A 57,671-nucleotide genomic window follows, 5' to 3' on the forward strand; every position below is an offset into this window, starting at 1 on the left:
GCCAACGTGGTGAGCGCGGTGATCACGCTGACCAACGCGGTGGCCGGAGACGTGCTGTCGGTGCTGGGCTTGCTGCCCGCGGGCATCGTCGCGAACCTGGTGGGCAACGTGCTGACCCTGAGCGGCTCGGCCACGCTGGCGAGCTACGAGACGGCGATCGAGCAGGTGCGGTTTGCCAACAGCGGAGACAACCCGGGCAACACGGCGCGGGTGATCAACGTGGTGGTCAACGACGGCACGGGCAACAGCAACACGGCGGTGGCCACGATCAGCGTCACGCCCTTGAACGATGCGCCGACGCTGGACCTGGACGCGAACAACTCCAGTGGCGCCGCCGGCAACAACTTCACGACGAGCTACACGGAAAACGGCCCCGGTGTCGCCGTCGCGGACACCGACATCTCGATCGTGGATCCCGACAACACCAACATCGCCAGCGCGACCATCACGCTGACGAACGCGGTGGCGCTGGACGTCATGTCCGTGTTCGGCGTGCTGCCGGCCGGCATCTCCTCCAGCATCGTCGCGGGGGTGGGCACCATCACCGTCACGCTGACCGGCTCGGCAACCCTGGCGAGCTACCAGACGGCCATCCAGCAGGTGCGTTACTCCAGCACCAGCGAGAACCCGAGCACGACGCCGCGCACGATCACCGTCGTGGTCAACGACGGCACGGCCAACAGCAACACGGCCACGACCACCGTCAACGTCGCCGCCGTCAACGATGCACCGGTTGGCGTCGCCGACGCGCGCACCGCGGTGGAAGGCACCACGACCGTTCTCGCATCGGTGCGCACCAACGACACCGACGACGTGACGGCACCCGCGTCCCTGACGGTCGTCCAGTTCTCGACGGATGGAACCACCCCGGTCTTCGTGAACGGCTCCAGTTCCGTCACCACGACCCTGGGTGGAACGGTCGTGATGAACACCGACGGCACGTTCACCTACACGGCGCCGCCGCACCAGGACCACCTCCCGCCGCCGGCCTCCAACATCGACACCTTTGTCTACCGGGTCAGCGACGGTTCCCTGACCGCCACAGCATGGACGACGGTCAGCATCACCATCACCGACACCGGCCCGACGGCCGTCGCCGATGCGGACAGTGTGGTCCGGGGCACGACCATCACCGGCAACGTGATCACGGGTGCGGGCGGCGCGACCGCCGACATCGCGGCATCCGATCCGCTGTCCGTCCTCACCACTGTGTCCTTCGTTTCCGGTGCGACGTTGATTTCCACCACCGGGACTCTCGCCACGAGCCAGGTCTTCACGACCAGCACGGGCGTGCTGACCATCTCGCAGGATGGCGCGTATTCCTACCAATCCACGGCGGCCGCGCCCGTGGCCGTGCGCACGGTGGCGGCCAACCGGACGGCAGCCCAGTGGGAGACCGACCTCGGAGGAACCGCCCTTCAGGTGAAGGCACTGGATGGCACGACACCCTGGGTCGGAGCGTTGCCGACATCAGGACTGAACACGGCCGCCGGAACCGCCGGCGTGGTGACCACCGTGACCGCTCTCGGCATCGGGGTCGAAACCGGCGGCGGCACCGGGAACACAGATGCATTCCGCATCCAGCCCGACGACTACCTGATCCTCAACCTGGACACGCCCAGCAGGAACACCACGCTGACGTTCGACGCCCTGGGCGCAGGGGAGGACGCCGTCTGGTACGCGTTCAACGCAGCCGGCGGCCTGGTCAGCCAGGGCCTGTTCAGTGCCACCACCACCGGCCAGATCCAGACCAACACCGCGTTCCAGTACATCGTCCTTAGCGCGGGCGCGGGCGACGCGTATTCGCTGAACGGCATCCAGGCCTTCCCGCCGATCAACCCGGTGGTCTTCAACTACACCGTTTCGGACGATGACGGATCGCTCTCGGCCACCACGCTGACGGTCGATACGTCGCTGGGCGTCGCGGCCTTGCCGGACACGGGTACCGTCTACGAAGCGGGGGTCGCCACGGGTTCTTCCCCGGGCGGAGTGGCGACGCCGGCTGTCGCCACCGGCAACCTGCTGAGCAATGACGGCATCAACGGGACGACGACCATCACGGGCGTCACGGGCGCCACGTTCGCCGGCGGTGTGTATACCCTGACCGACGCGGTCGGCACCTTGCAGGTGTGGTCGGTGGCGGGGGGCGGCCACGTGGCCGGTGACTACGTCTACACGCTGACGGGCCGCACGACCGAGGGCAGCAACGACGTCCTCAGCTTCACCTACACGATCACCGACACGGCGCCGGCCCCGGACACCACGTCGTCCGCGACCCTGTCGATCAACGTCGTCGACGACGCTCCGCTGGCCACCAATTCCAGCACGCAGATCGCGCAGGCCGATGCCGCCGCCTACGAGATCGTCCTGATGCTCGACGTCTCCGGCAGCATGACTGCAAGCGGCCTGGGGGAAGTGCGTCTCGTCGATGACAACGGCAACGCCGTCGAATCGAATCGACTGGCGCTGGCAAAGGCCGCCATGATTGCCCTGGTGGAAGAGTACTTCGCCCAAGGCAGCCAGGTGGCCGTCAAGCTCGGCTCGTTCTCCACGACCGCCACGATCCTGAACGGCGGAGTCGCCTACACCAGCAAGGACACGCTGATCGCCGCCATCAACGCCTTCACGGCCGGCGGCGGAACCGAGTACGACAACGCACTCGATGCCATGCGCGGGGCGTTCACGAGCGCCTTCCCTGCGGCGCCGCCGAGCTCCACGATCTCGCGCGTGGCTTACTTCCTGTCGGACGGCGTTCCGAGCACGACCGATGTGACACTGGACACCGCGATCGCGGCGTACCTGGGTGAGGCCGACGACACGGATGGCACCGGCTTCAGATCCTTCGCGGTCGGCCTGGGGAATGGCATTCCCAATACCAGCTACCTCGATCGCGTCCACACCGTGGATTCCAACCAGGACGGTCTCGAGGACGCCGCGATCATCGTCCCCGACCTGAACCGGCTCGAAGAGACCCTGCTGGCCACGGTGCCCACCGCCTACAGCGGCAGCGTGGGCGGCACCGGCGGCGCCAGCAACGTGACGTTCGGCGGCGACGGGGGTTACATCGGCTACCTGGAACTCATGCTCGACAGCGCCGACGTCGGGACGGCAGTGGACACCCTGGTTCGCTTCCTGTTCAACGGCACGAACTCGATCTCGATCGACCCGTCGACGCCCGCGCCCTGGATCAGCGGCTTTCCGCTCGCGAGCAGCGTGCTGACCCTGGACAGCGCGCAAGGCTTCACGCGCGGCAACCTGATCTTCGATTTCAGCACGGGCGCCTATACCTACTACACCGGCGTGCTCGCCGTCGAAGGCGAAACGTTCGACCTCGGCTTCCAGGTGGTGGATGCGGACGGCGACACGGCCGTGGCCTCGCAGACCCTGCAGGTGATCGACGGTGCTCCCATCGCGCGGTCAGACTACGACACCTTGTCGGCGAAACAGAGCGTGTTTTCGGGCAACGTCATCAACGGCATCGGCACCGATGGCGGCGTGACCGAGATCGTCGGCGATTTCGCCGCTGCGTCGGTCTCCAAGGACTCCATCATCGACGGCGCCGACGTCGTCTCCATCACCTTCCGCGGCCAGGTCTTCGACTTGACGACGGTGCGGGCCATGGCGGCCAACCCGGGCGCGGCTGGCGGCTTCTACAGCGTGGATGCCGCCGGCCGGCTGACCTGGTTGCCCGTGGCGCCGGTGGCCAACAAGGTGGTCGCGCCCGCGCCGGGGGTGGATGACGGTGTGGAGCAGGCGGACTTCAATGCGCAGAACATCGTGGTGACGGCTTACGACGATGCTGATGCGGGTACCAACACAACCCCCCCGCACCCATTCGTGACGGCCGGATCCGCGGTGTCGGGCCTGAGCGCGACGGCAATTGGAGGCACACTCACGGGCGCGGTGCGCTACCGCGGAGCCAACGCAGGCAACAACAACGACGGCGTCGGCGTGGAACAGTCCGGCAGCAGCAACAATGCGGATCGTATCGAGGAGAGCGAGCACCTGCTGCTGAACCTCAACGCGAGCAGCCGGGCCACCCAGGTCACGCTGACCGACCTGGGCAACGGCGAGGTCATGCAATGGCACGCCTACGACGCCGCGGGCGCCTGGGTTGCGAGCGGCATCTACACCGGCGCTTTGTCCGGAGGCCTGGTGGTCGCCCAGACGATCACCATCGAAACGGAGACGGCTTTCCAGTATCTCGCCTTCACCGCCGGCACCGGCGACAACTTCCGCATCAACGGCGTCAACGTGACACGGGCGACGGAAGGACTGATCTTCGACCGGGACGGCTATTACCAGTTCACGCCACCCGCGGCGCAGTCGGCGGCACCTCCGGCGGCCGCCGCGACGACGCTCGCACTGACCGCCGCACCCGGGGCCGGCACGGGCGTGACGATTGAAGGGTACACCCGACTCGGCAACCTGACGGGTGCGCCCGACTCCACGGTGAACTACAACGCGAACGGCGCGGGCGTGGCCGGCGGCGGTGGCGGCAATGACCTGGATGACCTGGAAACGCTGGTCATCACATTCGCGCGTTTGCAGCATCCGAGCGGCGTCCAGAACGTCGTCATCGACGTGACAGACGCGGCCAGCAACCTCGGCGGCACGGATGCGCTCACCTATTCGGTGTACGACATCAGCGGCAACCTGCTCGGCCAGATCTCCACGCCGAACGAGACGCCGTTCCAGGTTCCGGCAGAGTTCAGCAACATCGGGCGCATCGAAATCGAGGCGAACAACGGGGCCGACGCACGCATTGGAAGCATCTCGTACCGCAGCATCACAGGTTCGGCCGGGGGCGGAACGGCCTATGCCCCCGAGGTCATCAGTTACACACTGCGTGACGATGACCTCACGCCAGACCTCTCGAGCGCCAACCTGACACTCCAGACCGTCAGCGACCAGCAGGCAGGCGGAACCGGCAACGACACGCTCACCGGGGGCGTCCTCAACGACTACATCGGCGGTGGCGCCGGCAACGACACGCTCAGCGGCGGCGCGGGTTACGACCTGGTGCGTGGCGACGACGGCAACGACACGCTCAATGGCGGTAACGAAGCCGACCGGCTGTTTGGCGGCGCAGGGACCGACGTGGTGAACGGCGACGATGGCAACGACCAGCTGCGCGGTGACGAAGGCAACGACACGCTGAACGGCGGCAACGGCACCGACGTGCTTTACGGCGATGCGGACAACGACACCCTCGATGGCGGTGCCGGCGCCGACACGCTGTACGGGGGTACCGGCAATGACACCCTCTTCGGTGGTGCCGCCGATGGCATCTCCGACGTCTTCATCTGGGAGCTGGGCGACCGGGGGAACAAGGGGTTCCCGGCGGTGGACACCATCACGAGCTTCAACAACGCCAATGGCGGTGCCGGCGGCGACATCCTCGACCTGCGCGACATCCTGGTCGGGGAGAGCAATGGCGGCGGCACGGGCGGCAACCTCGACGACTTCATCCATTTCTCGGTGTCGGGCGGCAACACTCGCGTCCACATCAGCTCGGTGGGTGAGTTCTCCGCCTCATACAGCAGCACGCGCGAGGTGCAGACCATCGTGCTGCAGGGCGTGGACCTCGTCGGTGCCAACACCGACCTTCAGATCATCCAGGACCTGCTGACGCGCGGAAAGCTGTTGACGGATTGAGGGCCCGCGGGTCAGAGAGTGCCGGGGCGCGGGCGGCCGCCCGACCCGGCGAGTGTGCGGATCAGAAAAAAGTGGAATACGACGACATGCACGAAGAAACAGTTCTCCACCCGTCCAGGACGGGCAGCCGCTCCCGCAGCAAACGGGCGCTGGCATTGCTGGTTTGCGGCTCGATGGTGCTGGGCGTCGCCCCGGCCCAGACACCCGCGGCGGCGCCTGCCCAACGCGCCGCGCCGGCGATCGCCAGCGCACTGAACGAGCAACCGCTGACCTTGCGCGAGGCCGCCCAGATGGCGGTGCTGAAGAACCCGGAGGTGCTGGCCCGCTGGCACACCGTGAAGTCCGCCGAAGGAGAGCGCGACGCCGCCAAGGGCGGCCTGTACCCCAGGGTGGACCTGTCGGCGTCCACGGGGCCGGAGCGGCGTTCGGAGGTCGACGGCCGCTACAGCCGCAGTTGGGCGACGCTGTCCCTGACGCAACTGCTGTACGACGGGCTGGCCACGATCCGCGAGGTGCGCCGCCTCGACCACGCGACCCGCGTGCGTGTCTTCGAGCTGATCGGCACGTCCGAAGGCATCGCCCTGGAAGCGGCACGGGCCTACTTCGACGTGCTGCGCTACCGCGAACTGGTGCAGCTCGCCGAGGAAAACTTCATCGAGCACCGCACGGTCTACACGCAGACGGATGACCGGGTCAAGGCGCGGGTGGCGCGTGCGGTCGACCTGGAGCAGATCACCGGCCGCCTGGCCCTGGCCGAGGCCAACCTGCTGATCGAAACCTCGAACCTCCATGACACGACGGCGCGCTTCCAGCGGATCGTCGGGCGTTTGCCCTCCCGTGAGATGCCCGTGCCGGCTTACCTCGCCCAGGGGCTGCCGACCGACCCCGCGACGGCGCTCGCGAAGACGCACGAGCTCAACCCCTTCGTGCTGGCCGCCATCGAGAACGTCCGTGCCGGCCAGGCGGCGCTCGAGACGCGCGACAGTGCCTACCAGCCCCGCTTCGATTTCCGGGTGAAGCGCGACCAGGGGCGCAACCTCGAGGGCGTCGCGGGCAACTCCAATGCGACGGTCGCAGAGATCGTGATGAACTGGAACCTGTTCAACGGCTTTGCCGATCGCGCGCGCGAGCGCCAGTTCGCCGAGCAGCTGAACATCGCCAAGGATGTCCGCGACAAGACCTGCCGCGACACCCGCCAGACCACGACGATCGCCTACAACGACATCGTGAAGCTGCACGAGCAGCTCGAATACCTCAAGGCGCACGAAGGCGCGCTGAGCAAGGCGCTCACCGCTTACCGCCTGCAGTTCCAGATCGGCCAGCGTTCGCTGCTGGACCTGCTGGACACCGAGAATGAGCGGTTCCAGTCGCGGCGCGCGGTCGTCAACGCCCAGCAGGACCTGAACATCGCCTACGTCCGCACCCAGGCAGGCATCGGCACGCTGCTGCCCGCGCTGCAACTGGCGAGGCTGGATACGGCGATGGACGAAGAGATCCGCGCCTGGACCGCCGGGGCCGACGCCGCGCAGCAGTGCCCGGCCGAACCGGTCACCGTGTACGCGGTGGACAAAAATGCCCTGGTCGCGCGCGCGTTGCAGCAGGCGGCTCGCATGCCGATGCCGCTGGGCCCCGCCACGGGGCCGGCCGGGCCGGGAGCCGCCACGGCAGCACCCAGCGCTCCCGCCGCCGTCACTGCGCAGGCAGCGCCAGTGCCGGCGCCGGTTGCGCCGGCCGCCACCGACCAGGCGGTGCGCAACGCACTGGAGGCCTGGCGCGCTGCCTGGGCCAGCCAGGACATCGCGACCTACCTGCAGTCCTACGCCCCCGACTTCGTGCCCCCGCGCGGCACGCGCGACGCCTGGGAAAAGCAGCGCCGCGACATCATCGGCCGCGCTTCGGGTGTGAGCATCGCCCTGGAAGGCGTGACGATCGCGCCGGACAAGGACCGCACTACGACGTCGTTCGTGCAGGTCTACCGTTCCGCCAGCTACCAGGACAAGGTGCGCAAGACGCTCGTCTGGCGGCTGATCGATGGCCGCTGGAAGATCGTCCGGGAAACATCGGAAGCGGCGGCCGAGCTGCCGCCGAAGTAATTCCAGCCCGCTAGCCCGGCTGCCGCAGCTTGAAGCGCTGCAGCTTGCCGGTCTCGGTGCGCGGGAGCGCGGCCACGAACTCGATTTCGCGCGGGTACTTGAAGGGCGCGATGGTCGCCTTCACGTGTTCCTGCAAAGCCTTGACCATGGCAGCATCACCGGCGTGGCCGGGCTTCAGCACGCAGAAGGCTTTCACGATCATGCCGCGCTCGTCGTCGGGCTGCCCGATCACGCCGCATTCGGCCACCGCCGGATGCTTCAGCAGCGCGTCCTCCACCTCCGGGCCGCCCACGTTGTAGCCGGCCGTGATGATCATGTCGTCGGCCCGCGCCTGGTAGAAGAAATAGCCGTCGGCGTCCTGCAGGAACGCGTCGCCGGGGTAGTTCCACCCGTCCTTGACGTAGTTCGCCTGGCGCGCGTCGTCCAGGTACTTGCACCCGGTCGGGCCGATGACGGCCAGCGAGCCGATGGTCCCGCGCGGAACTTCACGCCCTTCGTCGTCCACCACCCGCGCCGTGTAGCCGGGCACCACCGTGCCGATCGCGCCGCGCTTCACCGCATCGGGCGCGGACGAGATGAAGATGTGGAACATCTCGGTCGCACCGATCCCGTCGAGCATCTCGAGGCCGCTGGCCTCTTTCCACAACTGGCGCGTCGCATCCGGCAGGCCTTCGCCCGCGCTCACGCTCAGGCGCAGCCGCCCGATGCCGTGTTGGCGCGCGAAGGCCGCCGCCTGGCGGTAGAAAGTGGGCGCGGTGTAGCAGATGGTCGCGCCGACCTCGTTGATCGTGCGCACCAGCGATTCAGGGGTGTAAGGCGCTTCGGGGAAATACACGGAGGCGCCGGCCCACATGGGGAACAGCAGCATGCCGCCGAGGCCGAACGTGAAGGCGAGGGGGGGTGAGCCGACCACGATGTCGTCCGGCGTGGCCCGCAACACGTGGCGCGGCCAGGCCTCGCAGGCGGCGAGCACGTCGCGGTGGGTGTGCACCGCGGCCTTCGGCTTGCCGGTCGTGCCCGACGTGAAGGCCAGCAGGGCGATGTCGTCGGCGGAGGTCGGGCAGGCCTCGAAGCCGCCTTCCTTGGCGGCGGCCCGCACAGCCAGCGAACCAGGGGCGTCGGGAGAGTTGAAAACGATCACGTCGCGCAGGACCGGGCGATCCCGCCGGGCGAGTTCCAGTTCCTCCAGCAGCTTCGCATCGCAGAGCGCCAGCGCGGGCTGGGCCTTGTCGATGATGTCGCCGAGTTCGCGCGCGCGCAGCAGCGGCATGGTGGCCACCGCGATGCCGCCGGCCTTGACGACGGCCAGCCAGGCCAGGGCCATGCCAATGGAGTTGCCCCCGCGCAGCAGCACGCGATGCCCCGGCACCATGCCCAGGTCGTCGACCAGCACGCGGCAGATGCGGTCCACGCGCTCGCGGACGTCGGCATAGCTGAGCACGATGCGCGCCGATCGCAGCAAGGGACGCTCGCCCCAGCCCTTCGCGGGCGCCTTGTCCAGCAACTCGCCCACCAGGTTGCACGCGCCGACAATGCGAAGTTCGGGCCGCTCGTAAACCATCCGCGGCCAATCGCCCGGAGCCGGCAATCGCTCATGAACGAAGCGATCCACCTGCGCGGAAGGCACGTCCGTGGCCTGCGCCGTCATGCCACCGCCTCCTGGTGCCCGCCGGCGTGGTCTTTCACCTTGCCGAGCAGGCGATGCAGCGTGGCGATGTCCTTTTCGCTCAGGCTGGCGAAGGCCTCGACGATCCAGTCTTCGTGCTGCCGGGCCATCTCATGGAACTGCTTGCGCCCTTTCGGCGTGAGGCGAACCCGGTAGGCGCGCCGGTCACCCTCGACATCGACCCGCTCCACCAGGCTCTCGGCGACGAGCTGGTCGGTGATGCCGGTGACGTTGCCGCCGGTGACCATCATGCGGCGCGACAGTTCGTTCATCTTCAGGCCGGCCGGTGAACGTTCGAGCTGCGCCATCAGGTCGAAGCGGGGCAGCGTCGTGTCGAAACGCTCGCGCAACCGGCTGCGTACCTGCTTCTCCACGAGCTGGGTGCAGGTGAGCAGGCGCAGCCACAGGCGCAGGGCCTCGGGGTGCTCGCTGTGGGCGCGCGCTTCCATGTCCATCGGGGATCCTTGGTTCCTGGGATCTAAATAGTTTAGGCCTGAATCAAATGCTGTCAACCCGGCGTCCACCGGCCGGCGGCTGAGGTAGCGATGTCGTCCTACAGCCGCGGTACGCGGCCAGCCGCAAGAATTTTGGATGCAAGCCCTGGTGCGCAAGCTCGAATCGCAGCTGGCCGCCCTGCCGGTGGCGGTGGCCCTGCGCCTGCCCGGCGGCGAACTGGTGGGCGCCGCCAACGCAGCCGTGCGTGTCCTCTTCAGCGACTGGTCCGGACTCGCCACCCTGGCCGCCGGCCAGATCGGCCGCATCGCCGAGGACTATGTCGAGCGCCGCCTGCAGATCGAGGGCCGCATGCGCGACGTGATGGCGGCCGCCGCAGGCCTGCTGCCGGGCAGCCCGGTGGCGAGCGACACCAGCTGGTGGACGCAGGTGCTGCGCAGGACGCGCTCGCTGGCCTCGCACACGCCCGAGCGTGACGCGCAGCAGGTCCGCTTCCACTACGACGTGTCCGATGCCTTCTATGCGCTCTGGCTCGACCCCCGGCGCGTCTATTCCTGCGCCTATTTCGCTGAGGACACCATGACCCTGGCCGCAGCCCAGGAGGCCAAGCTGGACCTGATCTGCCGCAAGCTGATGCTGCAACCCGGCGATCGCTTCCTGGACATCGGCGCGGGCTGGGGTGGCCTGCTCCTGTGGGCGGCCGAGCACTACGGCGTCACGGCCACCGGCATCACCCTGTCACGCAACCAGCACGGGCATGTGCAGCGGCTGATCGAGGACGAGGGCCTGCAAGGCCGCGTGCAGGTGCGGCTGCAGGACTACCGCGACCTCGACGAGTCCGAGCCTTTCGACAAGATTGCCTCGGTCGGCATGTTCGAACACGTGGGGCAGGCCAACATGCCGGCCTACTTCCGCAAGGTCCACGCGCTGCTGAAGCCTGGGGGCCTGGTCATGAACCACGGCATCACGGCCGGCGGCACCGAGCCCGGCGAACTGGGCGCGGGCATGGGGGAATTCATTTCCAAGTACATCTTCCCCGGTGGGGAGTTGCTGCACGTGAGCCACGTGCTGCGCGAGACGGCCGCGGCCGGCCTCGAGATGGTGGACACGGAAAACCTGCGGCCGCACTATGCGCGCACGCTCTGGGCCTGGTCCGACGCCCTGGAGGCGCGGCTCGACGAGGCCCGCGCGGCGCTGGCGGCCACCCATGGGGAACAGGACGCCGAAACCGTGCTCCGCGCCTACCGGCTCTACCTTTCCGGGTGCGCCATGTGCTTCGAGCAGGGCTGGATCGCGCTGCACCAGATCCTTTCGACGCACACAGGCGCCCGATCCGCCTATCCTTTCCGGCGCCAATACATGTATCGTTGACCATGCTCTACAAATTCAAATCCAAGGCGGCCGGCGACCTCATCATGCTGGAGCCGAACGGGCGCCGCGTGCTCGAAGCCATCGGCAAGGATCCCGGGCCGAAGGGGATCATCCTGCCCGGCGAGATCGCGCAGGCTGTGGCCGCGCTGGAAGCGGCGATCGCCAGCGAGGAGGCCGAGCAGAAGAAGGCCGCCGAAGAGGCGAAGGCCAAGGGCGAGGTGCCGGCGCGCGCCGACAGCGTCTCGCTGCGTCAGCGCGCGCTGCCCTTCATCGACATGCTCCGCCGCGCGCAAAAGGCCAACGAAGACATCGTCTGGGGAGTGTGAGCCGATCGAAGGCCGCTTCGCGGCCAGTTAGTCGATCTTGGCGCCCGACGCCTTCACCACCGGCGCCCACTTCTTGATCTCCGCGTCGATCAGCTTCGCGAACTCCGCCGGGGTGTTGCCGCTGGGGATGGCGCCCTGGGCCAGCAGCCGCTCCTTCATTGCCGGGGTCGCCAGCGCCTTCGCGGTTTCCTGCTGCACGCGATTGACGATGTCCTGCGGCGTGCCGGTGGGGGCGAGCAACCCGAACCACGAGCTCGCTTCGAAGCCCTTGAGGCCGCCGGCCTGCTCCACCGTCGGGGTGTCCGGCAAGGCGCCGGAGCGCTGGCCGCTCGTGACGGCCAGTGCCTTCAGCTTGCCCGCCTTGATGTGCGGCATCGCGGAAGGCAGGTTGTCGAACATCACATCCATGTCGCCCGACAGCATGCCCAGCAACGCCGGGCCGGAGCCGGTATAGGGGAAGTGCGTCATGTAGACGCCAGCCATGCTCTTGAACAGTTCCCCGGCCAGGTGGATCGAGGTGCCGTTGCCACTCGAGGCCATGTTCAGCTTCGCCGGATTGGCCTTGGCGTATTTGATGAAGTCGGCCACCGTGTGGATGCCGCGCGCGGCTGCTTTCTCGCTGTTCAGGACCATCACGTTGGGCACGCCCGCCACCAGTGAAATCGGCACGAAATCCTTCTGCGGGTCGTACGGCATCTTGCTGTAGAGCGACTTGTTGATGCCGTGGGTGCCGACGGTGCCCATCAGGAGCGTGTAGCCATCGGGGGCGGACTTGGCGACGATGTCGGCACCGATGTTGCCACCCGCGCCCGCGCGGTTCTCCACCACGAAGGACTGGCCGAAGGCCTTGGAGAGTTCGGGCGCCAGGGAGCGCGCCAGGATGTCGGTGGTGCCGCCGGGCGCGAAGGGCACGACGATGCGCACCGGCTTGCTCGGCCAGGCGCCCTGGGCCAGCACGGGGCCGGCGGCCAAGGCGCCGCCCAGCAGCGCCAGGGCGGCGGCCGCGCGGCGGCGGGTGATCAGGGATGGGTGGGTCATTCGGTCTCCTGGGATGGGTTCTGCACCGTGGCGACAGCTGCTGCACAGCGTTGGCCGGCCTGCACGCCGAGCGATGCGGCCAGGGCATTGGCGTGGCCGATGATGCCATCGTTCAAGGTGCTGTGGGCGTCGCCGATGCGCGCGCTGCTGTGCAGAACGGCGCAGGCGGCGATGCCTTGCGCCTGCAGCAGCGCGAGCCCCGCGACACCGGCGGCTTCACGGCCTACGCCGGCGTCGTTGAACACGCACAACAGCGGCCGCGCGGCCTGCGCGAAGCGCGCTGAACTGACGCCGCCGTGGGAGCCGGTCACGGCGATGCAGCCCGCGTCGTGCGGGCCGAGTTCGGTCACTGAGTCGACGATGCGCAGGAGCGGCATATGCGGGCGGAAAAAAGGCCGCCCGAGGGCGGCCTTTCAGCAATACGTTCGATCCGCGATCAATCGACGTAGACGCCGGCGGCCTTGATGACCGGGCTCCACTTGGCGATCTCGGCGGCAACGAAGGCCTTGTGCCCGGCGGGCTGCATGCGGTTGTCGGTCACGACGACCGCGCCGAGGCCTTCCTGCTTCTTGATGAAGTCGGGGTCCTTGAGAGCAGCCTGCATCGCGTCGTTCAGCCGCTTGAGCACCGGCGCCGGTGTGCCCTTGGGTGCGTACAGGCCGTGGAAGATGCTGACACTGAAGTCCTTGACGCCCATCTCCTGCATCGTCGGCAGGTCCTTGAGGGCAGGCGTGGTCAGGCGCTTCGTGGACGTGACGGCGAAAGCCTTCACCTTCTTGGCCTCGATCTGGCCGGTGGTGTTGGTCGTCTGGTCGCACATGAGGTCGATCTGGCCGCCGATCAGGTCGGTCATGGCCGGGCCGGTGCCCTTGTACGGCACGGCCGTCATGTCCACGGACATGGCCTGCTGGAACAGCATGCCGCACAGGTGCGACGCGGAACCCACGCCGGCGTTGCCCAGGTTGATCTTGCCCTTGTTCTGGTTGATCCAGGCCACGAGTTCACGATAGTTGCCGGCGGGCAGCGTGGGCTTGGAGATGACCGTCATCGGCACGTCGTTGACGAGGCCGACGTATTCGAAATCGGTTTCGACCTTGAACGGGATGTTTCGGACCAGCGTGGGCATGGTGGCCATGCCGATGTGATGCAGCAGCAGCGTGTAGCCGTCGGCCTGGGCCTTCGCGACCTTGTTGGCGCCGATCGAGCCGCCGGCGCCGGCGGCGTTGTCCACCACGATGGTCGCGCCGCCCATCGGCTTGCGCATGGCCTCGGCGAGGTCACGCGCCACGCGGTCGGTCGGGCCGCCGGCGGCGAAAGGCACGACGATGGTGATGGTCTTGCCGCTGGCGGGGAAGTCCTGGGCATGCGCGCCCACGGCGGTGGCCAGCAGGGCGAGCGGGACGAGCGTCTTGCTCAGAATTTTCATGGAGGGCTCCTTGGATTGAACCGCTCGATGATAGGCAGCGCGCGACGCTCCGCTATCGCGGGAATTACTTAGCGGAAGGTCCGGGAAAGCCCTGAGCGGGCACCACCCGAGCCGTCATTTATAGCTGCGGGCGTCCTCGATGACCTTGCCGTCATTGGGCAGGCTGCCGGGCTGGAGCAGCTCGACGGTCCCGCGCAGCTTGGTCACGTCCCGGATCGCCTCGCCGATGCGCGCGTCGAGCCCCTGGGGATGCTCGGCGGCTTCGACCTTGAGCGTCATCATGTCGTTGGCCATCTCGCCGCTGACCACCAGCCGAGCCTTCAGCACCTCCGGGAAGCGGCGCGTGATGTCCGCCACCTGGCTGGGGTGGACGAACATGCCCCGGATCTTGGTGGTCTGGTCGGCGCGGCCGAGCCAGCCCTTGATGCGCGTGTTGGTGCGCCCCGTCGGGTCGACCCCTGCGAGCACCGCGGAGAGATCGCCGGTCCCGAAGCGCACCAGCGGATAAGCGGGGTTGAGCGTCGTGACCACGACTTCGCCGACCTCCCCCTCCGCCACGGGGTCGCCGGTGCCCGGTCGTACGATCTCGACCAGCACCCCTTCATCGACCACCATGCCTTGCCGGGCACTGGTCTCATAGGCGATCAAGCCCAGGTCCGCTGTCGCGTAGCTCTGGAACACGTCGAGACCCCGCTCCAGGAACCAGTCGCGCAGGCTGGGCGGAAAGGCTTCGCCACCGACCATGCCCTTGCGCAAGCTGCGGATGTCGGCATCGAGTTCCGCGGCCTTCTCCACCAGGATGCGCAGGAAACTCGGGGTGCCCACATAGGCCTGCGGCCGGAGTTCGGCGATCACCTGCAGCTGCTGTTCGGTCTGGCCGGTGCCCGCCGGGAACACGGTGCAGCCGCACGCGTGCGCGCCGGATTCCATGATGAAGGCCCCGGGCGTCATGTGGTAGCTGAAGCAGTTGTGCACCAGGTCACCCGCACGGAAACCGGCGGCGTACATCGCGCGGCCAGCGCGCCAGTAGTCGCGTGTCGTGCCTTCCGGTTCGTAGATCGGCCCGGGCGACGCGAACATGCGGGGCATGGACGGGCCGCGCACCAGGGTCGAGAAGCCGCCGAACGGATCGGCCGGGCGGCCGGCCTTCTGGCGCTCGAAGAGGTCGTGCTTGCGGGTGACCGGCAGCCGGGCGAGCGCGGCGCGCGACTTCACGCCGTCAGCATCGATGCCGCCCAGGATCTCGCGGTAAGCGGTCGAAGCCTGCTGCGCATGCGCCACCTGCGCCGGCAGCGCAGCCAGCAGCTGCGCCTCGCGCTGGGCCGGGTCGCGGGTTTCCAGCGCATCGAAAAAATCGCTCATCCCTACCTCCTCAGGCCAACCAGCGCTTGCGGCGCTTGTAGCTCTTCACTTCGCGGAAGCTCTTGCGCTGGCCGCCGCCGACACCCAGGTAGAACTCCTTCACGTCCTCGTTGGTGGCCAGCTCGGCGGCCGGCCCGTCCATGACGATGCGCCCGCTTTCCATGATGTAGCCGTAGTCGGAATACTTGAGCGCCATGTTGGTGTTCTGCTCGGCCAGCAGGAACGTCACCTTCTCCTTGGCGTTCAGGTCTTTCACGATCTCGAAGACCTCCTCCACGATCTGCGGCGCGAGGCCCATCGAGGGTTCGTCCAGCAGCACGATGCTGGGCTGCGCCATCAGCGCGCGGCCGATCGCGCACATCTGCTGCTCGCCGCCGGAGGTGTAGGCCGCCTGCGAGGTACGGCGCGTCTTCAGGCGCGGGAAATAGGCGTAGACCTTGTCCAGGTTGGCCGCGATTTCGCCCTTGCTCTTGCGGGTGTAGGAGCCGGTCAGCAAGTTTTCCTCGATGGTCAGGTGGGCGAAGCAGTGACGCCCTTCCATCACCTGGACCACGCCACGCTGCACCAGGTCGGCCGGCGTCAGGTTCTCGATGCGCTCGCCGCGCAGCTCGATCGAGCCCTTGGTGACCTGGCCGCGCTCGCCCTGCAGCAGGTTCGACACCGCGCGCAGGGTGGTGGTCTTGCCCGCGCCATTGCCACCGAGCAGCGCCACGATGCCCTGCTCGGGCACCTGCAGCGACACGCCTTTCAGGACCAGGATCACGTGGTTGTAGATGACCTCGATGCCACTGACGTTGAGTACGATTTTCTTGGGGTCCATAGATGTGGGTGTTGACCAATCGAAAGGCGCAGGCCTTTCGATTGGCGGCTCGCGAGAGCCGCGTCCCCTCCCGCTTGGCGGGAGGGGCAGGAGAGGGTGCCGTCAATTCGGTCTGGCAATTGCCAGACGATCGACGCAGTCGATCAGGTCTGGCAATCCGCGGCGGTGCGGCGCTCCAGCTTCTTCTCGGCGGCGTACTTGTCGGCGGCGGCCTTGATCATGGGCTTGATCACGGCTGCGTCGCTTTCGTACCAGTCGGAGGTGAAGTTCCACTTCTTGCCGTCCCAGGTGTGGACGCGGGCCCAGGTGGCGCCGCGATGGTCGGCGCACGAGGTGCTGATCGGGCGTGCGACGCCGGAGAAGCCCAGCGCATCCAGCTTCTTCTGGTCGAGCGCCAGGTTTTCATAACCCCAACGAGCCTGCTCCGCGCTCATCCACTTGCCCTTGCCGTAGCGCTCCTGCGCCCGCTTCACGCCTTCGACGGCAAGCATGGCCGCCATCAGGCCACGCATGTACAGCACCTGGCCCACTTCCTCCTTCGGACCCGTGCCCTGGCCCTTCGCATGCACCAGCTCCAGCACGTCCTTGACGATCTTGGAGTTGGGCTCCGCGCCATGTTGCAACGCCAGGGCGTTGTAGCCCCTGGCGCCATCGCCGACGTCCTTCACGTCCGGCTCCGCGCCCGCCCACCACACGCCGTACATCTTGTCGCGCGGATAGCCGGTGGCCACCGCGTCCTTCAGCGCCGTGGAGTTCATGACGCCCCAGCCCCACAGGAACACATAGTCGGGACGGCTGCCGCGGATCTGCTGCCAGGTGGCTTTCTGCTCGACGCCCGGATGGGCGACGGGCAGTTGCTGCAGTTCGAAGCCGTGCATCTTGGAACGTTCCACCAGCAGGGGGATCGGCTCCTTGCCGTACGGGCTGTCGTGGTAGACCAGCGCGACCTTCTTGCCCTTCAGCTTGTCCCAGCCGCCTTCCTTCTTGGCCACGTGCTGCAGCAGGATGTCGGCGGCGTCCCAGTAGGTCCCGGTCAGCGGGAAGTTCCACTTGAACACGTTGCCGTCGGTGCTTTCACTGCGGCCGTAACCGGCGGTGATCAGCGGAATCTTGTCGCCCGGCGCCTTTTCGGTCAGGGCGAAGGTGATGCCGGTGGACAGCGGCTGGAACACCGTGGCACCGCCGTTCTTGCCCTTCAGGCGCTCATAGCATTCGACGCCGCGGTCGGTGGCGTAGCCGGTCTCGCATTCCTCGAACGACACCTTGACGCCGTTGATGCCGCCCTTGGCGTTGACGTACTTGAGGTAGTCGACGTAGCCGTTCGCGAACGGGACGCCGTTGGGGGCGTAGGCGCCCGTGCGGTAGACCAGCACGGGGAAGAATTGCTCCTTCGCCTGCGCGTAGGCGCTCGTCGAGATGCCCGACGTCGCCGCCGCTGCCACGGTGGCCGCGACGAGAACCAGATTGCGGAATTTCATGCCTGTCTCCTTGTGAAAGTGGGAAGCGTTGTCAGTGGACGAAACATTCGGGCGCGCTGCATCGGGACTTGCGAGCAAGGGGTATCCCTCAGTGAGGGAACGGCCACAGGCGCAGCTTCTGCTTGCCGATGGACCAGAGCCGCGCCAGACCGTGCGGCTCGACGATCAGGAACCAGACGATCAGCGCGCCGAAGACCATGAACTCGGTGTGGGCGATGCCGGCGGTGGAGATGGTCACGCCGAAGGCGCTGCCCACGGCCGGCAGCGCCTGGTTCAGGAAGATCGGCAGCACCACGATGAAGGCCGCACCGAAGAAGCTGCCCATGATGGAGCCCATGCCGCCGATGATGACCATGAAGAGCAGCTGGAAGGAGCGGTCCACCGAGAAGGCGGCCGGCTCCCACGCGCCCAGGTGCACGAATCCCCACAGCGCGCCGGCCACGCCGACGATGAAGGAACTCACGGCGAACGCGCTCAGCTTGGCGTACATCGGGCGGATGCCGATCACGGCGGCGGCCACATCCATGTCGCGGATGGCCATCCACTCGCGGCCGATCGCGCTGCGCACCAGGTTCTTGGCGAGCAGGCCGAAGACCGCCAGGAAGCCCAGGCAGAACAGGTACTTCTCCACCGGCGTGTCGATCGCCCAGCCCATCACGTTCAGGTTGGACACCGAGACGGAGCCTGACGAGGTGTAGTTGGTGAACCACTTGATGCGCAGGAAGGCCCAGTCGCAGAAGAACTGCGCGGCCAGCGTCGCCACCGCCAGGTAAAGCCCGCGCACCCGCAGGCTCGGGATGCCGAACACGATGCCGACCAGCGTGGCGAACACACCGCCCAGCAGGATCGCCAGGATCAGCGGGATGCCATCCACCCGGATCAGGCAGTTGTAGGCCGCATAGGCCCCGACCGCCATGAACGCGCCCGAGCCCAGCGAGATCTGCCCGCAATAGCCGACCAGGATGTTCACGCCCATGGCCGCGAGGGCGAGGATCAGGAACGGGATCAGGATGGCGCGGAACATGTAGTCCGACGCCAGCATCGGCACCAGCAGGAAGGCCACCGCCAGGATCGCCAGCACGGCCACGCGGTCCTGCAGGATCGGGAAGATCTGCTGGTCGGACTGGTAGCTGGTCTTGAACTGACCGTTTTCGCGGTAAAGCATTTTTAGACCCGGTCAATAATCTTTTCACCGAACAGGCCCTGCGGCCGGAACAGGAGCACCACCAGCGCCAGCATGTAGGCGAACCAGATCTCGATGCCGCCGCCCACCATCGGCCCGATGTAGACCTCCGAGAGTTTCTCGCCCACGCCGATGATCAGCCCGCCGATGATGGCGCCGGGCACCGACGTGAGGCCGCCCAGGATCACGACGGGCAGGGCGCGCAGCGCAATCGACGACAGCGAGAACTGCACGCCGAGCTTGGAGCCCCAGATCATCCCCGCCACCAGCGCCACCACGCCGGCGACGCACCACACGATGACCCAGATGCGATTGAGCGGGATGCCGATGGACTGGGCCGCCTGGTGGTCGTCCGCCACGGCGCGCAGCGCGCGGCCGGTGCTGGTCTTCTGGAAGAACAGCGTCAGCAGCGCCACCAGGGCCGCGGCGATCACCGCCGCGATCAGGTCTTCCTTGTTGATCAGCACACCGCCCTGGAAGGTGGATTCCAGTGCGATCAGCGGCTCCTTCGGCATGCCGATGTCGATCTTGTAGATGTCGCTGCCGAAGATCGTCTGGCCCAGCCCGTCCAGGAAATAGGTGATGCCCAGGGTCGCCATTAGCAGCGTGGCACCCTCCTGGTTGACCAGGTGGCGCAGCACCAGCCGCTCGATCATCCAGGCCACCGCGAACATGATGATGCCGGCCGCGATGAAGGCCAGCACGTTGGCCAGGATGACGCTCTCGAAGCCCAGCCACTTGGGCAGCCAGCCGGCGAAGCGCGCCATCGCGAGCGCGGCGAACAGCACCATCGCGCCCTGCGCGAAGTTGAAGACGCCGGAGGCCTTGAAGATCAGCACGAAGCCGAGCGCCACCAGCGAATAGAGCATGCCCGTCATCAGGCCGCCCAGCAGTGTTTCGAGGAAATAGCCCATGGTCAGTGACTGGTCCCGAGGTAAGCCTTGATGACTTCGGGGTTGTTGCGCACTTCGTCCGGCGTTCCATCCCCGATCTTCTTGCCGTAATCCAGCACCACCACCCGGTCGGAGATGTCCATCACCACGCTCATGTCGTGCTCGATCAGCACGACGGTGGTGCCGAACTCGTCGTTCACGTCCAGGATGAAGCGGCACATGTCCTGCTTCTCTTCCAGGTTCATGCCGGCCATGGGTTCGTCGAGCAGCAGCACCTGCGGTTCCATCGCGAGCGCCCGCCCGAGATCCACGCGCTTCTGCAAGCCGTAAGGCAACTGCCCCACCGGGGTCTTGCGGAAGGCCTGGATCTCCAGGAAGTCGATGATCTTCTCGACGTATTCGCGGTGCTGGATCTCCTCGCGTTCGGCCGGGCCGATGCGCAGGGCCTGCAGGAAGATGTTGCTCTTGATGTGCAGGTTGCGGCCCGTCATGATGTTGTCGAGCACGCTCATGCCCTTGAACAGGGCCAGGTTCTGGAAGGTGCGGGCGATGCCCATCTCGGCCACCTGCCGGCTCTTCATGTGGTGGAAGCTCTTGCCGCGGAAGGTGATCGTGCCCTGCTGCGGCTGGTAGACGCCGTTGATGCAATTGAGCATCGAGCTCTTGCCCGCGCCGTTGGGGCCGATGATGGCGCGCACCTCGTGCTCGCGCACGTCGAACGAGATGTCGCTGAGCGCCTTCACCCCGCCGAACGCCAGCGAGATGTTCTGCACGTCGAGGATGACCTCGCCGAACTGGCGCTGGGTGCCGGCCGGGGCGGGTTCGGGTGCGCCCCCGTTGCTGCCGCCTGGTCCTGGGTGGTCTCTCATGATCTTCATGCCGCCGCCCTCACCGGCGCGAAGGTGCGGGAATCCATGATCTTCAGCGTCGCGCTCACGCTGCCGGTGCGTCCATCCTCGAACTTCACCTGCGTTTCAATGTACTGCTCCGACTTGCCGCCGTACAGGGCATCAACCAGCACCTGGTACTTGTCGGCGATGTAGCCGCGGCGGACCTTGTTGGTGCGCGTCAGCTCGCCGTCGTCGGCATCGAGCTCCTTGTGCAGGACGAGGAAGCGGTGGATCTGGCTGCCCGCCAGCTTGTCGTCGCCCGCCAGGTCCAGGTTGACCTTCTCCATGCATTCCTTGATCAGCTGGTAGACCTCGGGCTTCTGCGCCAGGTCGGTGTAGCCCGCGTAGGGCAGGTTGCGCTTCTCCGCCCAGTTGCCGACCGCCTCGAAGTCGATGTTCACCATCGCGCAGACCATGTCGCGCCGGTCGCCCACGGCCACCGCTTCCTTGATGTGCGGGAAGAACTTGAGCTTGTTCTCGATGTACTTGGGCGCGAACATGGAGCCGTCGGCGAGCTTGCCGACGTCCTTCGCGCGGTCGATGATCTTCAGGTGGCCTTGCGCGTCCAGGAAGCCGGCATCGCCGGTGTGGTACCAGCCCTGCGCGTCCTTCACTTCAGCGGTGGCCTGCGGATTCTTGTAGTACTCCTTCAGCAGGCCGGGCGACTTGATCAGGATCTCGCCGCTTTCGGTGACCTGGATCTCGACGCCCTGCACGGGGATGCCCACGGTGTCGGAGCGCACCTGGTTGTCCGGCTGCATGCAGACGAACACCGCGGTCTCGGTGGAGCCGTAGAGCTGCTTGAGGTTGACGCCGATGGCGCGGTAGAAGGTGAACAGGTCGGGGCCGATCGCCTCGCCCGCCGTGTAGGCCACGCGCACCCGCGACATGCCCAGGTTGTTGCGCAGCGGCCCGTAGACGGCGAAGTTGCCCACGGCATAGAGCAAGCGGTCGAGCGCGCCGACAGGTTGGCCGTCGCGCAACGCGGGGCCGACCCGGCGCGCCAGGTCCATGAACCAGCTGAACATGCTGCGCTTGATGGCGCTGGCGTCTTCCATGCGGATCATCACGCTGGTGAGCAGCGATTCGAAGATCCGCGGCGGCGCGAAATAGTAGGTCGGGCCGATCTCCTTCAGGTCGATCATCACCGTGGCGGCCGACTCCGGGCAGTTCACCACGAAGCCGCAAGCCAGCCACTGCGCGTAGCTGAAGATGTTCTGGCCGACCCAGGCCGGCGGCATGTAGGCCAGCACTTCCTCGGCGGTGGTGAGCTTGTCGAACTCGGCGCCCGCCTTCGCGCGATCGAGCAGCGTGCGGTGGGTGTGCACCACGCCCTTGGCGTTGCCGGTGGTGCCCGAGGTGAAGAACATCGCCGCCACGTCGTCCGGCTTCGCTTGCTCCACCGTCGTGCGGAAAAAGCCGGCATTGGCCTCGCCGAACACACGGCCGGACTCGATCAGTGCGTCCAGCGATTGCAGGCCGGGTTCGTCGTACTTGCGCAGCCCGCGCGGTTCGTCATAGAAGATCGCCGCCAGCTGCGGGCATTGCGCACGCGCCTCGAGCAGCTTGTCGACCTGCTCCTGGTCCTCCGCGAAGGCGAAGCGCACTTCGGCGTTGTTGATGGGGAACACGACTTCAGCGGCTGCGGCGTCCTGGTACAGGGGCACGGGGATGGCGCCGAGCGACTGCACGGCCAGCATGGTGGCGTAGAGCCGCGGACGGTTCGCGCCCACCACCACCATGTGCTCGCCTCGCGTCAGCCCGGCCTGGTGCAGCCCGCAGGCGATGCGCTCGACCAGCAGCGCCATCTCCGCCCAGCTGCGCGACTGCCAAATGCCGTACTCCTTCTCGCGCATCGCGGCGGCGCCCGGCCGCTCGGCGGCGTGCTGCAGCAGCAGGCGGGGGAAAGTCGTCTCCATGCGGTTCCTTCGTGGGATGTGGTCCGGCTCAGGGGCGGAATGTAGGCCGCTGTTTGACGCCGTCTTGTCTTTGCGACGACATTCCTCGGGAATGTCCTACTAGGGTCTGCCCTTGGGATTTCAAGCGGGCCACCGCGGAACCGGCTTTGCCGGGCCGCGGGTGGCGCCCCCTTGAGGGGGGGCGGCGCAGCCGCTTCGGGGGTGGGCCATCTATCGGATGAAGCGGCCGTCGCGGCCGACCATCGTCAATTCGACGAAGCGGGAGGCATTGCGTCCCGGCTCGCTGAAGTTCACCTCGAAGCCGCCCAGCTCGTACCGGCGCAGCTGCCAGCCGGCATCGATGAACGCAGCGCGGCTGGCGTTGCGGCCGGCGCGGCGCAAGACTTCGCAGAACACGCGGGCGTTGATGTAGCCCTCCAGCGCCAGGTGCGAGGGCTCGAGCTCCACGCCCGCTGCCTTCCACGCCTGCTGGAACTCGCGCACCACCGGCACGACGGCGTTGCCGGGCGAAGGCACGACCTGCGACACCGCGATGCCGGTGGCGTCGTCGCCCAAGGCGCGCAGAGTCGCTGCCGGGCCCATCACCGACAGCGCATACAGCGGCAGGCCACGGCGCTGTGCGCGGATGGCCTTGACGAAATCGAGCGTCGGCTTGCCGGCCAGGCCCACGAGCACCGCCTCTGGCGCGGCGGCGGCGAGCTTGGCCGCGGCCTGCGCGGCGTCCTTGCCGTCGTTCTCCACCGTCACGGTGGTGGCCCCGCCCAGCTTGTGCTTTTCCATCGCCACCTGCGCGCCCGCCAGCACCTCCTTGCCGAAGGCGTTGTTCTGGTAGGCGATCCCGATGCGTTTGATGCCGATCGTGGCCAGGTGCTGCACCAGTTGCTCCGCTTCGTCGGGATAACTGGCGCGGATGTTGAACACGTTGCGGGCGCCGGGCGGCCGCGCCAGCAACGCGCCGGTGAACGGCGCAAAGAACGGCACGCCGTTTTCCAGCACCTTGGGCAGCATCGCGCCGATCATCGGCGTGCCCATGCAGTTGAAGAGGGCGAAGCAGTCCTTGTCGGTGAGGAAGGCCTGGGCATTCGCCAACGCCCGCGGGACGTCGTAGCCATCGTCGCGCACCTGCAGCTCGATGGGCCGGCCGTGGATCCCACCCTTGGCATTCACGGCGGCGAAGCAGGCTTTCGCGCCCTGGTGCATCGCCTGGCCCAGGTCTCCGAGCGGACCGCTGAGCGCGATGCTCTGGCCGATGCGCCAGGGAACGGCGTCCTGCGCGCGCGTTGCGGCGACCCAGGGAGCGGCGACGAGGCCCGCGAGCAGGCGGCGGCGGATGGCGGATGGTTTCATGGACGCTCCTCGGTGGAAAGAGCGCGAGACTAGAAGCCCGCTTGTTGCCGCCGTGTCTTTGCAACGACAATTTAGGGGAGAGCCCTGCCCCGGACTAACCCCAGAAATGGTCGCCGAACTGACACTTCACCAGCGCCGCCGCGATCCCAAGCCGGACGAACTGGCCGGCATCCCGTGGCTGGCCATCCTGCTGCCGAGCGAACGCGAGCGGGCCGTGCCGGACATCAAGGTGGGCGACGCCCTGCCCGGCGACTTCGTCTGCCGCATCGGCCGGCCGGTCACATACTGGTTCGGCGTCGTCGAAGGCCTGCTGAAGATGAGCACCGACAACGCCGACGGCCAGACGATGACGTTCACCGGCGTGCCGCCCGGCGGCTGGTTCGGCGAGGGCACGGCACTCAAGCGCGAAAGCTACCGCTACAACATCCAGGCGCTGCGCAAGAGCGTGGTGGCGGGGCTGGAGGTGGACACCTTCCACTGGCTGCTGGACCACTCGATCGGCTTCAACCGCTTCGTCATGAACCAATTGAACGAGCGGCTCGGCCAGTTCATCGCCGCGCGCGAGATCGACCGGATGAACAACCCCGACCTGCGCGTCGCGCGCAGCCTGGCATCGCTCTTCAATCCGGTGCTGTACCCCGGCGTCGGCGAAGTCCTGCGGATCACGCAGCAGGAACTGGCCTACCTGGTCGGCCTGTCGCGCCAGCGCGTGAACGAAGCGCTGTCGTCGTTGCAGGAGCAGGGCATCATCCGGGTCGAGTACGGCGGCCTGCGCATCCTCGACCTGCCGTCCCTGCGCTCCACGCTTTTCATTTCCCGACCGCATGCCTGAGCCCACGCCGAACTCTTCCACCACCAGCCGATTGAACAAGCGCATGGCCGAACTCGGCTTGTGCTCGCGCCGCGAGGCCGACGACTGGATCGCCAGGGGCTGGGTGAAGGTCAATGGCGCAATTGCCCCGATGGGCCTGCAGGTCGCGCCTGACGCGCGCATCGAGGTCGATCCGAAAGCGCGGGGCCAGCAGCGCGAGCAGGTGACCGTGTTGCTGCACAAGCCCATGGGCTACGTGAGCGGGCAGGCCGAGGACGGCTACCAGCCGGCCGTGGTGCTGTTCCAGGCCCGCAACCGATGGCAGGACGACCGCTCGCCGCACCGCTTCGCGCCCGCGCAACTGAAAGGGCTGGCACCGGCGGGGCGGCTCGACATCGACTCGACGGGCCTGCTGGTTCTCACGCAGGACGGCCGGGTGGCGCGTCAGCTGATCGGCGAGGACTCCGGCATGGAGAAGGAATACCTGGTACGGGTGGAGTACGGCGCGGTCACGAATGGCGTTCAGGCTGCGTTTCCGCCCGCGCAGATCGCGCGCCTGCGCCATGGCCTGAGCCTGGACGGGCAGGCGCTCAAGCCCGCGAAGGTGGACTGGCAGAACCCCGAGCAACTGCGCTTCGTGCTGACCGAAGGCAAGAAGCGGCAGATCCGCCGCATGTGCGAATTGGTCGGCTTGCGGGTGGTCGGGTTGAAACGGGTGCGCATCGGACGCATCCACCTGGGGAATCTGCCGGTGGGCCAATGGCGCTATCTCGCGCCAGGCGAACGTTTTTGAAGGGATGGCAATGACGAAGAATCTGTCCGTGGTGGCGGTGCTGGCACTGTCGCTGTGGGGCGGCGGCGCGCAGGCCCAACAGGCCGTCAGCGCGATCTGCAGCACCGACCAGTCCTGGTGCGAACTCGCGGCGCAGGAGTTCACCAAGGCGACCGGCGTGCGCGTGCAGCAGACGCGCAAGCCGACGGGTGAAGCCCTGGCCCAGATCCGCGCGGAAGCCACCAACCCGAAGACGGACATCTGGTGGGGCGGCACCGGCGACCCCTACTACCAGGCGGCCGAGGTCGGCCTGCTCGACGCCTACCGGCCGGATTACCTGGCGGATCTGCACGGCTGGGCGGTGCGCCAATATGCAATGAGCCAGAACCACGTGGGCGGCTTCTACACCAGCGCCATCGGTTTCGGCTGGAACGAGGAGGTGCTCAAGAAGAAGAAGCTGCCCGCCCCCAAGTGCTGGAAGGACCTGCTCGATCCGCGCTACAAGGGCGAGATCGAGACGTCGCACCCGGGCGCCAGCGGAACGGGCTACACCATCCTGGCGGGCCTGGTGCAGATGATGGGCGAGGAGCAGGCCTTCGATTACCTGAAGAAGCTGAACCGCAACGTCACGCAGTACACGCGCAGCGGCACGGCGCAGGCCCGCAGCGTGGCGAAGGGCGAGGTGGCGATCGGTGTGAGCTTCATCTTCGGCTTCGAGAACGAGCGCATCACCAACAAGTTTCCGGTGGCCTCGGCCGGCCCCTGCGAGGGGACCAGCTACGAGATCGGCGGGATTGCGCTGGTGAAAGGCTCGCGCAACCGAGAGGGCGCGAAGCGCTACTACGACTGGCTGATGAGCCCGGCCGGGCAGCAGATCGGCGCCCGGGCCAACAGCCTGCAGGTGCCGGCGAACAAGACCTTCAAGCCAGACCCCCGGATCCCCACGATCGACGACGTGCGGTTGATCAAGTATGACTTCGAGAAATACGGGAGGGCCAGCGAGCGGCGGCGGCTGGTGGACCGGTGGGTGAGGGAGGTCGAAGCATTGCCGAGATGAATCCCGGCGCCGGCAAGCGACGTCAGGGCGAGGCGGCGGTGAAAGTCACCTGACCACTGTAGGCACCGGCCGGCGGCACGGCCACGGGGTTGTAGCCGAAGGTCCAGGTTCCGCTTTGCTGGGTGACGCGATTGCCGAACGAAGACCCGGCGATGTTGACCGTTGCGCCCGCGCCGGCGTCTGGGATCAACGGTGCCGGCAGGTCGGCACTGCTGGACGTGATGGTGATCTGGGAGAACGGGATGCTGTTCAGGCCGCTCACCAGCGCGGTGGTGACGGCCGCACGCACCGTGACCTGGCCCGCATTGCTGCGCACCTCCACCGGCAACACGTTCGTCGACGAAGTCCCGGTGAACGTCGGGGCGGCTGCGTTCCAGGGCACGACGACGTTGTTGGCTGTGGCCGGGGGAACCGTCGGCGCCGCGGGAATGGACGGGACCAGGGTGAAGGCCACCGTCTCCACCGTCGTGCTCGCTGTGGGATACGCGCCAGTGCCCACCCGGAAGAAGATGAACTTCCCGATGTTCAGGACGAAATCCAGTCGTGCCACGGCGGACAGGGCCGCGGAGGCGCTGCCGCCCCCATCCGTGTCGGTCTCTGCCCGCACCGCGCCGATGGCCGCAAGCGCGGCGCCCAGGGCGACTGCATGGCGCCAGGGACGCCTCACGGGAACTCCATCTTCACCTTGAAACTGCCCAACTCCCAGTCCAGCTGGCCTTCACTCCGGATCGGGAACTGCGGGACGGGCGGCCTCTGGTTGGGTTCCCCCCTCGGTTGCAACGGTAGTGTCCGGGTCTGCCCAGGCATGACCGGCGTGCCCTCGGGGATCAGATCGAACTTCTGCCCTTTCGCATCGACCGATTCCAGCCCGCCGTCCAGGCGTCCGTGCGCATCCCCCTTGTTCGTCACGGTGACGACCGGCACGCGCGATCCCTGGATTTCCTTGACGCCGATCTGCACGATCTCCAGCTTGGGCGCGGCACCGTTGAGCATGACGTAAACCGCGATGGCGATGCGGCCGCTGACCGGCAGGCTCAGGTTGGCGCCACCGCTTTGCATTTCCGCGCGGTGGGCGGGCTCGACGCCTTCGATGGCCAGCATGAAGCGGCACTCACCGCGGCTCGCGCCGGGCGGGACTTCGATCTGGAACCGGAAGGCGGTGCGCCCCTGTGGTGCCAACTGGACGAATCGGCGTTCGAGGGTCACCCACGGCCGGCAGCTGCCTTCGCGCAGTTCGTCGAAGTAGTTGAGATGGCCTTCCTCGGAAAAAGTCCAGTCCAGTGTCCGGATGGAAACTTCGGTCGGCGTCGTGCCCAGGTTGATCAGGTTCACCGACTGACCCAGGCGGGCGCCGCTCTTTCCAGTCACTTCGACCCGGGAGGGAGACACGGCGATCTCGAACGGGGCTGCCCGCGCCTGCGGGAACGCAACGGCCGTCAGCCACATGCCCACGAACAGGGCGGCGGAAATCCTCATGGCAGCACCTCGATCTCGAAATAGGCCTCGAACGCGAAATGACCATCCCTGGCCCAGCGTACCTGCTGCAAATCCACGTGCGCCGTCAGCTCGATGGACTCGACCATCCATGGCTCGCTGATCGTCCCGTTCCAGACCAGCTGCCGCTGGCCCGCGAATGCGCTGCCACCGGCAAACCGTCCCAGGCCTCGCCAGTCGGCTCGCAGGCCCTGGGCGGCACGCAGGCCCGGCACGTTGGCCGGCACCACATAGAAGATGCGAGCCTTCCGGCCGAGGTACGCCGCGGTCGCGAGCTTGTAATCGACCCGGCCGAACCGCACTTCCGCCGTCTTGGCCAATGGCATCTCGGCGAGCCGGCGGCCATTCTCGGCGAGCACGACCTGGGCGCCGACCCGATAGCGGGGCGAGGCGGAGTCGTCGAGCCGTACCGGCGCGCTGGTGGCCGGCGGCGTGCACAACGCGGCCGCCGAGACAACAGCGGCCAGGCAGCGCGCGCGGATGGAGGGGCGGCTCATGGGACGGTCAGGGTGTATGTGACACGGCCGGTGTAGGTGCCCGACGGATACAAGGTGGTATTGGCGTACTGGAACAGCAGCACGTTCGTGGCGATGAGGCTGTCGTTGCCGGCGGGGACGGTGTTCGTGAACAGGGTCTGCGCGGCGGCGCCCGTGAACGTGCCGCTGGGGATGCCTGAAGCGAAGCCGCCTCCGAGAATCTCGTACGACGTCCACGAAATCGTGGAAAAGGGGATGGTGATGCCGGCACCCAGGCAGACGCCGCTCGAACAGGTCAGACCGGCCGAGGAGTTGGCCGTCAAACGGACCACATCGGCGCCGCCACCCCGGCGATTCGTGGAGACCACGAAGAGCACCCCTCCGGCCGGATTCACCGCAGGGGCCCCATTGCCCGCGACACCCGTGACAGGGGTCGGTGTCGGGGCGACGTCCGCATTCAGGACGTCGAAAGTGACGTTGTTGACGATGGCGTCGTTGGAGCCCACACGCAGTGTGATGCTGCGCTGCCCGCTGCCGTCGAAGTACAGCACCAGTCCCGAGGCGGGAACCCCCGCCAGGCTCAACGCAAGAAAAGCCAAAAGGCGAGCCAGGCCCGCCTTTCGACGCATCCGACCCGCGCGCACTTCCGCGCACCTCGTCCCTGGATCAGGTGCCGGAGGCGGTGTAGGTGATTTGGGCGCTGTAGGCGCCAGCTCGCCAGTTGGCCGCATTGCTGCTGTCCAGAGAATACGTCCAAGTGGAGGTCCGCACGGAGTTGGATGTGAAAGCGGTCGTTGCGCCCGTGCAGGCGGCGCCAACGTTCGCGCCGGCCGGATGGGCCAGTGTGCCGCCGCCAATCGCCACCGTCAGGTCGGTCGCCGCCGGACCGCCGGCAGCGAACGCCGTGGTGACCTGGCAGCTGATCGTGCCGGCATTGGCGTTCGTCCACGCGCTCGCGGGCAACGCGACGGTGCCGGCGGTCGCCGTGAACGTGGGGGCGGTCGTACCGTCCCAGGCAATGACCGTGTTGTTGCCGTTCACGATGCCGGCCGGCGTGGCAGCGGCGAGCGACCAGTCCACGGTGTCCGTGCCGGCCGCGAAGGCGCCGGAGCCACCGACACGCAACAGGATCAGTTTCGGGACCGTCACGCTGACGCTGACCCGGGCCGTGGCGGTGACCGTGCCGGTGCCGGAGGAGGCGTAGCCGTAGCGGCTTTCCGCCATCGCCGTACCGGAGCACAAGACCAGCACAGCGCCGGTGATGGCCAAAGACTTGAAGATCGATTTCATTTCACATTTCCTCTCGAGAGATCAAACTGAGCATCCAGGGCAGCCGTCGCTGCGTTCGTTCCGGCCCACCGTGGATGCGATGCAAAACGGGCACGGTTGTCCGGACGGCGCGCGTCCGGACGGGTTGTCTGCTGCGCGGCGGCCCTCATTCGCCCACCCGGACGACGGGAATGCGGATCGTGGCGAGGCCACGCAGCGGAACTTCGGCGTTCCAGGTCTGGCCGGCCGCCGCGCCCCAAGGCAGCGGCACGCTTTCCAACCGGAGCGAGAGCTGGTGGCGACCTGTCGTCACCAGCGGAAAATCGAATCGGCCGTTGGCATCGGTCGTGGCGCGGAAACTTCCGTCCAGCAGCACCTCGACGCCGGGGACCCCTTTTTCGGCGGCCTGCTGCTCGCCGTCACGGTCGGCGTCGAAGAACACGATGCCCCCGAGGCCGCCGCCGCCCGGTTGACCGGTGCGGGTTCCGAGCCCGCGAGCGGTGGTGCCGGAGGCGCCCTCCCAGCGGACGTAGACCGAGGCGATCTTGTCGTTGCTGCGGGTCACGCGCGGTTCCCCGTCGACCAGCCTGTTCAGGTCCACCACGGCCTGGTTCAGGCTCAGCGACGCGCCGACCCGCCAGCCGTCGGCCAGTTGCTTCTCCGTGTCCACGACGCCGGAGAGCCCCCGGCTGGTCGTGAGGTTCGAGTCGCTCGACGTGTAGCGCAGATGGCCGCTCACCGACCAGTCGGCGTCAGGCCAGAAGCGAAAGCTGAGGCCGGCCGTGGGCGTGACGACCGAAACGCCATTGCTGCGCTCCCGCGCCAAACCCAGCGTGGTGACCAGTTCAGGCCGCATGGTCTCGTACCGGCCGCGGATCCAGTCGTGCTCGATCTCCACTTCCTCGCCGGAGGCGGGCAGCGCATCGGTGACGAGGATCTCGTTGCGGCGCACGGTCGCGCGGACCCGGGTCCGGCCACCGCCCCAGCTCTGCGTCTGGAAATAGCCGCTGGCGTAGAGCGACCGGGCACCGCGGTCGGCCTGCCCAGGGCCGCCAACCGAGAGATTGCGGCGCCTCTCGAGGTGGAGCGATCCCCCGACGGCCTGGTTGCGGTTGAACCGGTACTCGCCGTTCGCCTGGAATCCGAACAGCCGGTTCGCCTGGGTCTCCGAGGAACGATCGGGGTTCGTGTCTTCCACTTGCAGGCCGAGGCCCCACGAATGGCGCATCCCGCCCCCATCGACGCGCCAGTAGGCCCCGCGGTTGTCGGCGGGCAACTGGGTGTCGCCGAAGTACAGGTTGTCATCGGCCGCGTAAACACCGAACTCATGGCGCAAGCCGAAGCCGGCAACCCCGCCTTCCACGAACCAGCCCTGCGCTTCGCGCGGCTGCCCGAGGCCGGTGGTCCGGCTGCGAATGAGGGTGAGACGGCCGCGGCTGCTGCCATCCGCGTAGACGGCACCACCGAAGCCGGCGCTCGCCGCAACGCTGGCGATGTCCTGGGTGGTCCCCGTGCCATCCGCCTCCAGTACGCCGGACGCCTGATTTGCTTGCAGGCCGAGCAAGAGTCCATTGGGCAGGCGGGTACTGCCCCCCAGCCAGGACACCCGGCCAGGCAGCGGCTCGAAACCCGGAAACGGACCGCCCGCGAAAGCGCCGCGTTCCCCGGTCCCGGCGCGGACATCGAAACCGTCGCCGAAGAGGCGGGTGGCCAGGCCCCGGACCGGCCGATGGCCCAGGGACATCCGGTACGTGCGGGCCAGCCCGTCCGTCACCTCGCTGTAGATGTCGCCAGCCGCTGTGTCAGCGAAGGCGCGTGGCGTGAGGGGCAGCCCGAGGTTGCGCAGTGTGAACCGCGCGCTGCGCTCGCGCCCCGCAGCGCCGAGCCCGAATCCAAGCTGCGGATCCCCGCTCGTGGCGCGCAGATCGACTTGCGCGTCGAAAATGCCGTAATTCAAGGTCTGGTGCCGGTAGGCCAGGCGCTGTCCCAGCTCGCGGCTGCTGCGCAGCTGGAGGCCGTCGTCCGTCTGGGCCGCGTTCAGTCGCGTTTCGGTCATGTAGGCGCGATATCCGGAGGCGGACCCGGAGCCTTCCAGCTCTTCGCCTGCCAACGACGGCAGGTCGCCAGGCACCATGACCTTGTCGACGTAAGCCTTGGGAACGCCCTGCAGCATCTTCTTCAACCGTTCCTGCTCGGCCTGCACACGATCGAGCGACTGCACGCTAGGAGCGGCGGGTTGTGCCCCGCCCCTGCAGCAGACCGAGAGCAGGCCGAGGGCGAGGACGTGTCCGCCCCGCGAGCCGAGGGCGCGCAGGCGTCGGACCAAGAGTTCGATGGGGTGCTGAACCACTGGCTGTCAATGAGTGCGAACAAAGTAGTCATCCATACAGAGGGCGCGGCATGCTGCGGACTATAGGGATTGACGTAACGAGTTGCAACCGAATCAATTCCACCTAAATGGTGAGAATCCGGACAAAAACCTTGTCATTTCTAGGCATCTAGCTATTGTTTATATAGCAGCCATCCGACGAAGTTACAACTTAACCGGACAAAAGGCCAAAAAGTTCCACATGGCATGCCACTTGCTAGGACGCTGAAACGCGTCCGCCTGCTCCTGGAAGCGACATTCGGGTTCAAGGATACGCTGAGCCTAGAATGGCCCGAATGCCGACTTTGCGCCCCCCGCTCACCGTGCCCGAGCTCCGCGAACGAATCGAGGCATTGGCACGGATCAGCAACGAGGAATGGCTGGCCGGCCTGAGCGAACGCAAGAAGCGCGAACTCGAGTTCCACGACCGGGACCGTGACCGCAAGGCACAGGCGTCGATCTCCCAGGACGACTTCGAGAAGTACTACTCGAACAAGAAGTACTACAGCACCGTCCGGCAGTCGGTCAACTACACCGATGCGTGGATTGCCAGGCACGTGCCCGGCAAGGTGTTCCTCGACTTCGCCTGCGGCAACGGCATGCAGGCCATCAAGGCCGCCAGCCTGGGCGCGGCGCTCGCCGTCGGCTTCGACATCAGCCCGGTCTCCGTGGCGAATGCGGCGGCCGATGCCCAGGCGGCCGGCGTGTCCAACGCGATTTTTTTCCAGGCGGACGCGGAGAACACCAAGCTGCCCGATGGCAGCGTCGACGTCATCCTGTGCTCCGGCATGCTGCACCACCTCGACCTCAGCTACGCGATGCCGGAGTTGCGCCGCATCCTGGCGCCGGGCGGCCGCATCCTGGCCGTGGAGGCGCTCGACTACAACCCTTTCATCAAGCTGTACCGCATGCTCACGCCGGCCATGCGCACGGACTGGGAGAAGACGCACATCCTGGGCCTGGACGACGTCGCGTTCGCCCGCCGCTTCTTCGATCTCGGCGAGCTGCGCTTCTGGCACATCACCAGCTACGCGGCGGCGTTCGCGCCGCGCCTGCTGGGCCTGCTGGACGCGCTCGACAGCCTGCTGGCCCGGGTGCCCCTGGTGCAACGCATGGCCTGGATCTTCACGTTCGAACTGCTGGCGCGGGAAGATCGCTGAGGGCGCACGCCGCTCACGCGAAGGCGCGAACCAGCGCGGGCTGCAGGGTTCCCGCCCATGCCATGACGTTGTAGCCGCGCGCCGGATCGGTCTTCATCCCGCTGACTTCGTCCACCGTTCCGATTTCCCGCCAACGATCCGCCTGCGCGTCGAAGATGGCGAGGTGCCAGCCGAGCTCGAACACGCGGCGCGAGACGCGGCACTGCGGGTCATTCCCGTGGTCTTCGAGAACGAAGCAGGCACCTCGCGCCGCGGCGTTCGCGGCGCCGGCGAGGGCGCGGACCTCCGCCCCCTCGCAGTCGACCTTGACCAGCAGGTGCTCCGGCGCGAGCCCCAGCTCGGAGACGATGGAGTCGATCGTCCGCGAGCGCACCGCGCCTGCCGCTTCGGCCACCTGCGCGCTGTGGCCTTCGTGCTGGCCCGTGCCGGTGACGCTCATGGCGAGGCCGTCCTCGTCCCACACCGCCGCGTTGAGCACTTGGACCGGCCGGCCCGCCGAGTTCGCATTGATGGTCAGCAACGCGATCGTGGCCGGGTGGAGTTCGACCGCCACCACGCCGCCTTGCAGCACGCGCGCCGCCTGCACGGACCAGTAGCCGTAGTTGGCGCCGCAGTCCAGGAAGCTGGCCGAGCTGTTGGCCGCATGCGCGGCGAGCAGCCGCGCGATCTCGGGCTCGTAGTCCCGGCCAGCGTAGAAATAGTGGCCGTAGTAGCTGTCCCAGGCCGGGAACGCGAAGCGCGCCCCCAGCGGATTGGTGACCACCGCCATGTCTGCGCCGAGGATCCGGCAGGCGGTGCGCGCGAGCGTCGTCGCGCCAGCGATGCCAAGGGGGTAGAGCACATGGCCGAAGAGCCAGTGGATCATCCGGGACGCTCGCACCGCCGGTGTCCGCCGCTCCAGTTTCCAGCGCCCCATGCGCGCTTCCAGGTGCCGGATCCCGTCGTCTCGAGCGCGCGTCGTCATCATCTTCGAAGGCCTTCAGCCCTTCAGCAGGGTGCCGTCATTCACGCGCAACCAGGATTCCAGCGTCAACGCGGCCAGGACGTCCTTGTACGCCGCGCCCGGCGCGCCTTCGATGAAGCGCCGGTAGGAAAGCGCCAGGGCGGGCGCGTTGACCAGGCCGTGCGCGACGCACAGCGGCTCGCCCGCCAGCCATTGCTGCACGTGCGGGACAAACGCGGTGCGCAGCCAGCTGGCTTCCGGGATGTTGAAGCCCTTCTTGTCGCGCCGCCAGGTCACGGACACCGGCAGGTGCTTTCGCATGGCCTGGCGCAGGATCCATTTGGGCCAGCCGTCCTGGAACTTCTGGCGGGCCGGCACCGTGGCCAGCAGCTCCACGATGCGGTAGTCCATGAACGGGTGGCGGGTCTCGCGGCTGCACGACATCGACATGCTGTCCTCGCAATGCAGCAGCAGCGGCAGCGACAGCGAATGCAGGTCGCGCCATTCGCGCGCGGCGTAGCTGCCGGCCGAAGCGGTGTCGCACAGTTGCGCCTGCGCCAGCCGCGGGCCGACAATGGAGGCCGAGGCCCGCCGCCACGGGAGGTAGCGCTTGGCCTCGGCCAGGCGGAACTCATTCAGCACCGTCCCCCGGGCGAAGCAGGCCCAGGCCTGCGAGGCCGCCTCGCCGTAACGGCCCTCTTGCAGCAGTTGCATGAGGTAGAAGTAGAGGAACTTGTTGTAGCCCCCCAGTTGCTCGTCGGCGCCCTGGCCCGACAGCAGCACGGTGATGCCCTTGTCCTGGGCGGCGCGCATGAGCCGTTGCTGGGCGATCATGGCCAGGCCGGGCAGGGGCGCGTCATTGAAGCGGCTGGCATCGTCCAGATCGGACAGGATGGACAGCGGGTCTTCGTCGATGCGGATCCAGGTGGGCTGCACGCCGCAATGCCTGGCCATCTGCTTGACCCAGTACTCTTCGCTGCTGGCGGGGTCGCGGCTGACCACCGACAGCACCTGCAAGTCCAGCTGCTGCGAATGCGCGGCAGCCAGGATGGACGAGCTGTCCAGCCCGCCCGAAAGCAGCAGCCCGCACGGCACGTCGCTGCGCAGGCGCAGGCGCACGGCGTCCTGCAGCAGCTCGCACAGCTCGTGCGGGTCGGCCTGCTCCAGCAACGGCTTGCCGAGCTCGAAAGGATGGCGCCAGAAGCGTTCGAACCGCGGTTGCAGGGAAAGCGGATCCGGGCCGGCCAGCTCGATGCGCGCGAAGCTGCCGGCCGGTGCCGCCTCGATGCCACGGAACATGGTCTGGGTGTCGGTGTTGGCGAGCGATTGGGCCAGGTGTCGGGCGGCGACGTCCTCGTTGATCGCGTAGCGCTTGCCGGTGGCCGCCAGGACGCCCTTGACTTCCGAGGCCAGCACCAGCCCCCTGTCGTCCAGGGCCCAGAAGAGCGGCTTCACGCCCATGCGGTCGCGTGCCACCAGCAGCGTGTTGGCTTCGCGGTCGAACAGCACGAAAGCCCACATGCCGTTGAGCATCGGCAGGCAGCCCGTGCCCCAGCGCGCCAGGCAGGCGAGCAGCACCATGGTGTCGCCGGGTTCGGCCGGCAAGCTGGTGTCGCCCGCGCGCCGCAGCTCGGCGGCCAGCTCCTTGTAGTTGTAGATCTCGCCGTTGAAGCAGATCACGTAGCGCCCGCACGGCGACTGCATCGGCTGGTCCGAGCGGCTGCTCAGGTCCACCACGGCCAGCCGCTGCAGGGCGAGCCCGAGCAGCGGCGCGATTGCGCCGGCAGCAGGCGGAGCCAGCTCGGCGACGCGGAAGTGCCGGCCGTCCGGGCCCCGGTGCGCCTGCGCCCGCTCCAGCGCGCCCAGGCTGCGCTCGAGCGCCACGCGGTCGCCGGCCAGCTGGACGATGGCGCCTAGTCCGCACATGGTGTGAGCACCATCTCGTCGTAGATCTCACGCAGCCGTTGCGCCACGGCGCGCACGTCCATGGACTGCACATGATCGCGCAGGTTGGCGCGGCCGGGATGCCGCAGCGTGGCCAGGAGCGCGTCGGCCAGCGCCCGCGGTTCGGCCGCGACGGTCTTGCACGCCGGCTCCTGCGCGCTGATCGCCGCCAGGTCGCTCACGTTGGTGGAGACGAAGGGGACATTGCAGGCCAGGGCCTCCTTGATCGCGTTCGGCCATCCCTCGTGGACCGAAGTCAGCACGACGGCGTCGCAGGCGTTCACCCAGAGCGGCATGGTTTCGTGCGCCACGTTGCTCGCCACCTTCAGCACCAGCTCCGGCATGGACTGCCGCGCGAGTTCGACCGCCGCTTTGGCGAGGGGCACACGCTTGATGGGGTTGTCCTCGAACACGGTGGTCATCAGCACCCAGGGCCGCTGGTCGTCGGGGTGGCCAAGGGCGCGCCGGCAGTCCTGCCGGTCCATGGGGCGAAACAGGCGGAGGTCCAGGCCGTCGGGAACCACGTCGATCACGCCGCGCGCGAGGGAACGGCTGCGTCCTTCGATCTCGGCGCGCATGGCGTGCGACATCACCACCACCCGGTCGTAGTGCGGCAGCGCCTGGCGGGTGAAGGTGTTGGCCAGCGTGCCATGCATGCGCTCCGCGAAGGGCCCTTCGGGGATCTCGTACCAGTCCGAGCCGCGCAGCGACACCAGTTTCCGGCCTGGCGCGGCGCTGGCGACCAGCGAGCACATGGAGCCGTATTGGGCATGCACGACGTCGAACTCGCTGCTGAGCTCGCGCAACAGCGTGCGCGCCCGCCAGATCTCCAGGGGGTTGGAAAGACGGCCGGTGTAGAAGAGGTCCACGCGGACGCCGCATTCACGCATGGCGTCGGCCAGCGTGTGCATGAACACGCCGCCCACCGGGATGCTGGGGTCGAAGTTGTGCACCCACAGGCTGCGCAGAGGGGGGACGGCGGAGATCATGCGCGCGCCCCGCCGACCGGCGCCGCGACAGCCACCAGGTGGTCGATCATCGCGCCGTAGACCCTCTCGGCGGTGAAGCGCTGCTGGAACAGCCGCCGCGCGTTGGCGCCCAGGCGCGCGCGCAGCGCACCATCGTCGAACAGCCGCCGCAAGCAGGCGGCCAGCGACTGCGGATCGTGTTCGAGGTACGTGAGGCCGCACTCGTGGGCGGCCAGCAATTCCTGGGTCTGCCCTTGCAGGCTGGCCACGACCGGCAGGCCGCCCGAGAGGTATTCGATGACCTTGTTCGGTACGCTCAGCGTGAAGCTGTGCTCGTTGAAATAGGGCGCCAGCCCCGCCGCGCTCAGCCGCATCAGGCTGTGCAGGTCGTCGCGGCCCAGCCAGCCGGGCGCCAGGAGGTTGGGGTGATGGCTCGCATGCGCCTGCAGGCGCGCGAGTCCGTGGCCCTGGCCGCACAGGACGATCAGCGCCTGCGGACATTCGCGCTCCAGCAAGGCCGCGGCTCGCAGCACGGTCTCGAAGTCGAACTGGGCGCCCATCGCGCCGAAGAAGCAGACCACGAAGCGTCCCGTGCCGACACCGCGCTGCGTCCAGCGTGTGGTGGCGGCCTGCACGCCCGGCGCATCGGCAGGCTGCGGCTCAGGGCAGGCGAGCGGAAAGGCCCGGTCCAGCGGTGCGCGCGGCCGGCCCGCCTTGGCGCAGCCCCATTCGACGATCGGCTCGGTGATGCCCGTCACGGCGGTGGCGCCGCGCAGGGCACGCCTCGCCTGGCGCGCATAGGGCTGCAGCAGCAACTGGCCGAGCCAGCGCAGCGCACCCGGGACGACGTCGAGGAAGATGTCGGGCCACAAGTCCCGCACGTCGACCACCACCGGCACGCCGTGGCGCTGCCCGTAACACGTGGCTGCGGCCGCCAGTTCGATCGGCGGGAAAGAGCACAGGACGACGTCCGGCGGGGCCTCCTGCTCCGCGGCCAGGCCAAAGGCCGCGGCCAGCTCACGGTGGTCGGCGATGCGCGCCAGCGAGACGTTGCGGGTGTAGCCGCGGCTTGGCAGCAGGACCAGCCGGTAGCCGGGTGCCAGGTCCAGCGAGGCGGGCAGTGGTCCGGCATGGCGCATGCGCTTTTCGGTGTGGTCGAAATTGGCGGTCCACCAGACCACCTGCCAGCCGCGCGCCACCATCATCGCGGCCACCATGCCGTGCCGCAGCAGCCGTGCGCCGCCGCCGGCATCGCTCGGCAGGGGTTCGCCGGAAGTGACGATCCAGGCCCTCAAGGCCCGTCCTTGCGCAGGCGCTTTCGCAGGGCATGCACCAGCAGCACGAAGCCGAACGGGACCGCATGCAGCAGGCCGGCCTTGAACGAGCCCACCACGCCCGAGCGGATCGACGCCATCACGATGTCTGCATACACGGCGGCGTAGAGGAACAGGACGAGGTCGTAGCCCTGCCAGCGGTAGATCAGGCGGTAGATGCCGTCGACGATCCAGCCGAACAAGGCCATGAAGGCGAAGGCCCCGAAGATGCCGAAGGCCCAGTAGCCCTCCTGCAGGATGAAGAAGCCGTAGCCCCCGCCGATGTCGCGTACGCCGGGGTAGAACACCTCGACGAACATCTCGGACGTCGGGAGCGGCCGGTCCGGGTACAGGATGCGGGGGATCCAGACCAGCAGGTCGGTGACGAGCGAGTAGCCCCAGTTGTAGCCGGTCTCGCCCAGCAGCATGCCCTGGATGTGCCGGTGCAGGTTGGTGGCCGTCAGCAGTTCGTTGCTGTAGGTCAGGGAAAAATCGGCCCACCCCCGCAAGTCGAAGTTGTCCTGCAGCGCCTGCAGCATCCGGGCCGGGTCGGTGCTGCCCCGCACGATCGGCACCAGGTTCATCAGCAAGTAGGCGGCGCCGCCGGCGACCAGGGCCTGCGTGAGCGTGATGGGCGCGACGCGGAAGTGGCGGTACGCGAGCATCACCAGGCCGCAATAGAGGATCGTGTAGCGCTCACCCGCCAGGAAGCCGGTGGTGACGTAGGCCGCGAACGCCGCCAGCGCCAGCAGGCGCCACGCCGGGCGCACCTGCTTGCACTGCATCGCGTAGGCGCAGGTGGCCAGCAGCAGCGTGAGCGGCAGGTACAACGTGAGCACGTCCATGGTGCCCACCGCATCGTCCGCAAGGCGTTCGACCCGGGAACTCAAGGCGGTTTCGTAGTACGAGCGGACCGTCACGAAATTGAACTTGGGAGCGATGAACGGCAGGAACACCAGGCACAGCGCGAGGGCGCACCAGACCATGGTCTGGCGCAGCCGGGCGTTGTCCCCGGCGGCCACCGCCACCATCGGGCTGGACCTCACCCCGCACAGGCGCCGCAGCGCCAGTCCGAGCGCCAGTCCTGCCGCCCCGGCGATGCAGGTCCAGTAGTAGATGGGATGAACGTCGGGCAGCAGCCGCTCGCCGAAGAACGTCGTGCCTTCGGTTTCGACGAACAGGGCCGACGACAGCGAATAGAGGAACAGCAGCAGGAACAGGCCGATCGAGGGATGCAGCACGTCGAAGCCATGATCCGCGTGCGTGTAGGCGAAGTAGCAGAAGGCGATGACGGCGAAGGCGCAGACGTAGAGCGTCAGGCGCAGCGGATGATCCTGCAGGCCGGCCAGGGCGAGGGCGAACGCGGCCGTCAGTGCCGCGATGCCCCAGGCCCAGCGGCGCAGGCTCGCCAGCGCATCGGGTGCGGGCCCCTCGGGCGTCGCGGCGGCGCCGGCGGCCGGGGGGGCGGCCGGGCTCGTCATGCGGACCAGCCGATCGACTTCAATGCGGCCTGGAGATCGGCCGCGGCCCGCTGACGCCGGGTTTCGTCGGCGAAGCGGTCGCGCACGAACCGGGCCGGCACGCCGGCCACCACGGTGTATGGCGCGACGTCACGCGTGACGACGGCGCCGGCGGCGACGATCGCGCCGTCGCCGATGATGACGCCGCGCAGGATGATCGCACCGCTGCCGACCCACACGTCGTGGCCGATCTTCGGACGGGCGGGCTGCACGTGGCGGCCCGCCTTCTCCGGCTGGAATTGCCGCTGGAAGACCGGCGAGGTCGACGCCTGCGCCATGTCGTGCTCCTGCGGCCCGATGTGCACACCGAAACCGATGGAGCACCAGCAGCCGATGTCGCAGCTGTCCACCAGACCCGAGTTCACGTAGCTGCCGTGGCCGATGCGCACGTCGTTGGCAATCTGCGCGTTGCCGAAAAAGCTGGCGTGCGCGATGTCGGCCTTGGGACTGATGACGGCGCCGCGTCCCAGCCGGACGCCGTACCAGGAGGCGCGCAACCACCCCCAGCCGTTGCGCACGCGGCTGGCGAACTGGAAGGCGACGTTGGTGGCCAGCATCTTCATGGGGTGAGCGCCCGGCCGCCCCGGAGGCGCGCCAGCATCTGCATGCACCAGGTCCAGAGCTGCGGCTGGCTGCGCAAGGCGACGAAGCCGCAGACCGCCAGCACGGCGAGGGCGAGCACCGCGGCGCCCACGCGCCCGGCCGGCCACGGCAGCCACGCGCCCAACACGGCGACCGCTGCGCATGGAAGCAGCGTCCGCAGGCTGCCCGGCAGCAACGCGTCGAGGAAGCCCGATCCCGCGGGTGCGTCGGGAACCGACTGGCCGCTGGCGCGCGCCAGCCAGATGGCGAGCACGACGCTGCCGGCGCACCACGCCGCCGCGGCGCCCAGCATGCCCCACCGGTGGATCGCCAGGATCGCCAGCGGCGCGTAGAACACGAGCGCCAGCGCGATGCGCCAGGTCCAGGGCCGCAGGTCGCCGGCGGCCTGTTGCAGCGCAAACGGGATGAACAGGAAGGAATTGACCGCGGCGCCCGCGATGATCCAGCGCAGCACGCCGCCACCGCTTTCGGCGAGCTGGCCGTCGCCGGTCCAGGCCAGGATCACCAGGCCCGGCATAGCGAAAATCACCACGGCCACCGGCAGCACGGCGATCGACATCACGCGCCAGGCGAGGGCGATGCTTTGCCACAAGCCGGCGGCGTCGCCGCTCGCCCTGGCGGCGGCCTGGCGGCTGGCGAAGATGGGCAGGAAGCTCGTGTACACCGGCTGGTACATCAGGTACATCACCTCGGCGATGCTCCAGACGATGGTGTAGCGGCCCAGGCTGTCCAGCGCGAGCAGCCGGCTGGCCGCCAGCTTGTCGACCTGGTTGAACAGCATGATGAGCGTGGTGGCCGCCACCAGCGGCAGCCCGAAGCGGGCCGCCTGCCGCAGGTGCGCGACGCCGGGCTCGCCCGCCGCCGCCGGCAGGGAGCGCATCAGCATCACGCGCGCGGCCAGAACGTGCAGCGCATTGCTCGCCGCCCAGGCCTGCAGCACGGTGACGACCGCGCCTTCCATCGTCCCCGCGGGCGCGACCCCCGCCTGCACACACCACAGCAGCAGGACGAAACGCAAGGCCCAGACGGCGCTTTGCAACGCGTTCGTCTGGCGGTGCCGGCGCAGGCCGTTCAGGCAGCCCGTGTAGAAGTTGCCGATGAACTGCAGCGAGGCCGCGACCGCCATCCAGAACAGCGCCCGGGCGACGAGGTCCAGCGGCAGCGCCTGCACGTGCAGCCAATGCCCGGCGATCCATTCGTTGCCCGCCGCCGCCAGGGCGCACGCGAGCACCACGATGCCCCAGAGCATGCGTTCGATGCTGCGCACCGTGGCGACCACGTCCGCGGCACGCGGTGTGGGGGCGCCCGCCTGCAGCGCCGCCAGGTCGCGCTGCATCGCGGCGCCGACACCGAAGTCGAACACCCCCAGCAGGACCTGGACGGAGAAGAACAGGCCGAACACGCCGAAGGCTTCACCACCGAGCTGGCGGTAGAGGATGGGCAGGGTGACCAGGCTCAGGAAAGCGGTGAACGCCTTGCCGAGGTAGTTCGCCGCCAGGCCGCGCACCAGCGAATCGCCCGCCGCGGTCACTCGACAACCCTCCGCGCTGCGCGCTGCGGGATTCGCCTTGGGGCGGCCCGGCGGCTCATGATGCGGCGGGAGCGGCGCCTGAACCCTGGCTGGCGGAGCGAAGGCGGCCCAGCCGCCAGAGGAACCACAGCGTGACGACCAGCACCGCCGCGAGGAACGCGAACCCGGCGATCAGCAGCCGGCGCGGCCCGCTGCGGACTTCACTCGGCGTCGCGCGCTCGATGACCTGCAAGCCGGCCAGCTTGCTCACCGATTCGAATTCCGCCTGGGCCAATTGCTTGCGCAAGCCGTCCACGGCTTCCTCACCCGTGCGCACGTCGCGCAGGGCCCGCTGGTACTGGGCTTCGTCCTCGCTGCCGCCACGGCCCGCCGCGCCGGTGCGGGGCTGGCCGACGATCGCGGCGATCTGCCCACGCAGGGCCTGCGCCTCGGCCTGGATGCGCACATAGGCGGGGTTTCCCGGCGTGGCATAGACGCTCATGGCGGTCAACTGGGCTTCGCGCACCGCGAGCCGCTGGCGCAGGTCATTCAAATTGGCGCTGCCCGCCGACTGCTCGGGCGACACCTTGACGATGCCGGTGCGGGCCTGCACCTGCACGAATGCCGCATCGAGTTCGCGCAGGCGTTGCTGCGCCAGGGCCAGTTGCTGGCGGATGGCCTCGGCGCGCGCGCGCGCCGTGGTGTTGGTCAGCTCGATCACGTAGCGTTCCAGACCCGTGACGTAGGCGTTCGCGATGCTGGCCGCTTTCGCGCTGTTGGCGTCCGACACCTGGATCGCCAGGACGCCGTCGCGGCCCGCCGACACGCGCGTGGCATCGAGCAGGCGCTCCCGGGCGACGCGCGGGCTGTCGGTGGCGTAGTGGCGCGCCAGCCCTTCCTGCTTGACGAGCGCGTCCAGCACCGGCGTGCTTTTCAGGACGCTCATGGCGATGTCGCTCTGGTAGCGCACGCTCTGCTGGTCGGGCATGCGTTCGGCGGTCACTTCATTGGTGAAGATCGGCACCCGTGCGAGCGCGCTGTACAGGGCCGGCGGCAGCACCTTGGCCGTGCTCTGGTATTCGTCCTGCAGCAGCAGGCTGACCGCGAATGCCACCACGGCCGCGAGTGGCGCCAGGACCAGGGCCGCGAGGATGGCCGAGCGCCGCAGCGATGACAGCGTGGGGGCGTTCATCCTGGAAGGTGGCCCTGGCTCACGCTGGCGCGCGCGCCGTCACTTGGTGAACACATCCGAGAGCAGCCGCAGGCCGGCAACGCCCAGCGCGCCCTGGTAGATGATCTGCGTCCAGTCGCGCCAGATGCGGCGCGAGGTGAACGCATCGGTGTCTTCCGGCACCAGGATCGTGTCCCCCGGGAGAATCGTGGTGGTTTCGCCACTGAACCAGCCGCCAGAGCCACCATGAAGGTTCTGCACGCTGCCGTTCGCGCGAGCCACCAGCACTTCGCGGGATGCCGCGTTCCTGGTGGCGCCCCCCGCCAGCGCGATGTAGTCCTGCGCGCTGCGGCCGGGCCGGTAGACCATCGCGTTCGGCCGGTTCACGGCGCCCAGCACGATCACCGTCGAAGGCCTGGCCGGGATGTAGACGCGGTCGCCATCCTGCAGGACGATGTCCAGCTTGTCGGGTTGCAGGCGGCCCGGCTCACCGACGGCTTCGGCGTCGAGCAGGATGCGCCCGCTGGCCTGCACCAGCCGCAGCTTGCGCACCAGGCGGCGCTGCGCGTCGAGCAGCGCCGCGCTGGCGTCCGGCGCGCCGGCGCCGCCGCCGTCCAGCGACTCGCGCAGCCGGGTGCTGGCGCTGCGTTCCAGCGATTCGCCGAGCCGGTCGACCAGGTTGTCGAGCTCCTGCTGCTGCAACTGGCGCGTTTCCTCCCGGACCAGTTCCGTGCCGTAAACGTAGGCGTTCTCGGTGAGGCCGCCGGCCTGCGCGATCACGTTGGCCAGCGGCTGCCCGAAGGCGATCTGGTACACGCCGGGCCGCGCGACCTCGCCCTCGATGCGGACGTACTGCGCCTGCTTGGCCACCGGCACCCGGATGTCGCGTTGCGAGAAGACGGTGATGACGTCACCCGGCTCCAGCAGCTTGTTTTCGCTGGGGTCGCGTTCGACGATGGCGCGTCCCAGGTGGAACGGGATCAGGACGGTGCGCAGGGTCGCCGGATCGAAGCGTTCGATGGACGCGTAGTCCCAGTAGATGTCCTGGTTGCCGCGCGCGAGCTCGTCGAGCATGTCGGGCCGCGGCGCCGCCGGCGGCAGGCCGGAGCGGTAGATCGGCTCGTCGCCGGAAGGGCCCTCGGTGCCGTTGTAGGTGCGCACGCGTCCCGGCGGCGTGGCCGCTTCGGTCTGGGGCCTGCGCAGGCGGTCTTCAGCGTCCCGGCTCGCTGCACCCTGCTGCGCATACCCGCTCATGCTGCGATCCGCCGGGCCCACTGGCTGGCGCTGCACCATGGCTTCCAGCGAACCTGGCGGCTGGTTGGCCGCCACCCGCCCGCCCGTGGCCGGCTTGTCGAGCAACCAGTGGAAGCCGCGGCCTTTTTCATTGCGCACCTGCCAGTACTGGTGGGCCAGCAGCGCCATCTGGTTCGGCACGACGTCGGTGACGCGCATGCCCCGCGTGAAAGGCAGGCGCTGTGTCTCGGGCACGTGGCCGCGCAACGTCACTTCATTCTCGAAGCGCGGCGAGATCGGGTTGATCTGCACCACGTCGCCGTCCTGCATCAGGCGCGCGGTCTGCGCCGGCTCGGTGGTGAATTCGGCAACCACGCGCGACTGCCGGTTCTCGATGCGTTCCACGACCACGCGGCCAGCCCGTGCGGTGGTCGAGAGCCCACCGGCCAGGTCGATCAGCTCTTTCAGGTTGGTGCGCGGCGTGAGTTCGTAGATGGCGGGGTTCTGCACGCTCCCGGCGATGGCGGCATAACCCAGCGCCGGCGGGAAGTAGATGACGTCGCCGGACTGCAGCCGCACGTCCTTCGACTTGTCGCCCCGCGCGATGAAGTCGTACAGGTCGAGCTCCGTGACCACCACGTTGTTGCGCCTGAGGACGATCTTGCGCATGCTGCCGTTTTCCGCCGGCCCGCCCACCGCGAAGACCGCATTGACCAGGCTGGCCAGGCCGCCGAGCGTGTAGGCACCCGGCTTGGCGGCGCGCCCGGTCACGAACACCTGCATCGTGTGGATGGCGCCCAGCGACACGTCGAGGTCGAAGCCCTTGTAGGTGCGCGCCAGGCGGTTGCGGATCAGGCCCTTCAGCTCCTGGAAGCTCACGCCGCCGACCGGCACCGCGCCCACGATCGGGATGTAAAGCAGGCCGGTCTTCTCGACGCTGGCCACGAAATCCATGTCGACCTGGCCCCAGGCGCGGATGCGGATTTCATCCCCGGGCGAGATCATGTAGTTCGCCGGCGGGGCAATGCGGTCGGCCAGCGAAAAAGTCGTGGGCGGCGCGCCGAACAGGGAGAGGCCGTAGTGTTCGATGTCGCGGCCGCGCGTCTTGAAGATCAGCTGCTGGAATTCGCTGCGGGAACGGTTCTGCGCCGCGGCTTCATCGGAGACCTGGCCGGGATAGGGTGCGTTGGGATTCACGCCCGGGCCGGGCACGTTGCCGCCGGTGGGGACTTCGACCCGCTGGCCCGCGTCGATGCGGATGGACTGTTGCGCCGGCAAGGCCTGGGAGCGGATGCTGATGGGCGCCGCGCCGGTGGAGATGTAATCCTGCATGCCACGAGAACTCAGGTCGCTCGAGGGCGAGAGGCGCAACCCCTCCTCCGACACCTGAGCGAAGGCCAGCGCCGAAGCCCAGCACAGCGCGGCGCACGCGGCCCACCTGGCGGCTCGCATGGCCAACGGCGTGGTGCGGATGGCGCGGATCGTGGACTGCTGGTGCATTGCGTTGAACCCTTGGCTGTTCATTATCAGTGCGACTGCGCTCAACCCCGCGATTGCACGACGTCCGAAAGCCCCGGCGGCGGTGTTGGCACCAGGGGTTGTTGCCGCAAGCTGACGCGGACCAGGTCTTCGTCGGCGCCGAGGCGGCGCAGCCAAGCGGAAACATGGGCCAGGACGCCGGCCCTGCTGACGATCATGGCGGCGGTCAGCAGGCACAGGCGCAGGTCCATCGCCAGCGTCTGGCGCTGCACGTAGAACAGGCCCAGGCGGCTTTTCCAGGGGCGGATCAACTGGTTGTAGGCGAGGTCGGGGTCGGCGTGCGGCGCCAGGATGTCGCCCTCGTCGGCGAAGACGATGGAAGCGAAATCGGTGATGCCGGGGCGCACGTCCAGCAGCCCCCGCTCGACCTGGCTGTACAGGTCGGTTTCGCGCTGCACGTTGGGCCGCGGTCCGACCAGGCTCATGTCCCCCTTCAGCACGTTCCACAGCTGCGTCAGCTCGTCGAGCTTGTAGCGCCGGATCCAGCGCCCGACCGCGGTGATGCGCATGTCGTTGGCGCCGGTGGAGTCGACGCCGGTCTTGTCCGCGTTCTTCGTCATGGACCGCAGCTTGACCATGCGGAAGGTGCCGCCCCCCTTGGCGACCCGGGGCGCGATGTAGAACGGCGAGTGGCCGTCCTGGCGCCAGACGAGGAAGCAGGCGACGAGGAGGACCGGTGATGCAAGCGCCAGCAGCACCAGGCTGACGGCGACGTCGAAGAGGCGCTTCAGCATGCGGCCAGGCAGGCCCGGGCGATGGCTTCGATGCCGCTCGCCTGCGGGTAGTACGCGTCTTCCAGGTTGCCGGCGGAGGGCGCGGGGGCGTCGGGCAGGGTCACGCGCCGGGGCGAGGATTTCCAGGCGCCCAGCGGGACCCGCTCCGCGGCCTGCGCGATCACTTCACCGGCCAGGCCACAGGTGCTCCAGCCTCCGTCCACGACGAGCAGGCGGCCGGTCTTTTCGACGGACCGCGCGACCAGGCCGCAGTCGAGCGGATTGATGACGCGCAGGTCGATCACGTCGCAGGAGACGCCCTGCTGCCGCAGCGCGTCCGCCACTTCCAGGCACTGCGTCGTGGTGTAGCTGGCGCCAACGAGCGTGAGGTCGGTCCCGCTTTCCAGCAGGGCCGGGCCCATGAGATGCAGCGGCAGGGGCGGCGTCGCGATCGGCGCGATCTCCGCGGTGCGCCCGTACAGCCAGCGGTCGTCGATGTAGAGCACCGGGTCGTCGCACAGCACGGCGGCGATCAGCATGTCGCGCGCATCGGCCACCGTGGCCGGCATCACCACGCGCAGGCCTGGGATGTGGGCGAACCAGGCATGCAGGGCCTGCGAATGCTGTGAACCCTGTTCGCCGCCGCGGTTGATGACACCGCGGATCGTGACGGCCGGATGCGCCTGCCCGCCGAAGGTCGACGACCATTTGGCGGCCTGGTTCACGATGGCATCCATGCAGTACAGCATGAAGTCCATGCGCGGATGCACGACGATCGGCCGGTACCCGTACAGCGAAGCACCGATGGCCGCGCCGGTGCAGGCGGATTCGGAAACCGGCGTGTCGATCACGCGGTCGGTGCCGAACTTCTTCTCCAGGTCGGTCATGGAATTGCCCACGTACCACGGGCTCCACAGGCCCTGGCCCATGACGAAGACTTCCGGGTGGCGCGACAACAGGTAGTCGAACCCCAGCCGGATGGCGTCGCCGTAGGTCGTGGTCGTCATGCGGCCCGCTCCACTGGTGCGTAGACGCAATCCATCATTTGACCGGCGGGCGGCAGCGGATCGCGCAAGGCCTGCGCCCAAGCCGCGGCCACTTCGGCGGCCACTTCCTCGGCGATGATCTCCAGCATGCGCGGCGGAGTGCCAGTGGCCCTCAGCGCCCGGGCGAGCCGGCCGACCGGGTCGCGCAGCTTCCAGTTCACCAGGTCGCCCTGGCGGTCCACGCCGACGTCCTGGTCTTCCTTGGGGCCGACGTGGCCGCGCCAGCGGTAGGTCACCGCCTCCAGGAACCCCGGCATGTTGTCGCTGCGGCAGGCTTCCAGCAGGTTCGCGGCATGCCCGCTGACCTGCACGACGTCGTTGCCGTCGCACAGCGCATTGGGGATGCCGTTGGCATCGGCGAAGCGGCCGAGCTTGTCGCTGGGCTGGCGCAGGTCGATGTGCAGGTGGCTGGCGAACAGGTTGTTCTCGGCCACGAACAGGACCGGCAGGCGCATGACGGCCGCGAGGTTCATCGACTCGTGCACCACGCCCTCCTCGAACGCGCCGTCGCCCACGTAGACCACGGCCACATCGCCGCCGCCGCTCATCTTGGCGGCCAGCGCCGCCCCGACCGCGATGGGGACCGTGGCCGCCACGATCGGCACCGAGCCGCCGAAACCGGCGCCGCCGTTCCACAGGTGCATGGAACCCCCCATGCCGCGGGACGCGCCCGTGACCCGGCCGAGCACCTCGGCGAACAGGCTGTGCAGGCTGCCGCCCATCGCCAGGTAGTGGCCGTGCGAGCGATGCGCGCCGAACACGCGATCGGTGGGCCGCAGATGGGCGCTGACGCCGACCGGGATGGCTTCCTGCCCGATGGCCAGGTGGGCGGGGCAACGCACGCTGCGTTCCTCCACCCCCAGGCCGATGCGCTCTTCGGCCTGGCGGATCATCAGCATCGCGCGGTAGTGGGCGAACAGGTCGTCCACGTCGGTGTCCGCGGTGAACACCGTCTGCTGGAATTCCTCGGCTTCGCCCAGGTTGCCGAGCCGGGGCAGCCTCGGAATCCGGAGGCTGCGGGTGAGCTGTTCACGCGTTGGCATAGAAGCTTCCGATCGTGTCGCAGATGGAGTCGACGTCGTCGTCGGCCAGCGCCGTGTTCATGGGCAGCAGCAGGCAGCGCTCGAAGAACCGGTCGGTGCGCGGCAACTGCGTGGTGAATCCGAGCGCCTTGAACTGGTGCACGGGCGTCCCCGCCCACTGGATGATGGTCCGGACGCCGTGGTTCTGCAAATGTTCGCGCAGGGCGTCGCGCCGGTCGGCTTCGATCTCGTAGTTCTGATAGACGTCGAAGTGCCGGGGATCGGCGTCGGGCGCGGGCGGCAGAGCGACCTGCGGCAGGCTGCCAAGCCGGTCCTGGTAGCGCTGCGCGATCGCACGCCGGCGCGCCATGGCCTCCGGATACGTCTTGAACTTGTGCAGCAGCACGGCCGCCTGCAGGTTGTCCAGCCGGGAGTTCAGCCCCCAGGCGACCACCTTGCCTTCGTCGTTGCGGCCGTGATCCCGCAGGAGCTTGACCTGCGTCGCGATCGCGTCGTCGTTGGTGACGATGGCGCCGCCGTCGCCGAACGCGCCCAGCAGCTTGGCGGGATAGAAGCTGAAAGTGCCGAACGCGCCGAAGGTGCCTGCCGCGCGGCCGCCGAAGCGCGATCCCAGCGCCTGCGCCGCGTCTTCGCAGACCAGCAGCCCGTGCCGTTTCGCCACGGCGCCGATGGCGTCCATGTCGCAGGTGCGGCCGTTGATCTGCACCGGCATGATCGCGCGCGTGCGGGGCGTGATGCGGTGCTCGATGTCCGCCGGATCCAGCATGTGATCGGCGCCGCATTCCGCCAGCACGGGCGTGGCGCCCACCCATTGCACGGCGGCGGCGGAGGCGATGTAGGTGTGCGACGGCAGGATCACTTCATCCCCGGGGCCGATGCCGGCGGCCTTCAGCCCGATCACGATGGCGTCGGTGCCATTGGCGACGCCCAGCACGTGCCGCACGCCGAGGAACTCCGCGAGGGCCTGCTCGAGTTCCGTGCATTCCTTCTGCAGGATGTACGCCCCGCGGCTGCACACCGACCGCATCACCTCGAGCAGGGCGGCTTCGTCACCGGTGAACAGCTGCGGATAGGGGAAGAAGGGGATGTTGCGCACGGCGGACTCTGCGGGTGGTGTTGGGGATCGGCCGGCTTCAGGCCGGCTTGCGCGCGGCGCAGAACAGGACCTTGTGGCCGCGATCCGGACGATCCGGCGCCAGCGGCGTGGGCGGGGTTGCACGGGCAGGCGTGTACACGATCTCCGCCGGCATGGGCCGCAGCTTGCCGAAGACCAGGCGTTTGAGCAACCTTTTCGCGCCCATGGATTTGGGGATCAGGTTCAGCCGCACCGCGAGATTCTTCACCGGGCGCAGCAGCTTCTGCACCGCGGAGATTTCCGCGATGGGGGTGTCGCCGAACACCTGGACTTCGAAGCCCGCGGCGCCGAGGCGCTGCGCCAGCTCGCAGACGCCCAGGTATTCGTGGCTGTACGGGCTGGGATTGAAATCGAACAGGTCCTTGTTGGCCGTGGCCAGCAGCAGCGTGCCGCCCGGCCGCAGCACGCGCCTGGCCTCGCGGAAGAAGGCGTCGGCATCGGCCAGGTAATACAGGGCTTCGAACAGCACCAGCACGTCGAGTTGGGCGTCGGGCAAGTCTGGCCGCTGTGCATCGAGCTTCCCCAGGGTGATCCGGTCCCCATAGTGCGCCTTCGCCAGCGCGAGCATGGCGTCGCTGCTGTCGGAGGCAGCAAAGCTGCGCGCCACCTGCGCCAGCACGCCGGCCCCTTGCGCCGTGCCGCACGCAAGCTCGTGCACGTCGCAGCCTGAGCAATACGAGCGCGCCCAGAAATAACGGCGTTCGAGCCGCTCGATCTGTTCTGCGCTGACCGGGTCGTTGGCGAGTTCGGTCACCTCGCGGTAGTCAATCATTTTTGACTTCGATGGGACTTTCGTTGTAACCCACATTGGCCCCAAGAAAGTATCTCATGGGGGCGTAACATTTACACACATCCGTCAGGAACCGCAGTAAGTCCGCGTGAGATCTTGCGCGCAGCCGCTTCAATTTTTGAGCACCGTTACAAATAGCGCGGCTACATTCATCCATTCATGCAGACCGTCCTGATCACCGGTGGCGCGGGCTTCATCGGATCCCACAGCGTCCGGGCCTTGCTCGACCGGGGCTGGCGGGTCCGCGTGCTGGACAACCTGTCCACCGGGAAAGTCGACCGCCTCCGTGCGGATGCGCACGCTGCTGGCCGGCTCGACGTGATCGAGGCGGATGTGCGCGACGCCGCCGCGGTGAACGCCGCGGTGCAGGGTTGCGACGCCGTCCTGCACTTGGCGGCCCAGGTGTCGGTGCAATGGTCCATCGCCGAACCGGTTGCATCGGCCGCCAACAACGTCACCGGATTCATCAACGTGCTGGAGGCCGTGCGCGCCCATCGCATCGCCCGCGTGGTCTACGCGTCGAGCGCCGCCGTTTTCGGCACGCCGGCCAGCCTGCCGGTCGACGAGCAAGCCGCCACTGCGCCACTTTCGCCGTATGGGCTGGAGAAGGTCATCAACGAGCAGTACGCCGCCTTGTACCGTTCCCTGCACGGCGTCTCGGCGCTCGGCATGCGCTACTTCAACGTCTACGGGCCTGCGCAGGACCCGCACTCGCCGTACGCGGGGGTCATCAGCAAGTTCGCCGCGGCCCTGCTGGAAGGACGGCCTCTGCAGGTTTACGGTGACGGCCTGCAGACCAGGGACTTCGTCTACGTCGAAGATGTCGCACGGGCCAACGTGCAGGCGCTGGAAAGTGGGGTGTCCGGCGTCGTCAACGTGGGCCAGGGGCATTCCATCACGGTGCGCCAGTTGATCGACGAGATGAGCAGGGCCTTCGACAGGCCGGCAACGCTGAACCAGCGCCCGGCGGTCCTCGGCGACATCCTGCATTCGGCGACGCGGATCGACCTGGCCCGGGACCTGCTGGCGTGGCAGCCCACGACGCCGCTGGCGGACGGCCTTGCTGCGCTCGCGGCTTCACTGGGGACGTGAGACGTTGCCGGCAGGCAACGGCTGGACGCCAGGCGCCGCGTGCTGCTAATACAGCGCTAACGATGGCCGTCTATCGTGCTGCCATCCCCTCATTCATCCGGTCCTGCCATGCACGACATCACCCACAAGCTCGCCGTCGGCCTTCTCGCCGCTGCTGCCCTCGCCGCGCTGGCGGCCGCCTGGACGCTGGACGGCCCAGCCGGCCTGGCGGCGGCGCACCGGCAGTGGATCCTGGTCGGCCTGGCCGCGAGCCTGCTGGCCGCGCTGGCGTGGCCGGCCTTGCGTTTGCCCGCCATCGGCGCCGCCTTGCTGGTGCAGGTGGCGTACCTGGCGGCGGCGGTGCTGGTCCAGGGGGTCGAGCCGGCGTCCGCGTCGCTGGCACCGGAGGTCGCCCAGTCGCTGCTGCTGCTGGCCGCCGGCTGGCTGTTCCTGCATGAAGCCCGCCAGGAAGCCCGCTGGGACGGCGTGCTACCTTTGCGGCAGGAAGGTTGATCTCATGCGGGTCCTGCTGGTGGAAGACGACGAAATGATCGGGCACAGCCTGCGCGAGGCGCTGGGCGCCAACGGCTGGTCGGTCGACTGGGTGAAGGACGGCCTGCTGGCCCAGAGCGCGCTGGCCGACGGCGACTACGCCTGCGTCCTGCTGGACCTGGGCTTGCCCAAGCGCGACGGCATCGAGGTGCTGCGCACGGCCCGCGCCAAGGGCGATGCCACGCCCGTGCTGGTGCTGACGGCCCGCGACGGGCTGGACGACCGCATCGCCGGCCTGGACCTGGGTGCCGACGACTACCTGCTCAAACCCTACGAATTCCGCGAGCTGCTCGCGCGCATGCGCGCCTGCATCCGGCGGCGTGACGGCAGCGCCCATTCCGTCATTGGCACCGAGGGCGTGCAGCTCGACCTGACCACGCGCGAGGTGGTGGTGCTGGGCGAGCGGTCCCAACTGTCGGCGCGTGAATTCGCGCTGTTGCACGCCCTGCTGGAGCGCCCTGGCGCGATCCTGTCACGCGAACAACTGGAAAACCGCATCTACGGCTGGGGCGAAGAGGTCAGCAGCAACGCGGTCGACGTCCTGATCCACGGGATGCGGCGCAAGCTGGGCGCCGACGCCATCCGCAATGTGCGGGGCCTGGGCTGGCGCGTGGCGCCCGCAGTGGCGGGAGCGCCAAGCGAGGCCGCGCCATGAAATGGCACGTCTTTCCCAGGGGCCGCCTTTGCTCGCTGCGGCGCGCGCTCATGCTGTGGCTGCTGCCGCTGTTCCTGCTGGTGGGCGTCGCCTCGGCCTCGTTCTCCTACTGGACCTACTCGCGCATGGTCAGCGGCTTCATGGACGAGCAGATGCAGCAGCTCGGCCATTCGGTCGCGGCCAATGAAGACCACCTCACGCTCCCGCAGCTGAACGCGGAGCGCGTCCACAAATGGGGCGCATACGTCACGCAGGTGTTCGATGCCGACGGCAAGGCACGCGTGACTTCGTTTGCCCAGGCCACGTTGCCGCTGCAGCCCGCGCAGGGCTTCCACGACGTGCGGCAGGACGGCCGCCGCTGGCGCGTCTTCGTGGTGCCGCCGGCCCACGCGGGCGGCACCAGCGTGCAGATCCTGCAAAGTGACTCGTTCCGCGCGCACCTGGCCGCCGAGCGCGCGGGCGCCGCCATCGCGCCGGTGCTGATCCTGCTGCCTTTGTCGATGCTGGTGCTGTGGGGCGTGGCCCGGGCGATGTCGGCGGCGCTGCAGGAGATCGGCCGCGAAGCCGCGAAGCAGGACGAGCATTCGATCGCCGAACTTTCGCTGGAGCGGGTGCCCCAGGAAATGACGCCGCTGGTCACCTCGTTCAACAGCCTGCTCAAACGGTTGCGGGACGCCTTCGCGACGCAGCGCCGTTTCGTGCAGGATGCCGCGCATGAACTGCGCACGCCCATCGCGGCGATCGGGCTGCAGCTGGAAAACCTGCGCGGCGACCTCGCGCCCGGCCCGGCCGCAGCGCAGCGTTTCGCCCAGCTCGAATCCGGCGTGCGGCGGGCCCAGCGCCTGGTGGACCAGTTGCTGCGCCTCTCGCGGCAGGAAGCCGCCGGCGCGGACGGCCCCGGCATGGTGGACTTGCAGTCGCAGCTGCGCGAGAGCATCAGCACGCTGATCGCGCTGGCGGACCAGCGGCACATCGACCTGGGTTTCGTGAGCCCGGAACAGGCGGCGCAACCGATGACGCTGCGCTGCGTACCCGGCGATTTGCGCAGCCTGCTGGACAACCTGATCGAGAACGCCTTGCGCTACACGCCCGAAGGCGGCGTCGTCGACGTGCGCCTGCTCGAGGAGCGCGGCCGGCTCGCCGTGGAAGTCGTCGACACGGGCCCAGGCATCCCGCACGAGATGCTGCCGCGCGTGTTCGACCGCTTCTTCCGCGTCCCGGGCAACGGCGCCAACGGCAGCGGCCTGGGCCTCTCGATCGCACGCAGCGCCGCCGAACGTTGCGGCCTGTCGCTCACGCTGCGCAATCGCGAAGACCGCAGCGGCCTCATCGCGCGAATCGAGTGATCACTCAGAAAAGTCGCTGTGCGACTTTTCTGAGTGGCTTGATCAGTGTGAGAAGGCCCGGCGAAGCCGGATCCTTCTCACAGGTGAAATCGCGCTTCATGTTATTCCGCGCGATTTGCGCCCGGCAGGCAGCTTGCGCTGCCCGCCTCGAAGACTGCGCGGAGCATCGCGCAGCGCAGTCTCCCTTGTGGTCAGGATTCGGCTTTGTGCTAATTCGCACCTAAGAGAGTGCTAAGGGCCAGCTAAAGAGGCCCACCTACAGTGAGGTCACGGTTAGCGCAGGACATCAAGAACCCGGCGCTAATCGAAAACCGAAACCCAAACCACTCACTGAAAGGTCTCCATCATGAACACCAAGTCCATCATCGCCATTGCCGCCCTCGCCGCCGCCGTTTCCGGTGTCGCCCGTGCCGACGAAGCCGACGGCTCGCAATACGCCGTGAAGTTCGAAGGCAGCCGCACGCGCGCCGAAGTCATGGCCGAAGCGGCCACGGTCTCCGCCACGCGCAGCACCGAACCGGCCGGCTCGCGCGTCGCCGCGCCGCTCGCTTCCAAGCTGGACACCAAGATCGTGCGCGCGCAAGCCGCCGAAGCCGTCCGCCTGGGCAAGATCCCCTCCGGCGAACTGAGCCTGTAATCCAGCGCTCCCAAAGAAAAAGCGCCCCGCTCGCGGGGCGCTTTTTTCTTTGGGCGTCTAGAAAGTGAGCGTCAGGGTGACGGGCTCCGGCGCGCGGACCGAAACCCGGATGGTGAGCAATTCGTCCTCGGGCCGCGTGGGGGCCACGGCCACCGCCGGGCGCAGGGCCGGCAACGTGAGCGTGTGCGCGTCATCTTGCGCGCGGTGCGTGCTGGCCCAGCTGTCGGCGGGAAGTTCAATCCTCATAGCCCGCACTGTAACAATACGCAAAGCGGTGGCCATGGCCGAAAGGCCCCGCCCAGCCGGAAACCTCGATTTGTTCACGCCACCTTGCGCTAGCATGGCCCGCCTTGAAAAATAACGCGGCGGCCCCACCACACATTCCCATGAGCCAGAAACAGACCCTTTCCTTCCAGGCCGAGGTGGCCCAGCTGCTGCACCTCGTCACGCACTCGCTCTATTCCAACAAGGAGATCTTCCTGCGCGAGCTGATCTCCAATGCCTCGGACGCCTGCGACAAGCTGCGCTTCGAAGCCCTGGACAACGGCGCGCTGTACGAGGACGCCCCCAACCTCGAGGTGCGCGTGAGCTTCGACAAGGACGCGAAGACGCTCACCATCGCCGACAACGGCATCGGCCTCACGCAGCAGGAAGCCATCGACAACCTGGGCACCATCGCCAAGAGCGGCACCCGCGAATTCATGGGGCGCCTCTCGGGCGACCAGAAGGCGGACGCGCAGCTGATCGGGCAGTTCGGGGTCGGTTTCTACTCCGGCTTCATCGTGGCTGACAAGATCTCTGTCGAATCCCGCCGGGCGGGCGTTCCACCCGAGGAAGGCGTGCGCTGGGTGAGCGGCGGCGCCGGCGACTTCGAGGTGGAAACCATCACCCGGCCCGAGCGCGGCACCAGCGTCACGCTGCACCTGCGCGACGACAGCCTGGACTACCTGTCCACCTGGAAGCTCAAGTCCATCATCTCCAAGTATTCCGACCACATCTCCCTGCCCATCCTGATGCGCAAGGAAGAGTGGAAGGATGGCGAAGACGACAAGCCGGGCGACCACGTCCTGACGGAAGAATGGGAAACGGTCAACAAGGCGACGGCGCTGTGGAGCCGCCCGAAGAAGGACATCACCCCCGAGCAGTACACGGAGTTCTACAAGGCGATCAGCCACGACTTCGAAGACCCGCTCGCCTGGAGCCACAACCGCGTCGAAGGCAGCACCGAATACACGCAGCTGCTCTACATCCCGGCGCGCGCGCCGTTCGACCTGTGGAACCGGGAGAAGGCGGCCGGCGTGAAGCTGTACGTCAAGCGCGTCTTCATCATGGACGAGGCCGAGGCGTTGCTGCCCACCTACCTGCGCTTCGTCAAGGGCGTCATCGACTCCGCCGATCTGCCGCTGAACGTGAGCCGCGAGCTGCTGCAGGAAAGCCGCGACGTGAAGGCCATCCGCGAAGGCAACACCCGGCGCGTGCTGTCGATGCTGGAGGACCTGGCCAAGGCCCAGACCGCGGAGGATGCGAGCGAGGAAGACAAGGGCAAATTCGCCAAGTTCTACGGCGAATTCGGCGCGGTGCTGAAGGAAGGCCTGGGCGAGGACATGGGCAACCGCGACCGGCTGGCGAAGCTGCTGCGCTTCGCGTCGACCGCGAGCGACACCGTGAGCGTCTCGCTGGCCGACTACAAGGCGCGCATGAAGGAAGGCCAGGAGGCCATCTACTACGTCACCGCCGAAACCCAGGCGGCCGCGGCGAACAGCCCGCAGCTGGAGATCTTCCGCAAGAAGGGCCTGGAAGTGCTGTTCATGACGGACCGGGTGGACGAGTGGGCGCTCAACTACCTGACCGACTTCGACGGCACGCCGCTGCAGTCGGTCGCCAAGGGCCAGGTCGACCTGGGCCAGCTGCAGGACGAGACGGAGAAGAAGGCCGCGGAGGAAGCCGCCGAGTCCTTCAAGCCGGTGCTGGCCCGGCTCAAGGAAGCGCTGAAGGACAAGGCGCAGGACGTCCGCGTGACCACGCGCCTGGTCGATTCGCCGGCCTGCCTGGTGGTGAGCGAAGGCGGCATGAGCCTGCAGCTGTCGCGCCTGCTGAAGCAGGCTGGACAGAAGGCGCCCGACGCCAAGCCGGTGCTCGAAGTGAATGCGTCGCACCCGCTGGTGCAGAAGCTGGACACCTCGCCCAACTTCCATGACCTGGCGCACATCCTGTTCGACCAGGCCCTGCTGGCCGAAGGCGGCATGCCGGAAGACCCGGCGGCCTATGTGAAGCGCGTCAACGCGCTGCTGGCCTGAGCGGCAGGGTCACGCCGGCTCGAAGCCGGCGTGCTTTCGCGCACCCTCGGCGCTCGCGTCGCTGAGCGCGGCGGCCAGAGCGGCCGCCAGCTCCGGCTCCGCGGCGCGCGCCGCCACGGCCGCCGTGTACACGGTGGCCAGTTCGTAAGGCGGCGGCAGCAGCCCGAGGAGCCGCACGCCGGGGGTGTCCAGGATCTCGGTGACCTGGGTGCAGCCGACGGCGCCGAGGTCCGGCGCCTTGGCCAGTGCGCCCATGGCGGTCGCGCCGTTCGGAAAGGTGTGCAGGCGGGTGGCAGCGGCTTCGGCAAGGCC

Annotated in this window: 49 protein-coding genes (1 of these 49 running past the window's edge); 14 read left to right on the forward strand and 35 right to left on the reverse strand. The window is 68.1% G+C overall.

The features are described 5' to 3' along the window. Positions 1-18 precede the first annotated feature (18 nt). Positions 19-5,658, forward strand: coding sequence for a beta strand repeat-containing protein (locus tag FN976_RS26600; protein ID WP_222432892.1), 5,640 nt, complete (start codon positions 19-21; stop codon positions 5,656-5,658). An 86-nt stretch (positions 5,659-5,744) separates the two neighbouring features. Beyond that, positions 5,745-7,751, forward strand: coding sequence for a TolC family outer membrane protein (locus FN976_RS26605; protein WP_145896721.1), 2,007 nt, complete (start codon positions 5,745-5,747; stop codon positions 7,749-7,751). A gap of 10 nt (positions 7,752-7,761) precedes the next feature. Here the strand turns inward: FN976_RS26605 and FN976_RS26610 are convergent, their stop codons facing one another. Both FN976_RS26610 and FN976_RS26615 read right to left on the reverse strand, forming a co-directional pair. Then, positions 7,762-9,399: an AMP-binding protein gene (locus FN976_RS26610; protein ID WP_145896723.1), complete on the reverse strand. Its 1,638-nt coding sequence runs from the start codon at positions 9,397-9,399 to the stop codon at positions 7,762-7,764. After that, positions 9,396-9,872, reverse strand: a complete 477-nt coding sequence (locus tag FN976_RS26615; RefSeq protein ID WP_145896725.1) for a MarR family winged helix-turn-helix transcriptional regulator — start codon at positions 9,870-9,872, stop codon at positions 9,396-9,398. The genes FN976_RS26610 and FN976_RS26615 overlap by 4 nt, the downstream gene beginning before the upstream one ends. A 136-nt stretch (positions 9,873-10,008) precedes the next feature. Between FN976_RS26615 and FN976_RS26620 the strand changes: the two genes are divergently transcribed. After that, the gene (locus tag FN976_RS26620) at positions 10,009-11,241 is read left to right on the forward strand and encodes a class I SAM-dependent methyltransferase (protein WP_145896727.1); all 1,233 of its coding nucleotides are present in this window, start codon (positions 10,009-10,011) and stop codon (positions 11,239-11,241) included. A 2-nt stretch (positions 11,242-11,243) separates the two neighbouring features. Continuing rightward, positions 11,244-11,567 carry a DUF1840 domain-containing protein gene (locus FN976_RS26625; RefSeq protein WP_145896729.1) on the forward strand — a complete coding sequence of 108 codons (324 nt, stop codon included), beginning with the start codon at positions 11,244-11,246 and terminating at the stop codon, positions 11,565-11,567. A gap of 27 nt (positions 11,568-11,594) precedes the next feature. Here the strand turns inward: FN976_RS26625 and FN976_RS26630 are convergent, their stop codons facing one another. The 11 genes from FN976_RS26630 to FN976_RS26680 form a co-directional block, all read right to left on the reverse strand. Further along, entirely contained in the window at positions 11,595-12,605 is a 1,011-nt protein-coding gene (locus tag FN976_RS26630; RefSeq protein WP_145896731.1) for a Bug family tripartite tricarboxylate transporter substrate binding protein, read from the reverse strand. Continuing rightward, a complete protein-coding gene (locus FN976_RS26635) occupies positions 12,602-12,982 on the reverse strand; it encodes a hypothetical protein (RefSeq protein WP_145896733.1) in 381 nt (126 codons plus the stop codon). The genes FN976_RS26630 and FN976_RS26635 overlap by 4 nt, the downstream gene beginning before the upstream one ends. A 59-nt stretch (positions 12,983-13,041) precedes the next feature. After that, positions 13,042-14,031 carry a tripartite tricarboxylate transporter substrate-binding protein gene (locus FN976_RS26640; RefSeq protein ID WP_145896735.1) on the reverse strand — a complete coding sequence of 330 codons (990 nt, stop codon included), beginning with the start codon at positions 14,029-14,031 and terminating at the stop codon, positions 13,042-13,044. 114 nt (positions 14,032-14,145) lie between these two features. After that, a complete protein-coding gene (locus FN976_RS26645) occupies positions 14,146-15,393 on the reverse strand; it encodes a phenylacetate--CoA ligase family protein (RefSeq protein ID WP_145896737.1) in 1,248 nt (415 codons plus the stop codon). Positions 15,394-15,403: 10 nt separating this feature from the next. After that, positions 15,404-16,213: an ABC transporter ATP-binding protein gene (locus FN976_RS26650; protein WP_145896739.1), complete on the reverse strand. Its 810-nt coding sequence runs from the start codon at positions 16,211-16,213 to the stop codon at positions 15,404-15,406. Between the two features lie 143 nt (positions 16,214-16,356). After that, positions 16,357-17,691 carry an ABC transporter substrate-binding protein gene (locus FN976_RS26655; RefSeq protein ID WP_145896741.1) on the reverse strand — a complete coding sequence of 445 codons (1,335 nt, stop codon included), beginning with the start codon at positions 17,689-17,691 and terminating at the stop codon, positions 16,357-16,359. An 88-nt stretch (positions 17,692-17,779) separates the two neighbouring features. Next, positions 17,780-18,856, reverse strand: coding sequence for a branched-chain amino acid ABC transporter permease (locus tag FN976_RS26660; RefSeq protein WP_145896743.1), 1,077 nt, complete (start codon positions 18,854-18,856; stop codon positions 17,780-17,782). Positions 18,857-18,858: 2 nt separating this feature from the next. After that, entirely contained in the window at positions 18,859-19,788 is a 930-nt protein-coding gene (locus tag FN976_RS26665; RefSeq protein WP_145896745.1) for a branched-chain amino acid ABC transporter permease, read from the reverse strand. Positions 19,789-19,790: 2 nt separating this feature from the next. Next, positions 19,791-20,636, reverse strand: a complete 846-nt coding sequence (locus tag FN976_RS26670) for an ABC transporter ATP-binding protein (protein ID WP_145896801.1) — start codon at positions 20,634-20,636, stop codon at positions 19,791-19,793. 5 nt (positions 20,637-20,641) lie between these two features. After that, positions 20,642-22,576 (reverse strand): AMP-dependent synthetase/ligase, encoded by a 1,935-nt coding sequence (locus FN976_RS26675; RefSeq protein ID WP_145896747.1) that lies wholly within the window; start codon positions 22,574-22,576, stop codon positions 20,642-20,644. Positions 22,577-22,786: 210 nt separating this feature from the next. After that, positions 22,787-23,923, reverse strand: coding sequence for an ABC transporter substrate-binding protein (locus FN976_RS26680; RefSeq protein WP_145896751.1), 1,137 nt, complete (start codon positions 23,921-23,923; stop codon positions 22,787-22,789). 106 nt (positions 23,924-24,029) lie between these two features. On the opposite strand from FN976_RS26680, the gene FN976_RS26685 reads away from it, so the two are divergent. From FN976_RS26685 to FN976_RS26695, 3 genes are read left to right on the forward strand one after another with little or no spacing between them, the layout of a single operon-like run. Further along, positions 24,030-24,755, forward strand: a complete 726-nt coding sequence (locus FN976_RS26685; RefSeq protein WP_145896753.1) for a Crp/Fnr family transcriptional regulator — start codon at positions 24,030-24,032, stop codon at positions 24,753-24,755. Continuing rightward, complete coding sequence (locus tag FN976_RS26690; protein WP_145896755.1) at positions 24,748-25,527, forward strand: pseudouridine synthase; 780 nt, start codon at positions 24,748-24,750, stop codon at positions 25,525-25,527. The genes FN976_RS26685 and FN976_RS26690 overlap by 8 nt, the downstream gene beginning before the upstream one ends. Before the next feature lie 10 nt (positions 25,528-25,537). After that, positions 25,538-26,563: an ABC transporter substrate-binding protein gene (locus FN976_RS26695; RefSeq protein WP_432417894.1), complete on the forward strand. Its 1,026-nt coding sequence runs from the start codon at positions 25,538-25,540 to the stop codon at positions 26,561-26,563. Positions 26,564-26,585: 22 nt separating this feature from the next. On the opposite strand, the gene FN976_RS26700 is transcribed toward FN976_RS26695, so the two are convergent. From FN976_RS26700 to FN976_RS26725, 6 genes are all read right to left on the reverse strand, one after another. Beyond that, entirely contained in the window at positions 26,586-27,230 is a 645-nt protein-coding gene (locus FN976_RS26700; RefSeq protein ID WP_145896759.1) for a hypothetical protein, read from the reverse strand. Further along, a complete protein-coding gene (locus FN976_RS26705) occupies positions 27,227-28,039 on the reverse strand; it encodes a cupredoxin domain-containing protein (protein WP_255440867.1) in 813 nt (270 codons plus the stop codon). The genes FN976_RS26700 and FN976_RS26705 overlap by 4 nt, the downstream gene beginning before the upstream one ends. Then, positions 28,036-28,554, reverse strand: a complete 519-nt coding sequence (locus tag FN976_RS26710; protein ID WP_255440868.1) for a hypothetical protein — start codon at positions 28,552-28,554, stop codon at positions 28,036-28,038. The genes FN976_RS26705 and FN976_RS26710 overlap by 4 nt, the downstream gene beginning before the upstream one ends. Then, positions 28,551-29,132 (reverse strand): hypothetical protein, encoded by a 582-nt coding sequence (locus tag FN976_RS26715; RefSeq protein WP_145896761.1) that lies wholly within the window; start codon positions 29,130-29,132, stop codon positions 28,551-28,553. Before FN976_RS26715 ends, FN976_RS26710 begins: the two co-directional genes overlap by 4 nt. Before the next feature lie 67 nt (positions 29,133-29,199). Beyond that, positions 29,200-29,823, reverse strand: a complete 624-nt coding sequence (locus FN976_RS26720; RefSeq protein WP_255440869.1) for a hypothetical protein — start codon at positions 29,821-29,823, stop codon at positions 29,200-29,202. 145 nt (positions 29,824-29,968) lie between these two features. Continuing rightward, the gene (locus tag FN976_RS26725) at positions 29,969-32,023 is read right to left on the reverse strand and encodes an SdrD B-like domain-containing protein (protein ID WP_145896763.1); all 2,055 of its coding nucleotides are present in this window, start codon (positions 32,021-32,023) and stop codon (positions 29,969-29,971) included. Positions 32,024-32,466: 443 nt separating this feature from the next. Between FN976_RS26725 and FN976_RS26730 the strand changes: the two genes are divergently transcribed. After that, complete coding sequence (locus FN976_RS26730) at positions 32,467-33,330, forward strand: class I SAM-dependent methyltransferase (RefSeq protein ID WP_186511221.1); 864 nt, start codon at positions 32,467-32,469, stop codon at positions 33,328-33,330. A 13-nt stretch (positions 33,331-33,343) separates the two neighbouring features. Here FN976_RS26730 and FN976_RS26735 read toward each other — a convergent pair whose 3' ends face one another. From FN976_RS26735 to FN976_RS26800, 14 genes are read right to left on the reverse strand one after another with little or no spacing between them, the layout of a single operon-like run. Then, the gene (locus tag FN976_RS26735) at positions 33,344-34,297 is read right to left on the reverse strand and encodes an FkbM family methyltransferase (protein WP_145896767.1); all 954 of its coding nucleotides are present in this window, start codon (positions 34,295-34,297) and stop codon (positions 33,344-33,346) included. A gap of 12 nt (positions 34,298-34,309) precedes the next feature. Beyond that, positions 34,310-36,199: an asparagine synthase (glutamine-hydrolyzing) gene (gene asnB / locus FN976_RS26740; RefSeq protein ID WP_145896769.1), complete on the reverse strand. Its 1,890-nt coding sequence runs from the start codon at positions 36,197-36,199 to the stop codon at positions 34,310-34,312. Continuing rightward, positions 36,187-37,206, reverse strand: coding sequence for a glycosyltransferase (locus FN976_RS26745; protein ID WP_145896771.1), 1,020 nt, complete (start codon positions 37,204-37,206; stop codon positions 36,187-36,189). The genes asnB and FN976_RS26745 overlap by 13 nt, the downstream gene beginning before the upstream one ends. Next, entirely contained in the window at positions 37,203-38,480 is a 1,278-nt protein-coding gene (locus FN976_RS26750) for a glycosyltransferase family 4 protein (RefSeq protein WP_145896773.1), read from the reverse strand. Before FN976_RS26750 ends, FN976_RS26745 begins: the two co-directional genes overlap by 4 nt. After that, positions 38,477-39,979, reverse strand: coding sequence for an O-antigen polymerase (locus tag FN976_RS26755; RefSeq protein ID WP_145896775.1), 1,503 nt, complete (start codon positions 39,977-39,979; stop codon positions 38,477-38,479). The genes FN976_RS26750 and FN976_RS26755 overlap by 4 nt, the downstream gene beginning before the upstream one ends. Next, complete coding sequence (locus FN976_RS29665) at positions 39,976-40,581, reverse strand: CatB-related O-acetyltransferase (RefSeq protein ID WP_186511223.1); 606 nt, start codon at positions 40,579-40,581, stop codon at positions 39,976-39,978. Before FN976_RS29665 ends, FN976_RS26755 begins: the two co-directional genes overlap by 4 nt. Next, positions 40,578-42,152: a lipopolysaccharide biosynthesis protein gene (locus FN976_RS26765; protein ID WP_145896777.1), complete on the reverse strand. Its 1,575-nt coding sequence runs from the start codon at positions 42,150-42,152 to the stop codon at positions 40,578-40,580. The genes FN976_RS29665 and FN976_RS26765 overlap by 4 nt, the downstream gene beginning before the upstream one ends. Before the next feature lie 55 nt (positions 42,153-42,207). Continuing rightward, on the reverse strand, positions 42,208-43,323 hold the full coding sequence (locus FN976_RS26770) for a hypothetical protein (protein ID WP_145896779.1): 1,116 nt from the start codon (positions 43,321-43,323) through the stop codon (positions 42,208-42,210). Between the two features lie 39 nt (positions 43,324-43,362). Continuing rightward, positions 43,363-46,035: an SLBB domain-containing protein gene (locus tag FN976_RS26775; RefSeq protein ID WP_186511225.1), complete on the reverse strand. Its 2,673-nt coding sequence runs from the start codon at positions 46,033-46,035 to the stop codon at positions 43,363-43,365. 41 nt (positions 46,036-46,076) lie between these two features. Next, positions 46,077-46,808: a sugar transferase gene (locus FN976_RS26780; protein WP_145896782.1), complete on the reverse strand. Its 732-nt coding sequence runs from the start codon at positions 46,806-46,808 to the stop codon at positions 46,077-46,079. Next, positions 46,802-47,794 carry an alpha-ketoacid dehydrogenase subunit beta gene (locus FN976_RS26785; protein WP_145896783.1) on the reverse strand — a complete coding sequence of 331 codons (993 nt, stop codon included), beginning with the start codon at positions 47,792-47,794 and terminating at the stop codon, positions 46,802-46,804. The genes FN976_RS26780 and FN976_RS26785 overlap by 7 nt, the downstream gene beginning before the upstream one ends. Beyond that, entirely contained in the window at positions 47,791-48,876 is a 1,086-nt protein-coding gene (locus tag FN976_RS26790; RefSeq protein ID WP_222432893.1) for a thiamine pyrophosphate-dependent dehydrogenase E1 component subunit alpha, read from the reverse strand. The genes FN976_RS26785 and FN976_RS26790 overlap by 4 nt, the downstream gene beginning before the upstream one ends. Then, a complete protein-coding gene (locus tag FN976_RS26795; protein WP_255440871.1) occupies positions 48,863-49,972 on the reverse strand; it encodes a DegT/DnrJ/EryC1/StrS family aminotransferase in 1,110 nt (369 codons plus the stop codon). Before FN976_RS26795 ends, FN976_RS26790 begins: the two co-directional genes overlap by 14 nt. Positions 49,973-50,009: 37 nt before the next feature. Next, complete coding sequence (locus FN976_RS26800; protein WP_186511227.1) at positions 50,010-50,783, reverse strand: class I SAM-dependent methyltransferase; 774 nt, start codon at positions 50,781-50,783, stop codon at positions 50,010-50,012. 177 nt (positions 50,784-50,960) lie between these two features. On the opposite strand from FN976_RS26800, the gene FN976_RS26805 reads away from it, so the two are divergent. The 5 genes from FN976_RS26805 (at position 50,961) to FN976_RS26825 (ending at position 55,062) form a co-directional block, all read left to right on the forward strand. Next, positions 50,961-51,893, forward strand: coding sequence for an SDR family NAD(P)-dependent oxidoreductase (locus FN976_RS26805; protein ID WP_145896785.1), 933 nt, complete (start codon positions 50,961-50,963; stop codon positions 51,891-51,893). A 108-nt stretch (positions 51,894-52,001) separates the two neighbouring features. Continuing rightward, on the forward strand, positions 52,002-52,385 hold the full coding sequence (locus FN976_RS26810) for a hypothetical protein (RefSeq protein ID WP_145896786.1): 384 nt from the start codon (positions 52,002-52,004) through the stop codon (positions 52,383-52,385). Between the two features lie 4 nt (positions 52,386-52,389). Then, complete coding sequence (locus tag FN976_RS26815) at positions 52,390-53,079, forward strand: response regulator transcription factor (protein ID WP_145896787.1); 690 nt, start codon at positions 52,390-52,392, stop codon at positions 53,077-53,079. After that, positions 53,076-54,425 (forward strand): sensor histidine kinase, encoded by a 1,350-nt coding sequence (locus tag FN976_RS26820; RefSeq protein WP_145896788.1) that lies wholly within the window; start codon positions 53,076-53,078, stop codon positions 54,423-54,425. Before FN976_RS26815 ends, FN976_RS26820 begins: the two co-directional genes overlap by 4 nt. Before the next feature lie 346 nt (positions 54,426-54,771). Beyond that, positions 54,772-55,062 carry a DUF4148 domain-containing protein gene (locus FN976_RS26825; protein ID WP_145896789.1) on the forward strand — a complete coding sequence of 97 codons (291 nt, stop codon included), beginning with the start codon at positions 54,772-54,774 and terminating at the stop codon, positions 55,060-55,062. Positions 55,063-55,119: 57 nt separating this feature from the next. Here FN976_RS26825 and FN976_RS26830 read toward each other — a convergent pair whose 3' ends face one another. Then, positions 55,120-55,308: a hypothetical protein gene (locus FN976_RS26830; protein WP_145896791.1), complete on the reverse strand. Its 189-nt coding sequence runs from the start codon at positions 55,306-55,308 to the stop codon at positions 55,120-55,122. 140 nt (positions 55,309-55,448) lie between these two features. Here FN976_RS26830 and htpG point away from each other — a divergent pair, with 140 nt between their 5' ends. Beyond that, the gene (gene htpG, locus FN976_RS26835) at positions 55,449-57,359 is read left to right on the forward strand and encodes a molecular chaperone HtpG (protein WP_145896793.1); all 1,911 of its coding nucleotides are present in this window, start codon (positions 55,449-55,451) and stop codon (positions 57,357-57,359) included. Positions 57,360-57,368: 9 nt separating this feature from the next. Here htpG and FN976_RS26840 read toward each other — a convergent pair whose 3' ends face one another. Then, a protein-coding gene (locus tag FN976_RS26840; RefSeq protein WP_145896815.1) for a substrate-binding domain-containing protein crosses the window boundary here: on the reverse strand, positions 57,369-57,671 show its 3' end. 399 nt of this gene lie beyond the right edge of the window; only the last 303 of its 702 coding nucleotides appear in the window; its start codon lies off the right edge, out of view; the stop codon is at positions 57,369-57,371.

The organism is Caenimonas sedimenti (genome assembly GCF_007833165.1).
Lineage (GTDB): Bacteria > Pseudomonadota > Gammaproteobacteria > Burkholderiales > Burkholderiaceae_C > Ramlibacter > Ramlibacter sedimenti.

Bases quoted from the DNA above. Each gene is read 5' to 3' on its own strand.
- FN976_RS26615 (WP_145896725.1), bottom strand. From the start codon at position 9,872: ATGGACATGGAAGCGCGCGCCCACAGCGAGCACCCCGAGGCCCTGCGC.
- FN976_RS26650 (WP_145896739.1), bottom strand. From the start codon at position 16,213: ATGGACCCCAAGAAAATCGTACTCAACGTCAGTGGCATCGAGGTCATC.
- FN976_RS26720 (WP_255440869.1), bottom strand. From the start codon at position 29,823: ATGAAATCGATCTTCAAGTCTTTGGCCATCACCGGCGCTGTGCTGGTC.
- FN976_RS26785 (WP_145896783.1), bottom strand. From the start codon at position 47,794: ATGACGACCACGACCTACGGCGACGCCATCCGGCTGGGGTTCGACTAC.
- FN976_RS26670 (WP_145896801.1), bottom strand. From the start codon at position 20,636: ATGAGAGACCACCCAGGACCAGGCGGCAGCAACGGGGGCGCACCCGAA.
- FN976_RS26780 (WP_145896782.1), bottom strand. From the start codon at position 46,808: ATGCTGAAGCGCCTCTTCGACGTCGCCGTCAGCCTGGTGCTGCTGGCG.
- FN976_RS26820 (WP_145896788.1), top strand. From the start codon at position 53,076: ATGAAATGGCACGTCTTTCCCAGGGGCCGCCTTTGCTCGCTGCGGCGC.
- FN976_RS26680 (WP_145896751.1), bottom strand. From the start codon at position 23,923: ATGAAACCATCCGCCATCCGCCGCCGCCTGCTCGCGGGCCTCGTCGCC.
- FN976_RS26690 (WP_145896755.1), top strand. From the start codon at position 24,748: ATGCCTGAGCCCACGCCGAACTCTTCCACCACCAGCCGATTGAACAAG.
- FN976_RS26640 (WP_145896735.1), bottom strand. From the start codon at position 14,031: ATGAAAATTCTGAGCAAGACGCTCGTCCCGCTCGCCCTGCTGGCCACC.
- asnB (WP_145896769.1), bottom strand. From the start codon at position 36,199: ATGTGCGGACTAGGCGCCATCGTCCAGCTGGCCGGCGACCGCGTGGCG.
- FN976_RS26635 (WP_145896733.1), bottom strand. From the start codon at position 12,982: ATGCCGCTCCTGCGCATCGTCGACTCAGTGACCGAACTCGGCCCGCAC.
- FN976_RS26630 (WP_145896731.1), bottom strand. From the start codon at position 12,605: ATGACCCACCCATCCCTGATCACCCGCCGCCGCGCGGCCGCCGCCCTG.
- FN976_RS26805 (WP_145896785.1), top strand. From the start codon at position 50,961: ATGCAGACCGTCCTGATCACCGGTGGCGCGGGCTTCATCGGATCCCAC.
- FN976_RS26645 (WP_145896737.1), bottom strand. From the start codon at position 15,393: ATGAGCGATTTTTTCGATGCGCTGGAAACCCGCGACCCGGCCCAGCGC.
- FN976_RS26790 (WP_222432893.1), bottom strand. From the start codon at position 48,876: ATGCCAACGCGTGAACAGCTCACCCGCAGCCTCCGGATTCCGAGGCTG.
- FN976_RS26665 (WP_145896745.1), bottom strand. From the start codon at position 19,788: ATGGGCTATTTCCTCGAAACACTGCTGGGCGGCCTGATGACGGGCATG.
- FN976_RS26710 (WP_255440868.1), bottom strand. From the start codon at position 28,554: ATGAGCCGCCCCTCCATCCGCGCGCGCTGCCTGGCCGCTGTTGTCTCG.
- FN976_RS26655 (WP_145896741.1), bottom strand. From the start codon at position 17,691: ATGAAATTCCGCAATCTGGTTCTCGTCGCGGCCACCGTGGCAGCGGCG.
- FN976_RS26620 (WP_145896727.1), top strand. From the start codon at position 10,009: ATGCAAGCCCTGGTGCGCAAGCTCGAATCGCAGCTGGCCGCCCTGCCG.
- FN976_RS26770 (WP_145896779.1), bottom strand. From the start codon at position 43,323: ATGAACGCCCCCACGCTGTCATCGCTGCGGCGCTCGGCCATCCTCGCG.
- FN976_RS26830 (WP_145896791.1), bottom strand. From the start codon at position 55,308: ATGAGGATTGAACTTCCCGCCGACAGCTGGGCCAGCACGCACCGCGCG.
- htpG (WP_145896793.1), top strand. From the start codon at position 55,449: ATGAGCCAGAAACAGACCCTTTCCTTCCAGGCCGAGGTGGCCCAGCTG.
- FN976_RS26815 (WP_145896787.1), top strand. From the start codon at position 52,390: ATGCGGGTCCTGCTGGTGGAAGACGACGAAATGATCGGGCACAGCCTG.
- FN976_RS26810 (WP_145896786.1), top strand. From the start codon at position 52,002: ATGCACGACATCACCCACAAGCTCGCCGTCGGCCTTCTCGCCGCTGCT.
- FN976_RS26755 (WP_145896775.1), bottom strand. From the start codon at position 39,979: ATGACGAGCCCGGCCGCCCCCCCGGCCGCCGGCGCCGCCGCGACGCCC.
- FN976_RS26825 (WP_145896789.1), top strand. From the start codon at position 54,772: ATGAACACCAAGTCCATCATCGCCATTGCCGCCCTCGCCGCCGCCGTT.
- FN976_RS26705 (WP_255440867.1), bottom strand. From the start codon at position 28,039: ATGAGGATTTCCGCCGCCCTGTTCGTGGGCATGTGGCTGACGGCCGTT.
- FN976_RS26675 (WP_145896747.1), bottom strand. From the start codon at position 22,576: ATGGAGACGACTTTCCCCCGCCTGCTGCTGCAGCACGCCGCCGAGCGG.
- FN976_RS26660 (WP_145896743.1), bottom strand. From the start codon at position 18,856: ATGCTTTACCGCGAAAACGGTCAGTTCAAGACCAGCTACCAGTCCGAC.
- FN976_RS26800 (WP_186511227.1), bottom strand. From the start codon at position 50,783: ATGATTGACTACCGCGAGGTGACCGAACTCGCCAACGACCCGGTCAGC.
- FN976_RS26695 (WP_432417894.1), top strand. From the start codon at position 25,538: ATGACGAAGAATCTGTCCGTGGTGGCGGTGCTGGCACTGTCGCTGTGG.
- FN976_RS26735 (WP_145896767.1), bottom strand. From the start codon at position 34,297: ATGATGACGACGCGCGCTCGAGACGACGGGATCCGGCACCTGGAAGCG.
- FN976_RS26745 (WP_145896771.1), bottom strand. From the start codon at position 37,206: ATGATCTCCGCCGTCCCCCCTCTGCGCAGCCTGTGGGTGCACAACTTC.
- FN976_RS26775 (WP_186511225.1), bottom strand. From the start codon at position 46,035: ATGCACCAGCAGTCCACGATCCGCGCCATCCGCACCACGCCGTTGGCC.
- FN976_RS26730 (WP_186511221.1), top strand. From the start codon at position 32,467: ATGCCGACTTTGCGCCCCCCGCTCACCGTGCCCGAGCTCCGCGAACGA.
- FN976_RS26685 (WP_145896753.1), top strand. From the start codon at position 24,030: ATGGTCGCCGAACTGACACTTCACCAGCGCCGCCGCGATCCCAAGCCG.
- FN976_RS26610 (WP_145896723.1), bottom strand. From the start codon at position 9,399: ATGACGGCGCAGGCCACGGACGTGCCTTCCGCGCAGGTGGATCGCTTC.
- FN976_RS29665 (WP_186511223.1), bottom strand. From the start codon at position 40,581: ATGAAGATGCTGGCCACCAACGTCGCCTTCCAGTTCGCCAGCCGCGTG.
- FN976_RS26605 (WP_145896721.1), top strand. From the start codon at position 5,745: ATGCACGAAGAAACAGTTCTCCACCCGTCCAGGACGGGCAGCCGCTCC.
- FN976_RS26625 (WP_145896729.1), top strand. From the start codon at position 11,244: ATGCTCTACAAATTCAAATCCAAGGCGGCCGGCGACCTCATCATGCTG.